This is a genomic window from Neobacillus sp. KR4-4 (genome assembly GCF_042136325.1).
In the GTDB taxonomy this organism is placed as follows: domain Bacteria; phylum Bacillota; class Bacilli; order Bacillales; family Cytobacillaceae; genus Neobacillus.
In genome coordinates this window covers 1-49704 of record NZ_JBHHJU010000037.1, presented here as the reverse complement: position 1 = coordinate 49704, position 49704 = coordinate 1, and the positions used below count along the sequence as shown (strand labels likewise).

At 41.4% G+C, this 49704-nt stretch carries 42 protein-coding genes, 19 tRNA genes and 2 rRNA genes; 50 read left to right on the top strand and 13 right to left on the bottom strand.

The window, feature by feature from the left end:
• From ACE198_RS25450 to ACE198_RS25350, 21 genes are all read left to right on the top strand, one after another.
• Positions 1 to 128: ribosomal RNA gene (locus ACE198_RS25450) — 23S ribosomal RNA — on the top strand; the annotation flags it as partial.
• Positions 129 to 205: 77 nt separating this feature from the next.
• A 5S ribosomal RNA gene (gene rrf / locus ACE198_RS25445) occupies positions 206 to 322 on the top strand.
• A gap of 38 nt (positions 323 to 360) precedes the next feature.
• Positions 361 to 435 (top strand) — tRNA-Glu (locus ACE198_RS25440).
• A gap of 39 nt (positions 436 to 474) precedes the next feature.
• Positions 475 to 550: transfer RNA gene (locus ACE198_RS25435), tRNA-Val, on the top strand.
• Positions 551 to 571: 21 nt separating this feature from the next.
• A tRNA-Thr gene (locus ACE198_RS25430) sits at positions 572 to 647 on the top strand.
• Between the two features lie 7 nt (positions 648 to 654).
• Positions 655 to 727: transfer RNA gene (locus ACE198_RS25425), tRNA-Lys, on the top strand.
• Between the two features lie 15 nt (positions 728 to 742).
• Positions 743 to 817: transfer RNA gene (locus tag ACE198_RS25420), tRNA-Gly, on the top strand.
• Between the two features lie 6 nt (positions 818 to 823).
• Positions 824 to 912, top strand: a tRNA-Leu gene (locus tag ACE198_RS25415).
• A gap of 21 nt (positions 913 to 933) precedes the next feature.
• Positions 934 to 1007 (top strand) — tRNA-Arg (locus tag ACE198_RS25410).
• A gap of 5 nt (positions 1008 to 1012) precedes the next feature.
• Positions 1013 to 1089, top strand: a tRNA-Pro gene (locus ACE198_RS25405).
• 17 nt (positions 1090 to 1106) lie between these two features.
• Positions 1107 to 1179, top strand: a tRNA-Ala gene (locus tag ACE198_RS25400).
• Positions 1180 to 1186: 7 nt separating this feature from the next.
• A tRNA-Ser gene (locus ACE198_RS25395) sits at positions 1187 to 1279 on the top strand.
• 160 nt (positions 1280 to 1439) lie between these two features.
• Positions 1440 to 1513 (top strand) — tRNA-Met (locus ACE198_RS25390).
• A 35-nt stretch (positions 1514 to 1548) separates the two neighbouring features.
• Positions 1549 to 1625: transfer RNA gene (locus ACE198_RS25385), tRNA-Asp, on the top strand.
• Positions 1626 to 1670: 45 nt separating this feature from the next.
• Positions 1671 to 1743, top strand: a tRNA-Phe gene (locus ACE198_RS25380).
• Positions 1744 to 1757: 14 nt separating this feature from the next.
• A tRNA-Tyr gene (locus tag ACE198_RS25375) sits at positions 1758 to 1842 on the top strand.
• 5 nt (positions 1843 to 1847) lie between these two features.
• Positions 1848 to 1923, top strand: a tRNA-His gene (locus ACE198_RS25370).
• 16 nt (positions 1924 to 1939) lie between these two features.
• A tRNA-Cys gene (locus tag ACE198_RS25365) sits at positions 1940 to 2013 on the top strand.
• Positions 2014 to 2024: 11 nt separating this feature from the next.
• Positions 2025 to 2098 (top strand) — tRNA-Gly (locus ACE198_RS25360).
• Positions 2099 to 2102: 4 nt separating this feature from the next.
• A tRNA-Ile gene (locus tag ACE198_RS25355) sits at positions 2103 to 2176 on the top strand.
• A gap of 11 nt (positions 2177 to 2187) precedes the next feature.
• Positions 2188 to 2262 (top strand) — tRNA-Asn (locus tag ACE198_RS25350).
• Positions 2263 to 2696: 434 nt separating this feature from the next.
• Here the strand turns inward: ACE198_RS25350 and ACE198_RS25345 are convergent.
• From ACE198_RS25345 to ACE198_RS25335, 3 genes are all read right to left on the bottom strand, one after another.
• Positions 2697 to 3461, bottom strand: a complete 765-nt coding sequence (locus ACE198_RS25345; protein WP_098573337.1) for a sulfite exporter TauE/SafE family protein — start codon at positions 3459 to 3461, stop codon at positions 2697 to 2699.
• Between the two features lie 202 nt (positions 3462 to 3663).
• Positions 3664 to 3927 carry a hypothetical protein gene (locus ACE198_RS25340; RefSeq protein ID WP_375377483.1) on the bottom strand — a complete coding sequence of 88 codons (264 nt, stop codon included), beginning with the start codon at positions 3925 to 3927 and terminating at the stop codon, positions 3664 to 3666.
• 497 nt (positions 3928 to 4424) lie between these two features.
• Positions 4425 to 4907, bottom strand: a complete 483-nt coding sequence (locus ACE198_RS25335) for a sigma-70 family RNA polymerase sigma factor (RefSeq protein ID WP_375377482.1) — start codon at positions 4905 to 4907, stop codon at positions 4425 to 4427.
• Positions 4908 to 5540: 633 nt separating this feature from the next.
• Here ACE198_RS25335 and ACE198_RS25330 point away from each other — a divergent pair.
• From ACE198_RS25330 to ACE198_RS25255, 16 genes are all read left to right on the top strand, one after another.
• Positions 5541 to 5870, top strand: a complete 330-nt coding sequence (locus tag ACE198_RS25330; protein WP_251462200.1) for a DUF3870 domain-containing protein — start codon at positions 5541 to 5543, stop codon at positions 5868 to 5870.
• 189 nt (positions 5871 to 6059) lie between these two features.
• Entirely contained in the window at positions 6060 to 6716 is a 657-nt protein-coding gene (locus ACE198_RS25325) for a CoA transferase subunit A (protein WP_098573349.1), read from the top strand.
• 1 nt (position 6717) lies between these two features.
• On the top strand, positions 6718 to 7380 hold the full coding sequence (locus ACE198_RS25320) for a 3-oxoacid CoA-transferase subunit B (protein WP_098573352.1): 663 nt from the start codon (positions 6718 to 6720) through the stop codon (positions 7378 to 7380).
• Positions 7380 to 8570, top strand: coding sequence for a thiolase family protein (locus ACE198_RS25315; protein ID WP_375377481.1), 1191 nt, complete (start codon positions 7380 to 7382; stop codon positions 8568 to 8570). Before ACE198_RS25320 ends, ACE198_RS25315 begins: the two co-directional genes overlap by 1 nt.
• Before the next feature lie 11 nt (positions 8571 to 8581).
• Positions 8582 to 9943, top strand: a complete 1362-nt coding sequence (locus tag ACE198_RS25310) for an aminotransferase family protein (RefSeq protein ID WP_375377480.1) — start codon at positions 8582 to 8584, stop codon at positions 9941 to 9943.
• Positions 9927 to 11222 (top strand): aspartate aminotransferase family protein, encoded by a 1296-nt coding sequence (locus tag ACE198_RS25305; RefSeq protein ID WP_375377479.1) that lies wholly within the window; start codon positions 9927 to 9929, stop codon positions 11220 to 11222. The genes ACE198_RS25310 and ACE198_RS25305 overlap by 17 nt, the downstream gene beginning before the upstream one ends.
• A 42-nt stretch (positions 11223 to 11264) precedes the next feature.
• Entirely contained in the window at positions 11265 to 12725 is a 1461-nt protein-coding gene (locus ACE198_RS25300) for an aldehyde dehydrogenase family protein (protein WP_375377478.1), read from the top strand.
• A 33-nt stretch (positions 12726 to 12758) separates the two neighbouring features.
• Entirely contained in the window at positions 12759 to 14279 is a 1521-nt protein-coding gene (locus tag ACE198_RS25295; RefSeq protein ID WP_375377477.1) for a M81 family metallopeptidase, read from the top strand.
• Entirely contained in the window at positions 14267 to 14746 is a 480-nt protein-coding gene (locus ACE198_RS25290; protein WP_375377476.1) for a GNAT family N-acetyltransferase, read from the top strand. Before ACE198_RS25295 ends, ACE198_RS25290 begins: the two co-directional genes overlap by 13 nt.
• 56 nt (positions 14747 to 14802) lie before the next feature.
• Complete coding sequence (gene kamA / locus ACE198_RS25285; RefSeq protein WP_375377475.1) at positions 14803 to 16212, top strand: lysine 2,3-aminomutase; 1410 nt, start codon at positions 14803 to 14805, stop codon at positions 16210 to 16212.
• Between the two features lie 2 nt (positions 16213 to 16214).
• Positions 16215 to 16493 carry a YokU family protein gene (locus ACE198_RS25280; RefSeq protein ID WP_026564316.1) on the top strand — a complete coding sequence of 93 codons (279 nt, stop codon included), beginning with the start codon at positions 16215 to 16217 and terminating at the stop codon, positions 16491 to 16493.
• A gap of 87 nt (positions 16494 to 16580) precedes the next feature.
• A complete protein-coding gene (locus ACE198_RS25275; RefSeq protein ID WP_375377474.1) occupies positions 16581 to 18083 on the top strand; it encodes an amino acid permease in 1503 nt (500 codons plus the stop codon).
• A gap of 259 nt (positions 18084 to 18342) precedes the next feature.
• Positions 18343 to 18972: an FMN-dependent NADH-azoreductase gene (locus tag ACE198_RS25270; protein ID WP_375377473.1), complete on the top strand. Its 630-nt coding sequence runs from the start codon at positions 18343 to 18345 to the stop codon at positions 18970 to 18972.
• Between the two features lie 378 nt (positions 18973 to 19350).
• Positions 19351 to 20220: a DUF1002 domain-containing protein gene (locus ACE198_RS25265; protein WP_375377472.1), complete on the top strand. Its 870-nt coding sequence runs from the start codon at positions 19351 to 19353 to the stop codon at positions 20218 to 20220.
• 78 nt (positions 20221 to 20298) lie between these two features.
• Positions 20299 to 21066, top strand: a complete 768-nt coding sequence (locus ACE198_RS25260; RefSeq protein ID WP_375377471.1) for a SurA N-terminal domain-containing protein — start codon at positions 20299 to 20301, stop codon at positions 21064 to 21066.
• Between the two features lie 236 nt (positions 21067 to 21302).
• Complete coding sequence (locus ACE198_RS25255) at positions 21303 to 22265, top strand: S8 family peptidase (RefSeq protein WP_375377470.1); 963 nt, start codon at positions 21303 to 21305, stop codon at positions 22263 to 22265.
• A 74-nt stretch (positions 22266 to 22339) separates the two neighbouring features.
• Here the strand turns inward: ACE198_RS25255 and ACE198_RS25250 are convergent, their stop codons facing one another.
• Entirely contained in the window at positions 22340 to 23713 is a 1374-nt protein-coding gene (locus ACE198_RS25250; protein WP_375377469.1) for a sigma-54 interaction domain-containing protein, read from the bottom strand.
• A gap of 284 nt (positions 23714 to 23997) precedes the next feature.
• Between ACE198_RS25250 and ACE198_RS25245 the strand changes: the two genes are divergently transcribed.
• From ACE198_RS25245 to ACE198_RS25225, 5 genes are all read left to right on the top strand, one after another.
• Complete coding sequence (locus tag ACE198_RS25245; protein ID WP_375377468.1) at positions 23998 to 25080, top strand: aromatic ring-hydroxylating oxygenase subunit alpha; 1083 nt, start codon at positions 23998 to 24000, stop codon at positions 25078 to 25080.
• Complete coding sequence (locus ACE198_RS25240; protein WP_375377467.1) at positions 25073 to 26524, top strand: aldehyde dehydrogenase family protein; 1452 nt, start codon at positions 25073 to 25075, stop codon at positions 26522 to 26524. The genes ACE198_RS25245 and ACE198_RS25240 overlap by 8 nt, the downstream gene beginning before the upstream one ends.
• A gap of 18 nt (positions 26525 to 26542) precedes the next feature.
• A complete protein-coding gene (locus ACE198_RS25235) occupies positions 26543 to 27634 on the top strand; it encodes a tartrate dehydrogenase (RefSeq protein ID WP_375377466.1) in 1092 nt (363 codons plus the stop codon).
• A 312-nt stretch (positions 27635 to 27946) separates the two neighbouring features.
• A complete protein-coding gene (locus tag ACE198_RS25230; RefSeq protein ID WP_251462155.1) occupies positions 27947 to 28135 on the top strand; it encodes a DUF3311 domain-containing protein in 189 nt (62 codons plus the stop codon).
• Positions 28135 to 29598, top strand: a complete 1464-nt coding sequence (locus ACE198_RS25225) for a sodium:solute symporter family protein (protein WP_375377484.1) — start codon at positions 28135 to 28137, stop codon at positions 29596 to 29598. Before ACE198_RS25230 ends, ACE198_RS25225 begins: the two co-directional genes overlap by 1 nt.
• 112 nt (positions 29599 to 29710) lie before the next feature.
• Here the strand turns inward: ACE198_RS25225 and ACE198_RS25220 are convergent, their stop codons facing one another.
• A complete protein-coding gene (locus ACE198_RS25220; protein WP_375377465.1) occupies positions 29711 to 30385 on the bottom strand; it encodes a trimeric intracellular cation channel family protein in 675 nt (224 codons plus the stop codon).
• Between the two features lie 385 nt (positions 30386 to 30770).
• Here ACE198_RS25220 and ACE198_RS25215 point away from each other — a divergent pair, with 385 nt between their 5' ends.
• Positions 30771 to 31118, top strand: a complete 348-nt coding sequence (locus ACE198_RS25215) for a Na-translocating system protein MpsC family protein (RefSeq protein ID WP_251462135.1) — start codon at positions 30771 to 30773, stop codon at positions 31116 to 31118.
• An 89-nt stretch (positions 31119 to 31207) separates the two neighbouring features.
• Here ACE198_RS25215 and ACE198_RS25210 read toward each other — a convergent pair whose 3' ends face one another.
• Entirely contained in the window at positions 31208 to 32398 is a 1191-nt protein-coding gene (locus ACE198_RS25210; protein WP_375377464.1) for an MFS transporter, read from the bottom strand.
• 326 nt (positions 32399 to 32724) lie between these two features.
• Between ACE198_RS25210 and nagZ the strand changes: the two genes are divergently transcribed.
• Entirely contained in the window at positions 32725 to 34470 is a 1746-nt protein-coding gene (nagZ, locus tag ACE198_RS25205) for a beta-N-acetylhexosaminidase (protein WP_375377463.1), read from the top strand.
• A 59-nt stretch (positions 34471 to 34529) separates the two neighbouring features.
• Here nagZ and ACE198_RS25200 read toward each other — a convergent pair whose 3' ends face one another.
• The 3 genes from ACE198_RS25200 to ACE198_RS25190 all read right to left on the bottom strand — a co-directional run bounded on the left by ACE198_RS25200 (position 34530) and on the right by ACE198_RS25190 (position 37935).
• On the bottom strand, positions 34530 to 36032 hold the full coding sequence (locus ACE198_RS25200) for a sodium:solute symporter family protein (RefSeq protein WP_375377462.1): 1503 nt from the start codon (positions 36030 to 36032) through the stop codon (positions 34530 to 34532).
• Positions 36032 to 36235, bottom strand: a complete 204-nt coding sequence (locus ACE198_RS25195) for a DUF3311 domain-containing protein (RefSeq protein WP_375377461.1) — start codon at positions 36233 to 36235, stop codon at positions 36032 to 36034. Before ACE198_RS25195 ends, ACE198_RS25200 begins: the two co-directional genes overlap by 1 nt.
• Positions 36236 to 36738: 503 nt before the next feature.
• Positions 36739 to 37935 (bottom strand): MFS transporter, encoded by a 1197-nt coding sequence (locus tag ACE198_RS25190; RefSeq protein ID WP_375377460.1) that lies wholly within the window; start codon positions 37933 to 37935, stop codon positions 36739 to 36741.
• A 166-nt stretch (positions 37936 to 38101) separates the two neighbouring features.
• Between ACE198_RS25190 and ACE198_RS25185 the strand changes: the two genes are divergently transcribed.
• Both ACE198_RS25185 and ACE198_RS25180 read left to right on the top strand, forming a co-directional pair.
• Positions 38102 to 38392 carry a hypothetical protein gene (locus ACE198_RS25185; protein ID WP_375377459.1) on the top strand — a complete coding sequence of 97 codons (291 nt, stop codon included), beginning with the start codon at positions 38102 to 38104 and terminating at the stop codon, positions 38390 to 38392.
• 162 nt (positions 38393 to 38554) lie between these two features.
• Positions 38555 to 39646, top strand: coding sequence for a low temperature requirement protein A (locus tag ACE198_RS25180; protein WP_375377458.1), 1092 nt, complete (start codon positions 38555 to 38557; stop codon positions 39644 to 39646).
• Positions 39647 to 40201: 555 nt separating this feature from the next.
• Here the strand turns inward: ACE198_RS25180 and ACE198_RS25175 are convergent.
• Together ACE198_RS25175 and ACE198_RS25170 are read right to left on the bottom strand one after the other, a co-directional pair.
• On the bottom strand, positions 40202 to 41725 hold the full coding sequence (locus tag ACE198_RS25175; RefSeq protein WP_375377457.1) for a glycine betaine uptake BCCT transporter: 1524 nt from the start codon (positions 41723 to 41725) through the stop codon (positions 40202 to 40204).
• A gap of 32 nt (positions 41726 to 41757) precedes the next feature.
• Positions 41758 to 42423, bottom strand: coding sequence for a hypothetical protein (locus ACE198_RS25170; RefSeq protein WP_375377456.1), 666 nt, complete (start codon positions 42421 to 42423; stop codon positions 41758 to 41760).
• A 479-nt stretch (positions 42424 to 42902) separates the two neighbouring features.
• On the opposite strand from ACE198_RS25170, the gene ACE198_RS25165 reads away from it, so the two are divergent.
• From ACE198_RS25165 to ACE198_RS25155, 3 genes are all read left to right on the top strand, one after another.
• Positions 42903 to 43541: an AmiS/UreI family transporter gene (locus ACE198_RS25165; protein WP_375377455.1), complete on the top strand. Its 639-nt coding sequence runs from the start codon at positions 42903 to 42905 to the stop codon at positions 43539 to 43541.
• 1 nt (position 43542) lies between these two features.
• On the top strand, positions 43543 to 44718 hold the full coding sequence (locus tag ACE198_RS25160) for a NupC/NupG family nucleoside CNT transporter (RefSeq protein ID WP_375377454.1): 1176 nt from the start codon (positions 43543 to 43545) through the stop codon (positions 44716 to 44718).
• A gap of 217 nt (positions 44719 to 44935) precedes the next feature.
• On the top strand, positions 44936 to 45715 hold the full coding sequence (locus tag ACE198_RS25155; RefSeq protein WP_251462109.1) for a YhfC family intramembrane metalloprotease: 780 nt from the start codon (positions 44936 to 44938) through the stop codon (positions 45713 to 45715).
• A 66-nt stretch (positions 45716 to 45781) separates the two neighbouring features.
• On the opposite strand, the gene ahpF is transcribed toward ACE198_RS25155, so the two are convergent.
• The gene (ahpF, locus tag ACE198_RS25150; protein WP_375377453.1) at positions 45782 to 47311 is read right to left on the bottom strand and encodes an alkyl hydroperoxide reductase subunit F; all 1530 of its coding nucleotides are present in this window, start codon (positions 47309 to 47311) and stop codon (positions 45782 to 45784) included.
• Positions 47312 to 47525: 214 nt separating this feature from the next.
• On the bottom strand, positions 47526 to 48089 hold the full coding sequence (gene ahpC, locus ACE198_RS25145; RefSeq protein ID WP_098573889.1) for an alkyl hydroperoxide reductase subunit C: 564 nt from the start codon (positions 48087 to 48089) through the stop codon (positions 47526 to 47528).
• Positions 48090 to 48633: 544 nt separating this feature from the next.
• Here ahpC and ACE198_RS25140 point away from each other — a divergent pair.
• Positions 48634 to 49356 carry a hypothetical protein gene (locus ACE198_RS25140; protein WP_375377452.1) on the top strand — a complete coding sequence of 241 codons (723 nt, stop codon included), beginning with the start codon at positions 48634 to 48636 and terminating at the stop codon, positions 49354 to 49356.
• Positions 49357 to 49704 lie beyond the last annotated feature (348 nt).

The following is a 49704-nucleotide window of genomic DNA, read 5'->3' as shown; positions in this document are numbered from 1 at the left end:
CTCAAGATGAGATTTCCCATAGCGTAAGCTAGTAAGAACCCTGAAAGATGATCAGGTTGATAGGTCAGAGGTGGAAGCGTGGTAACATGTGGAGCTGACTGATACTAATCGTTCGAGGACTTAACCAATTTTAAGGTGAACTCAAGTTTACAAAAACTTCTTCTGCATTATCTAGTTTTGAGGGAATGATTCCTCAATTTAATAGTCTGGCAGCAATGGCGAGAAGGTCACACCCGTTCCCATACCGAACACGGAAGTTAAGCTTCTCAGCGCCGATGGTAGTTGGGACACGCGTCCCTGTGAGAGTAGGACGTTGCCAGGCAAGCCCTATCGGGTTATTTTTTTGTCAAAATATAATCTGGCCCCTTGGTCAAGTGGTTAAGACACCTCCCTTTCACGGAGGTAACACGGGTTCGAATCCCGTAGGGGTCACCAAAGTTTTTTCACGATAGTGAAAAATAGTATCATTAATTTGGAGGATTAGCTCAGCTGGGAGAGCATCTGCCTTACAAGCAGAGGGTCGGCGGTTCGATCCCGTCATCCTCCACCATATCTATCTTTCAAAGATTATGCCGGGGTAGCTCAATTGGTAGAGCAACTGACTTGTAATCAGTAGGTTGGGGGTTCAAGTCCTCTCGCCGGCACCATTAGTACGAGCCATTAGCTCAGTTGGTAGAGCATCTGACTTTTAATCAGAGGGTCGAAGGTTCGAGTCCTTCATGGCTCACTTTTAAAATTAATTGCGGAAGTAGTTCAGTGGTAGAACACCACCTTGCCAAGGTGGGGGTCGCGGGTTCGAATCCCGTCTTCCGCTCCAACATAAGCCGGGGTGGCGGAACTGGCAGACGCACAGGACTTAAAATCCTGCGGTAGGTGACTACCGTACCGGTTCGATTCCGGTCCTCGGCACCATTAAGTGAATTAAATTCATTTGCGCCCTTAGCTCAGCTGGATAGAGTGTTTGACTACGAATCAAAAGGTCGGGAGTTCGAATCTCTCAGGGCGCATATAACGGGAAGTAGCTCAGCTTGGTAGAGCACTTGGTTTGGGACCAAGGGGTCGCAGGTTCGAATCCTGTCTTCCCGACCATTCTTTAATTTTATAACGGGGTCTTAGCTCAGCTGGGAGAGCGCCTGCTTTGCACGCAGGAGGTCAGGGGTTCGATCCCCCTAGACTCCACTTATTCGGAGGAATACCCAAGTTTGGCTGAAGGGATCGGTCTTGAAAACCGACAGGCGGGTCATACCGCGCGGGGGTTCGAATCCCTCTTCCTCCTCCATTATCTTTATATATTGTTGTCGCGGGGTGGAGCACGTTCGAATATGCTACTTCGAATAAATCTACAGCGCAACGATTGAGCCGCTGCTTGAATAAGCTTTCTGAAATCGGGGCGGTCGTTATACTAAGAGCATGTGAAAACTTCACTTTTTTATTATCGTCGCGGGGTGGAGCAGTCCGGTAGCTCGTCGGGCTCATAACCCGAAGGTCGCAGGTTCAAATCCTGTCCCCGCAATTAAGTTATTTTCAAGCTATGCTTGAAAATACTCTGGTCCGGTAGTTCAGTTGGTTAGAATGCCTGCCTGTCACGCAGGAGGTCGCGGGTTCGAGTCCCGTCCGGACCGCCATTTTTATCTTAGTAGTAAATCTACTGTTTTTATACATATTTTTTAGGCTCAGTAGCTCAGTCGGTAGAGCAAAGGACTGAAAATCCTTGTGTCGGCGGTTCGATTCCGTCCTGAGCCATTTTTCATTTATATGGAGGGGTAGCGAAGTGGCTAAACGCGGCGGACTGTAAATCCGCTCCCTCAGGGTTCGGCGGTTCGAATCCGTCCCCCTCCACCATTATGGCGGTTGTGGCGAAGTGGTTAACGCATCGGATTGTGGTTCCGACATTCGTGGGTTCGATTCCCATCAGCCGCCCCATTTGATCTAGTGTTTGGGCAGCATAGCCAAGTGGTAAGGCCGAGGTCTGCAAAACCTCTATCCCCGGTTCAAATCCGGGTGTTGCCTCCAAATTTTTATATGCGGGTGTAGTTTAGTGGTAAAACCTCAGCCTTCCAAGCTGATGTTGTGAGTTCGATTCTCATCACCCGCTCCAAATTGGGCCTATAGCTCAGCTGGTTAGAGCGCACGCCTGATAAGCGTGAGGTCGATGGTTCGAGTCCATTTAGGCCCACTATATATTATTCCGCAGTAGCTCAGTGGTAGAGCTATCGGCTGTTAACCGATCGGTCGTAGGTTCGAGTCCTACCTGCGGAGCCATTTTTTTTTAACTAATCAACTTTCATTTAATAACAACCACCTTTAAAAAGTAACCATTTTTTGAAGGTGGTTTTTTTATGCCTTTCTCTGTTATAACTGAATGTTGATTTTACTGTGTTTGAACAATAAGCGGAAAAATTCCGTTTAAATTGCGAAATACCCATATTTTTTCGATAATAAGGGAAGTTTTTCCGTCTAAATGATTCAAATCGTTGGATTTTGCCTTATTTAGAGCAGTTAAGCGGAATTTCTCCGCTTATATTGGCTTCATAAGCCTCCTCTATATACAATAAGCGGAATTTCTCCGCTTATATCAGCTTCGTAAGCTTCCTCTAAATACATTAGGTCGGAATTTCTTTCTCATACCTACACGAAACTCACTAATAAGTTCATATAAAAAAAGCCAGCATATTAGCTGACTTTTTCATGCAAAATTAGATTAACTTCAAACCACTTACAAAGATTAATACAGCAACTACGGTTCGCAGCGGTCTCGTTGGTACCTTTGCCGAAATGCTGCTGCCAATCAGTACTCCCGGAATCGAGCCCATAAGTAAATTCCCCACAAGCATATAGTTAACATTTCCATAACCGATATGAAGCATCCCTGCTACTGTAACCAAAAGAAACGCGTGAGTAATATCCGTACCAACCATCTCTGATGTTTTCATTCGATAAAGATAAATCATTGCCACAGCGAATAAAGAACCTGATCCTAAAGAAGTGAGTCCCACGATAAAGCCAAAAAGGCAGCCAATTAAAATGGTTAGTGTTTTCTTTTCACTCAAAGGCTTCATTTGCCAACGATTGGGTCTTAATTTTTTCTCTACAAACGTTCTGATAATGATAGCTAGTGAGACAAATATCAATATATAACCGAGGGAATGCCTAATAATCTGTTCTTGATTGTGGTAATACGCTTCAAAATAGTGAAGGGAGCCAATCGCAATGACTGCACTAGGGATACTTCCCATCGCTAAATACTTCACCATCTGAACATTCACTGTTTTTTGCCGCCAGTGTTGAACAAGTCCGAATAGCTTTGTGATTGAATTATAAACAAGGTCTGTACCGACAGCAATGGAAGGATTGACCCCAATTAAAATTAAGACCGGGGTTAACAATGCTGCTCCGCCGACTCCAGTCAACCCTACCAAAAAACCAACAAGTAAACCCATCAACGTAATCCCTATACTCATATCCGCACGCCCAATCAATTCCTAGTATTTATATAGGATTATATACATTTATGCGCGTCTTGTAAATAACTAACTGATTATTAGATTCTGATAATTATAACAATAGATTAGTAGATCACAGAATTGGTGATTGAATACAAGCATAAAAAAACTATGCTGTTCATTCAGCATAGTTTTAATAGTTATGATATGTAACGACTTCTTATGAAAATCCTCCGCCCATTATTAGCGCAACCCCTAATATAATGACTAAGAGTAAGGCGATATATCCGATTATACTAATAATCGTAATAATCCAACCGATTACCTTTCGATCTGTTTTAATTAAGTAAATCCCTAGGGCAATCGCACCAAAAATGAAACCGAGAATTCCCCAAAGGACGGGACTTTTACCATGCTTACGAGAATCGATAACTAAATAAATGGTGATTACTATATTTAAAAGCAATCCAAATGAACCTTCCAAAATACACTCCCCTTACGTTCAAAATTATATTCTAAAAATAAATTATACCAGAAAATTTTAACTAAATTGGAGACTTTTATTAAAAGAATGATCTTAGGGATTTTGTGTCATATTTCAACATTAGTAGAGCAGCTACACCGATTAATTTATGCTTCCTTGTTTTTAATATGCTGCTTATTCCTGGAAGTTGTTATTCTTCATAAAAATGGTTATTCAGCAATGACGGAATTTTGTAGAATAGAGGGATATTTCCTGCGGAATTTTTAAGCGAGGTTCGACAGACTTCACGTAGGTTTAGTTAGAGGAATTCGCTATTTTCAAGACCCTTGCCTGCTTCAATCAAACGATTGATTAGTTGAGAAATTTGGGGATGCTGGTGGAGGTTTGTCATGAATAAGAGCTGGACAAATGTAAGGACAAACCCAAAAGGCTTGTCCTTGGTAATAAGACCGAAACTAGGTAAAATTTTAAAAACAGGTAGGTAATGAACGAGCTCACTAATCCCTCACTATCTTTTTCAATTTTCCCCGAGCCCCGCTACGCCAACTTTTCACGGCTGAGGGGGAGACCTTTTCTAGTTCGGCGATTTCTCTGATTGATAGTTGATCACGGACGGTGTACAGCAGCCATTTCTGTTGGTTCGGAGTCAGTGTTTCACAGTAGGATAGCAGGATTTCTTTCTCTAATGGATCATCAGAAAAGGAATCTTCTACTAGGTCCCAAAATTGCTCATCCGGGTGTACATTTCGTTCATGATCTTGGTGTGCTTTTTTTAACTCCATGAGGAGGCAGCCTTTGATGTAGGTGTAGGCATAATTGGTGAAGCTCCCTTTGTTAGGATCGAAGCGTTGGCTTGCTTCCCAAAGGCCAATGAGACTGTGCTGATAGAATTCATCATGGTTTTTGTAAAGATGGAGCGAGTTTATGATCTTGTGGAGCATGGGCTGGTACTGGTCGACTAATTGTTCAAAGCTTTCCAAGGGAGAGTCCTTTCAGAAAGCGCGCTTTTCTTGTATTCCCGGGTACTTCTACCATAACGGGAATGCTTAATTGAATCGAACGGTGAAAATTCACTTTTGAATCGTTTTTTTGTCTATTTGAGGTAAAAAATGAAGGCAAATATGATTTTTGAAGGGGATTTTTGCTTTTTCAGCTGAATTTGGGGTGAATTACAAAAGGTTCTATTTGCCTTTTGAAAAACCTCTGCTAGGGATTTTTTGCAGGTAAGATGCAAAAAAAGAAGGTTAGTGCCAAGAAATTTGGCATATTTTCTCAAAAAAGGTGAGTAAAATAGCGTTTTTAATTTTGGCACAGAAATTGCAAATTTATAAGTTGAAAATAGTGAAAAGCACGTTCGTACATTTTTTAGGGAATGAAAGGAGAAATTCTATGCAGGCAGCAAAAAAATTCTTATTTTTCTAGAAGGAGTTTGAAGTCCAAGCGAGAATTAATTTTATGTGTGATTATCGTAAGCGCTTACTAGTAAAATTGTGGTAACAAATTACTATTTCAGAAAATTATGAATTTTCTCATTGACATTATTTTTTCTGACCCATATACTCGTGTTAGAAAAAGAAAATGATCAGTTAGTTTTTAAAAGGAGGTTTAGGAGCATGCAAACACTGGAAACAGTCATTGTTACAGGATATGCAAAAGCTCCACAGGGAACTTCCATGTATGAAATGTATAAGCATGCGGGAATTGTACTCGAAGTGGAGCTGAAAGATCATAAAATTATCGGCGCCGAATTCACCTTCGTAACAGAACTAACGAAAAATTATTTTCAAAAACTGTTGATAGGTTACTGTCTTCAAGATGGTGTTGAGCAGCTGATTGAACGAATTCAAAGCTTTTATTTTGCTCCATCCCAGCAAGCGATCATTGTGGCTCTACAAGCTGCAGTTCAACGTTACTGGGATAACGTGAAGCAAATGAATAGATAACGTTTGGTTATAATAAAGTGGGAGGATGACCTTCTCCCATGGTCTTATTAAAACCGAGCAAACATGGACTCTTTGTAAGGAATGTTCGTTTGAACGACATTCTTTATGCAGATCTATGTTTTGCTCGGTTTTTTATGTTTCCAAAGGGTTATAAACCACTAAGTGTCTATGGAGAGGAAGGGAAAAAGGATGAGCAAGCTGATTACATGCGAGGATGCTGTAAAAAAGGTTAAAAGCGGCTCACGAATTATGGTAGGGGGATTTGGACTTGTGGGAAGTCCGCTTAGTTTAATAGCCGCTTTGGCTCAGTCGGAAGTGAAAGATTTAGAGATTATTAGTAATAATCTTGGTGAACCAGGTAGAGGTCTTGGAGTGCTAGTACGGCAAAAACAAGTAAAAAAAGCGATAGGTTCATATTTTACATCGAACCCAGAGGTGGTTAAATCCTATCAGGAAAAGGAAATGGACGTGGAGCTTCTTCCTCAAGGAACGATGTCTGAAGCTATTCGAGCGGGTGGTGCAGGACTAGGCGGGTTTTATACGCCGGTCAGCGTCGGAACAAAAATCGCCGAAAACAAAGAGGAGCGTATCCTTAACGGTAAAAAATATGTGTTCCAAGAGCCTCTTAAAGCCCACTTTGCTTTCATTAAAGCGAAAAAAGCGGATCAATTAGGAAATCTCATCTACAACCAATCGGCAAGAAACTTCAATCCGATGATGGCAACAGCTGCAGATGTGGTTATTGCAGAGGTAGACGAGATTGTGGAGGTTGGCCAAATTTCTCCTGAGGAAATTGTAACCCCTCATTTATACGTTGATTTTATCGTAGTGAAGGGAGGGAACTAGCTTGAACGTGAAACAATACATTGCTGCAAGAGCGGCGAAGGAATTGAAGGATGGCGATATCGTCAATTTGGGCATAGGGATTCCAACGCTGGTGGCTGATTATATTCCATCCGATGTTAACGTTTTTTTACACTCAGAAAACGGCATCCTTGGCGTTGGCCCTACCCCTGATCCAGAGCATATTGACCAAAATCTTGTCAATGCAGGGAAACTGCCTGTCACCGTTTTGGAAGGGTCATCCTTTTTTGATAGTGCTTCCTCTTTTGCGATGATTCGCGGAGGGCATGTAAGTGTTTCGATTCTTGGTGTGCTGCAAATCGATGCAAATGGGCGGATCGCCAACTGGGCCGTGCCAGGAAAAAGTGTTCTTGGTGTAGGCGGGGCAATGGATTTATTGGAAGGCTCCAAAAAGGTAATCGTCACAACGATGCATACGTCTAACCAGGGAGAGTCAAAAATCGTCAAGGAATTAACCTATCCGATTACATCAGAACGAATCGTGGATTTAATTATTACCGATTTAGCGGTTTTCGCTGTAAAGGACGATGGACTTCATCTTTTAGAGCTGTCACCTGGAGTTTCCCTTGAAGAAGTTCAACAGAAAACGGACGCACCTTTTCAACTTGCTGAATCTTTCAATAAAGGCAAAGAGGTGACCGCGTAGTGGTTGTCATCGTAAATGCATATCGGACGGCTATCGGAAGCTTCGGTGGATCACTGGCAGATACGCTTCCAGAAGAGCTTGTCTCTCTCATCATGAAAAATAATCTTTCTGCTTCCGGTTATGGTGCCAATATTGTCGATGAAGTCATTGTCGGCCAAACAAAGCAGAGTGCGCATGCGCCGAATATTGCTAGAGTTGCAGCATTACAGGCCCATTTCCCCGAATCGATTCCTGCATATACCGTACATCGTCAGTGTGGTTCCGGTATGCAGGCCGTCATTAACGGAGCGATGTCGATTATGACAGGTCAGGCGGACGTCGTTTTAGCAGGAGGCGTCGAAAGCATGTCACAAGCGCCTCATTATATGGTCGGCACTCGATTTGGCCAAAAGATAGGAGATCTAACGCTGTATGATTCAAATACGGAGAGTCAGCCAAAATCCCAGCCAGAGGAGATATATGGCCGTTTCACAATGGGGCAAACAGCCGAATGGCTGGCTGAAAAATATAAGATTAGCCGCCGTGAACAAGATGAATTTGCCTTTAAGAGTCAGCAGAAAACGAAACGTGCCATTGAAATGGGCCATTTTGAAGAAGAAATCATTCCTGTTCCGGTAAAGGAAGGAAAAAAGGGAATCAGACATTTTGCGATCGATGAGTACCCAAGATTGACGGACATTGAAAAGTTAGGAACCTTGCGTCCTGTGTTTCAAAAGGACGGTACGGTTACAGCCGGAAACTCCTCCGGCAGAAATGATGGGGCCTCGATGCTGCTGTTGATGTCAGAAGAAAAAGCCAAACAACTTGGAGTGGTCCCATTGGCAAGGATTCGTTCCTTTGCTGCAGCCGGTGTATCACCAAAAGAAATGGGAATCGGTCCGGTTCCAGCATCGCAAATGGCGTTGAAAAAAGCCGGTCTTCGTTTGGAAGATATCGATTTAATTGAATTAAATGAAGCCTTCGCTGCTCAAAGTCTTGCTTGTTTAAAAGAATGGGGCATCAAAGGAGACAACGTAAATGTCAACGGAGGGGCGATTGCCTTAGGCCATCCACTGGGGTCCTCCGGTGCAAGAATCGTTACTACATTATGTCATGAGCTTGAAAAACAAAAACGGCAATATGGCCTTGCGACGATTTGTGTGGCGGGGGGATTAGGATTGGCAATGGTGGTGGAAAGATGGAGGGAATAAAAAAAGACTACGTGTTTCATCGGGATTTAAAAAAGGAGTATCCGATTATTACCCACGGTGAAGGGGTCTATCTCATCGATGAGAACGGGAAAAAATATTTGGATGCTTGCTCGGGTGCGGTGGCCGCTAACTTAGGCCATGGGATTCCTTCTATCGGCGAGGCCATGGCGGAACAAGCAAAAAAAGCAGCTTTCGTCCATACCATGCGCTTCGAGACAAAAGCATTGCATGAATTAGCTGAAACCATCGGAAAAATGGCTCCCGATGATTTAAATAAAGTGTATTTTACCACCGGTGGCTCTGAAGCCAATGAAAGTGCTCTGAAGCTGGCGCGGCAATACCATCGGGATGCCGGCAGACCCCAAAAACATATGGTAATTGGGCGATGGCAATCGTATCACGGGAACACCATTGGTTCTTTATCCGCAGGAGGAGACGTTAAGAGAAGACATGCATATACTCCTAATCTTTTAAACTATGCCCATGTCTATTCTCCGTACTGCCACCGATGTCCATACGATCGTCAAAAAGAGGATTGTCTCTCCAAACAAAACTGGACATGTGTGACGGATATTGAAAGAACCATTTTAGAGCTTGGTCCTGAGAACGTGTCGGCATTGATCGCCGAACCGATTGTCGGAAGCCAGCAAGGTGCTGTTCCGCCGCCGCCGGGCTATTTTGAGAAAGTTCGTGAGCTGTGTGATCGTTACGAAATCGTCTTAATTATCGATGAAGTGATGACTGGATTCGGCCGTACGGGTACCAACTTCGCGACAGAACAAATTGGCATCACGCCTGATATCATCACATTTGGAAAAGGGGTATCAGCGGGATATGCTCCACTTGCTGGAATGATCGTGCATGATCGATTAGTCGACGGTCTCATACAAAACAGCGACGGGAAATTCATTCACGGTTACACCTATAGCGGGCATCCAGTAGCGGTTGCAGCGGGTCTTGCAGCATTGGACGTATATGAGCGAGAGATGGTGCTGGAAAACGTCAAAGAACAAAGTTACTACCTCGTCAAACGTCTTTTGGAACTGAAGGAAAAACATACTTATATATCTGATGTTCGCGGCAGAGGGCTTTTAATCGGTATGGAGCTTGTGAAGGATCGTGGCCAGGATCTGCTGTTCGATCCATCTGAAAAAGCTGCGGAAAGATTGAATGGAATTGCCATGGAACTCGGTGCGGTTTTTTATCCCGGTTCCGGTGCCATTGACGGTACAAAGGGGGAGCACCTCATCATCAGCCCTCCCTTAAATGTTACAAGAACAGAAATTGACGAGATTGTAAGAATTTTAGATGAATCATTCACGCTATTTAAAGGTCAATTAAGAAAGGATGAGATGTATGAAATTACAAAATAAAACAGAAGAGATTCAAAAAAAGGCACAGAAACATTTATCACCGGTTATGACCAGGGTAACGGAGCTTGTCATTGAAAAAGCACATGGCGCCAAATTTTGGACGACAGACGGAGAGGAGTATATCGATTTCGTTTCAGGAGTGGCTGTTAACGCAGTCGGTCATACGAACGGAAAAATGGTGGAAGCCATTAAAAAGCAAGCGGAGGCCTTGATTCATCTTGGGTTGAACTATGGTTATTATGAAACGGCAGCGAATTTGGCGGAAAAGCTTGCTCAGATCACACCAGGAAACCTAGACACGGTCTTTTTCTCCAATTCGGGAGCTGAAGCGATTGACGGTGCTCTTAAACTAGCAAAAGCGGCCACAGGCAGACCCGCGATCATTGCTTTTGAAGGTTCGTTTCATGGCCGTACCTTAGGGGCAACTGCCATTACGGCATCAAGCTCTAAATACCGCCGTTATTATGAACCGATTTTAGGCGAGGTGTACCACGTTCCCTATCCGTATCCGAGCCAGCTGAAAAACATTAGAGAAGAAGAAGCGGAAGAATACTGCTTGAATCAGCTTCAAAAATTATTCGATTTACGCGTCGATCCTTCCCGTGTAGCGGCTATCATCATTGAACCGGTCATGGGTGAAGGCGGCTATTATCCGGCACCGCCAAGCTTTTTGAGGGAGTTAAGAAAGATGACAGAGAAACACGGCATTTTGCTTATCTTTGATGAAGTACAAACAGGATTTGGCCGTACAGGAAAAATGTTCGCAGCAGAGCACGCCAATGTGACGCCTGATATTTTAGTATTGGCAAAAGCCCTTTCCGGCGGCATGCCTCTTGGTGCGATTGTCGCAAGTCGTGAGCTTCATGAAAAATGGCCGACGGCTGGACATGGTTCGACATTTGGAGGAAATCCAATCTCCTGTGCGGCGGCATTGGCAAACATTGAGGTTATTGAGGAAGAGAAGTTGGTAGAACGCAGTGCTAACCTTGGTGCCGAGATTGTCGGCCGACTTCATAATTCGGTTGGACATTTACCGGGCATTATTGAAGTCCGAGGAGTCGGCATGATGATCGGTATTGAATTCGATTCCGAATCTGCTGCTTCCTTTGTACCGAAAATTAAATCAAAAGCACTGGAAAATGGCTTGCTCATTATGAACTGTGGTGTAAGCGGGCAAACGATCCGATTAATGCTGCCTCTTAATGTTCAAGAAGATGTGCTTGATAGAGGATTAGCGATTTTAGAAGATGTGATCACCGAAACCATTTCAGGAAACTAATTTTCGTTTCTTCGGAATACCACCAAAAAGGAGGTTAAGTATATGTCTAGTCAAATCAAAACAGATATCCTTCAGGGGGATCTTTATATCAACGGAAAATGGGTAAGTGCTCCCGATCAGTCCTACTTTGAAAGCATCAATCCAGCAACGGGGGAACTTGTCGGCATATGTGCGGCCGCCACAACGGAGCAAGTGGAAGAGGCTGTCACAAAAGCGAATGAAGCATATGCGCAATGGAAGAACACCCCCATTCCAGAACGAGCGGCTTATTTAACGAAAGCAGCCGAATTGTTTGAAATTCGCAAACAGGAACTTGCTCGTGTAATGACGATGGAGATGGGCAAAGTGCTGCCTGAGTCTTTAGGCGAAGCGGGAGTGGTCATCGCTACTGCTCAATATATGGCAGGCGAGGGACGACGCCTCTTTGGAGAAACGGTCCCTGCCGGCTTCCCAGACCGGAATGTAAGAATGGTTCGTGAGCCTCTTGGAGTCGCGGCATGCATTACCCCCTGGAATTTCCCGGTGGCACTTGCTTCCTACAAAATCTTTTCAGCTCTGATTGCTGGGAATACCATCGTCTGGAAGCCTGCTTCAGAGGTTGCGCTATCGGCAAAGATTTTTGTGGAAGTGTTAGCTGAAGCGGGATTCCCAGCAGGGGTTGTGAACTTAATTACCGGTTCAGGAAGAACCGTCGGTCAAACACTCGCTGAGCATTCGGATGTGAAAATCATTTCGTTTACGGGCTCAACAGAAGTCGGACAAAAGCTGGCTGAAATGAGTAGTAAAACGTTGAAACGTATCTCGTTGGAATTGGGCGGAAAAAATGCCGTGATCGTCTTGAAGGATGCGGACTTGGACAAGGCGGCAGACGGAATCGTCAAATCAGCGTTTACAACAACTGGTCAACGCTGTACAGCGGCAAGCCGAGTCATCGTCGAGCGTTCAGTAAAGGAACGGCTCGTACAAAAAGTAGTAGATTTAACAAAGTCTATGAAAATAGGAAATGGACTTGAAGAAGGGAACCAAGTAGGCCCTCTGGTCAATGATGATCAGCTTCTTACCGTCGAAAAATATGTAAAAACAGCGATTGAAGAAGGTGGAAAGATTGTGTCAGGCGGGCAGCGTGTCAATGAATTGGGCGGCTATTACTATGAACCGACCATCATTGAGAATGTAAAACCGAATGATACCATTGCACAGGAAGAAATATTTGGTCCGGTTCTTGCCATCATTGAAGTAGATTCATATGAGGAGGCCATGGAGGTAAATAACGGAACGATTTATGGGCTATCGACTTCCATTTATACAGAGAGCCTTCATTATGCGAACCGTGCGGCTAAGGAAGCAGTCAGCGGACTTGTCTATATTAATAACGGAACGTCTAATGCCGAGATGGGTGTGGCGTTTGGGGGGATGAAGATGTCCGGAAACGGTCATCGTGAAGTTTCCCATCATGCATTTGATGTCATGACTGAGTGGAAGTCCATTTATACGAACTATTAATGAACAGACCATATCGATTAAAGGCGGGAGAACATGAGAAAACATCGTATTGGTATTGCTTTCTTTTACCATGAATCCCACAGTTTCAGCCCGATGAAAACTGAAATCGAACAGTTTCGAAATGAAGGCTACTTTATCGGGGATGAAATTTATGATGCCTATACAGGAACGAAAACAGAAGTGGGTGGGTTTCTGGATGTATTGAAACAGGAGGAGGACGTAGAAATCGTACCGCTGCTTTGTGCGGCAGCTGTCCCATCAGGCGTAGTATCAACGGAGGCGTACTCCATTATCGAAAGCCAAATGCTGGAGTCCATCCAGCAGGAGGGAAGGTTGGACGGATTATTGCTTGCCCTGCATGGAGCGATGGTCGTCGAGCACCTCCATGATCCGGAAGAGCATTTACTCGGAAAAATTCGCGGGCTTATCGGACCGAATGTTCCGATCGCAACAACCCTGGACATGCACGCCAATTTAAGTGGAAAAATGATTGATTACACACCGCTACATTTTGGATTTAAAACCTATCCGCATATTGATATGTACGAGCAGGGCATTCATGCGGCCAACGCTTTGTTAAAACAATTAAAGGAAGGTGTGACGTACTACGCTTCTTTTGAAAAGCTGCCGATGATGCCTCCCTCTATCAATATGAGAACGGCAGAAGGGCCGATGCACAAAATGATCGAGTGGGCGAAACAAGCCGAAGAGGAAGCTGGTATTCATCATGTGTCCGTATTTGGCGGTTTTCCTTACTCGGATATTCCCATGGCCGGTGCAAGTGTCCTTGTTGTTTCACTCGATCCGCAAAAAGGAAAAGAGACTGCCCAAAAGATGGCTTCCTTGTTCTGGAGTGTAAGAGAAGAATTTATTATGGATTTGCCCGGTGTAAAAGAAGGGCTCGCTTTGGCGATGTCAGTGGAAGATGACAAACCAGTCGTGCTGGCGGATATCTCGGATAATCCTTTAAGCTGCGGGAGCGGGGATACAACTGAGCTTCTTCGGGAGATGGTGAAGATGAACATTCACGACACGCTGTTTGGAGGACTTTACGATCCAGAATCCATTGAGGCCTGCCGCAGAATGGGAGCCGGAAATAAGGTCATGCTGTCCCTTGGAGGGAAAGTATCGCCTGAATTTGGGGAGCCCGTAAAGGTCGAAGCAACGGTCGTGGCCCTTTCGGATGGTGTATTTCACAATTCTGGACCATTCAATCAGCATTTAAGAGTTGATTTAAAAGGGGCGGCACACATTCGTGTTGGCAAGATGGATATCCTCCTGATTGGAAGGCCGATGTCAGCGAATGATCCGGAAATGTTTCGTCACATTGGTATTGAGCCAGCCACGAAGAGAATTCTTGGGCTAAAGGCTAAAAATCACTTCCGGGCAGCGTTTGAGCCGATCGTTGGCCGCATCATTTACGTGGATGCACCTGGAGTGGCATCCAATCGTTTAACCACTTTTACGTATCGTAATATTCCTAAGCCAATTTGGCCGCTCGATGATATCCAATATGAAGGAGAACGGAGGGGGACAGAAAAATGGACACATTAAACAAAACTTATTATGTCGAAGTACCAGCTTCATTGAATCCAGAACAGCTAAATATAATGATGGAGCTTGAGCGAGACGCATTTCCGGGATTAGGAGCCGTAGATGAACAAGCCCTTGTTCCGCTCACACGCTACGGGAAACTCATTCAATACCGGCAGCCAAACGATCCAAGGCCGATTGCGATCTGTGAAGTGATGAGAGCTTACCAAGATATTCATAAAGCCTACATTTTTGGGTTCTATGTCCGCTCCGACCAGCAAGGAAAAGGAATCGGAAAATTATTCTTGCAGGATATTTATCCGATTTTAAAACAAGATGGATTTCAAAAAGTATGCCTAACGGTCAACGTTGAGAATAAATCAGCTGTTAAGCTATACGAAAAAATGGGCTTTGCAATAAAAGAGACAAGATTCGATGAATTTGGAGAAGGCGAAAATCGCTATTATATGGAATACGCCATTTCTTAATAAACAGGAATTCATTAAAGGTAAAAAAAATTAACCAAATTAGGGGGAGTTTATTCATGAGAAACACTTTATTCAAACCGAAAAGACATTGGAAAGAAATCGAGCTTTGGAAAGATGTAACAGATGAGCAATGGAACGATTGGGTTTGGCAGCTGACAAATACTATCAAAAATTTAGAAGACTTAAAGAAAGTAGTGAACTTAACACCTGAAGAAGAGGAAGGGGTTTTAATTTCTACCAAAACAATCCCATTAAACATCACGCCATATTATGCATCGCTTATGGATCCCGATGATCCAAGATGTCCGGTTCGTATGCAGTCTGTTCCAATTTCTGCGGAATTGCATAAGACAAGATATGACTTAGAAGATCCTCTTCACGAAGATGAAGATTCACCAGTTCCTGGGCTAACTCATCGTTATCCGGATCGTGTCTTGTTCTTAGTAACAAACCAGTGCTCCATGTACTGCCGTTACTGTACAAGAAGACGCTTCTCCGGACAAATCGGAATGGGCGTACCAAAGAAACAGTTAGACACAGCGATTAATTATATTGCATCGAATCCACAAATTCGAGATGTGCTAATTTCCGGAGGTGACGGGCTGCTTATTAATGACAATATTTTAGAATATATTTTAAAAAATTTACGGGAGATTCCGCATGTAGAAATTATTCGGATTGGTACAAGAGCACCTGTCGTATTCCCGCAGCGGATTACTGAAAATCTTTGTAATATCTTGAAAAAGTATCACCCAGTTTGGTTGAATACACATTTCAATACATCGATTGAAATTACAGAAGAATCGAAGCGTGCATGTGAAATGCTTGCAAATGTGGGTGTCCCTGTTGGTAACCAGGCGGTTATTCTTGCCGGCATTAACGACAGTGTACCGATCATGAAACAGCTTATGCATGACCTTGTTAAAATTCGCGTTCGTCCATATTACATTTACCAATGTGATTTATCAGAAGGGATTGGCCATTTCCGTGCACCAATCAGCAAAGGGTTGGAAATTATGGAAGGACTTCGCGGCCATACATCGGGTTATGCCGTTCCGACATTTATTGTGGATGCTCCGGGTGGAGGCGGTAAAATTCCATTGCAGCCAAACTATATCATTTCTCAAAGTGCTAATAAGGTCGTATTACGTAACTTTGAAGGTGTCATTACCTCTTATCCAGAACCAACAAATTATCAGTCGGGCAGTGCAGAGGATTACTACAAAAAGGTATATCCTGAAGTGTTTGAAAAATTTGAAAGTAATGGTGTTTTATCGATTATTGATGATACGAAATTTAACCTTACACCTGAAGGATTAAAACGGTTAGATCGCCGCAAAACGTATAAAGAAAATACTGAGCATAGTTCATTAAAAGATAAACGTGACAAACGTGACGAGTTAAAAGAGAAAAAATTCCAATCACAAATGAAGAAATATGAAACAGTGGGAGCAAAGGAGGAATAATTTTGATTTGTCAATGGTGCGAATCTGACACAGCACGTGAAACAAGCAACACCGTGTATTGGGAACTTCCAGATGGAACAAATGCAATCGAAATTCAGGACACACCATCCATTCATTGCTTGGAATGCGGTATGACCTATCAAACCGATCAGACGGTGAAAGAAATAGAAGATCATCTATTTTTAATTGATTGCTCAAAGCTTGCAAAAAGTATGACGTATGAAACACTTATGGCCGCTCCGCGCTTATTAAAGCGAAACTACTTTGATTTTTCGAAATAATTGGCAATTCGTCTCCCGTTTAACAATCGTAAGCGGGAGATGAATTTTATCAGATGCTTATAAGTTCAAAAATGAAGGAGGACAAGAATGGGAGCAATCAAAAGCTATACTAATGACCAAAATAATCAGAAATATCAGAATAGCGAAGAGGGTAAAGGGCATATTCAACGCAAACTAAAGGCACGTCACATGACGATGATTGCTATTGGGGGGTCCATCGGGACTGGGTTATTTTTAGCGACTGGGGCGTCCATTCAAACAGCTGGACCTGGTGGAGCGCTAATCGCATATGGAGCGATTGGCATTATGGTCTACTTTTTGATGACAAGTCTCGGAGAAATGGCTACTTTAATGCCGATTTCAGGATCGTTTTCAACCTATGGCAGCCGTTTTGTCGATCCAGCCTTTGGTTTTGCACTTGGTTGGAATTATTGGTTTAACTGGGCGGTTACACTCGCAGTTGAAATTGCTGCCTCAGCTATTATTATGAAGTTCTGGTTGCCGGATGTACCGAGCATCGTGTGGAGTGCATTGTTTTTAGGACTGATTTTTTTATTGAATGCCTTGTCGGTTAAAAGTTACGGAGAATCCGAGTATTGGTTTTCCTTAATAAAAGTAGTGACCGTCATTGTTTTCATTGGAGTCGGTTTGCTCACCATTTTCGGTATTCTGGGTGGACAGTTTATCGGGTTTAAAAACTTTACTCTAGGAGATGCTCCGGTTCATGGCGGCCTTATGTCCGTTTTAAGTATTTTTTTCATTGCAGGTTTTTCCTTTCAAGGAACGGAACTCGTGGGGATCGCTGCAGGAGAAAGTGAAGAACCCGAGAAAAACGTACCAAAGGCGATTCGACAAGTATTTTGGCGGATTCTCCTATTCTATGTAGTTGCTATTGCTGTCATTGGCCTTATCATTCCTTATACAAGTCCAAATCTGTTAGGCAGGGATGTCGACAACATCGCTGTCAGCCCTTTTACCCTTGTATTTAACAAAGTGGGCATTGCCTTTGCGGCATCTGTGATGAATGCGGTTATTCTGACATCGGTCTTATCGGCCGGAAGTTCCGGATTATATGCATCGACACGGATGCTATGGTCGATGGCAAAGGACGGACAGGCACCTAAGTTCTTACAAAATATAAATAATCGCGGGATTCCGATGAATGCCCTTGTCATGACGACTATTATTGGAGGTTTGGCCTTTTTAACATCCATATTTGGAGATCAAGTGTATACATGGTTATTAAATGCGTCAGGCTTAACTGGATTTATTGCCTGGCTTGGAATTGCCGTCAGCCACTATCGTTTTAGAAAAGCCTATACGGCCCAGGGCAGGGACTTGAACGATTTGAAATTTAAAGCGAAATGGTTCCCGTTCGGTCCAATTCTCGCTTTTGCAATGTGTGTAATTATCATTTTCGGCCAAAATTATCAAGCGTTTTTATCTAGTGAGATTGATTGGTATGGAATGGCCGTGTCTTATATTGGTTTACCGATCTTTTTGGCATTATGGATCGGGTATAAACTCGTTCATAAAACGAAGGTCGTTCCACTAAAGGAATGTTCTTTTGAAGAGATGTCCTCTAAATAGAGGTACCGCGATCCATTTCAGATGGTATAATTTTTATAGGTAAAGCTAGATTACAGAACCAAAAAAATCTTGCATGGACAATGTAAGGTTTTTTTGTGATTTACGGCTATATTCCGATTTTATCGGCCACCTTCTCCATTCTGCCAACCCTAAATTTTCCTCACTTGCCAGTACGTTTTGTTTGACGAAAACATTTAATTTGTATATTATCAATTCAAGATATAAATATTAAAGATATCGCAAAAGGAGATTTTAATAAATGAACATATTAGTCGTAAAAGCAAACAACCGTCCAGCTTCTGAAGCTGTTTCTAGTAAAATGTATGAAACTTTCATGGAAAACTTAGAAGGCGTGAATGTTACAACGTACGATGTATTTGCCGAGGATATGCCTTACTTTGGTCAAGAGTTATTCAATGCGTTCGGTAAATTACAATCTGGTGAAGAGTTAACGGACGTTGAGCAACGTATTGTAACTGCGAAACAAAAAGCAATGGATGCTCTTTCTGCAGCAGATGTTGTTGTATTTGCATTCCCGCTATGGAACTTAACCATCCCAGCAAAATTGCATACATTTATCGATTATGTAGCTGGAGCAGGTTTCACTTTCAAATACACTGAAGCTGGTGTAGTCGGCTTGATGTCTGACAAAAAGGCTGTTATCCTAACTGCACGCGGTGGTATTTACTCAACACCTGAAGCAGCTCCAATGGAAATGGCAGCGACGTATATTAAAAATATGGTTGGCGGCCTATTCGGAATGGAAATCATTGACGAAGTTATCATTGAAGGACATAATGCAGCCCCAGATCAAGCGGAGACAATTATTGCAGAAGGTCTAGCAAAAGTAGCTGAGGTAGCGAAGAACTTATCAGCGGTAAAAGCGTAAGTCGAATTTAAAGATTATGATTGGTGTTAAGAAAATCTAATTTCGCTTAAGAAAATGGATTAACATAACTCTACTAACAAAAAGGCTCACAACTCGTGAAGCCTTTTTGTTATGCTTAAAGTTCATTTTATGATTACTTAAGATGAATATGGGATAAGGTTTACTGTAACGGTTTGTATCATTTTTATTTGTCATGTAAGAATCTTAATATAATTAGCAAGAATGTTACCCATTCTTTAAATGTAATCCCAAACCTCTATGTTAAGATGATGCAAAGCCACTTTTTCAGAAAGTATTTTTTGGGATATTAAATATAAGTGGCAAAACATTACCCATTCTTATATGGAATGGTTGAATGGATAAAAGGAGGTTTTTTTTTTGAAACGAAAATTTCAAGCCATGTTACTTGTCATAACGATTCTTTTCTCTGTTCCATCTGTCAGCTTTGCAGACACAGCTGAAGGAGATGTGATTGTTACATTAGGAGAAGACCTAACCAAACAGCAAAAAAATGAAATGTTAGCAGAGTTAGCGGCACCGGAAAACGCACAAATTATTACTGTATCCAATAAAGAAGAGCATGATTATTTAGGGGAGTCTATACCTAAGGCGCAAATTGGTTCCATTGCTATTTCATCAGCGAGCATCACAACTGGTGCCAAAGATTCGGGGTTAGAGGTTCAATCGAACAATATTACATGGGTTACGGATGAAATGTATAGAAATGCCCTGACTACTGCGGGTGTAAAGGATGCAACCATACAGATTGCCGCTCCATTTTCTGTTACAGGTACAGCGGCTTTGACGGGAATTATGAAAGCTTATGAAACGACAACTAATGAAGAAATTCCTGAAGAAATCAAAAAAGTGGCGAATGAAGAAATGGTGAAAACTGCACAGTTAGGTGATTCTATTGGAGCGGACAATGCTGCTGCCCTCATGGGAAAAGTTAAGGATGAAATCGCCAAGAATGAACCGAAAACAGAAACTGACTTGCGCACATTAATTGAACAAGTTGCCAAGGAGCAGGGGATTACTTTAACAGATGCAGAGTTAGATATGTTAGTAGACTTCTTCACCAAACTAAAGGCTATGGATATTGACTGGAACCAAGTAAAAGAACAAATAAGTGCTACGACAGAAAAAATGTCGGCATTTTTGCAATCTGAAGAGAGTCAGTCATTTTTACAAAAGCTGCAAGATTTCTTAAATCGCTTAATGGATGAGATTGACGTCCTTTTTGCCTAATGAAAAAAGGTTGATATTGCAAACTATCAAAATAAAACTTTTTGATTATTAGGAGAAGGTCACGAAAGGAGAAGGATCATGAAGAAGATTATATTTCCTCTTATTGCAGGAATCATGGCTATTACTTTAACTGCTTGTGGTTCAAATGATAAAGGTGCACAATCCAATAATAGTAAGGAGCAAACTAAAACTGCTCAAACCGAGCAACAAGATCAAGAGAAACAGATGAAAGAAATGCAGAAGAAGCTAGATAAGCAAAAAATAGACGAGAAGAAAACCGTTGCTATTATCAATGATGAAAAGGTATTAGGTAGTGAATATAATATGGTGTTGTCATCTCTACAAATGCAAATGCAACAACTAGGACAAGATCCTACTTCTGAAGAAGCAGCCAAACAAGTGAAAGAACAAACTATCGATAGCTTAGTGGGGCAAACGTTGATTCTTCAAGAAGCAGATAAAAAAGGGTACCAAGCATCAGATGACGAAGTTGAAAAACAATTAGCCAAAATGAAAGAATCGTATAAAAGTGATAACAAATTTGAAGATGCTATGAAACTAGCTGGCTTGGATATGACAACCTTAAAAGCCAAGACTGCTGAGAATATTGAATACATGAGGTACATGGAGAAAGAAATACCAGTAGAACAAGTAACTGATGAAGAAATTCAAGCCTATTATGATCAATCTGCCAAGCAAGGAGATGCCGGGGGTCAGAAACTTCCAAAGCTTGAAGAAGTAAAACCGCAAATTAAGCAGCAACTTGAACAACAACAGCAACAAAAACAGCTCACTAAACTAGTAGAAGAGCTTAAGAAAAATGCTAAAGTTGACATTAAAATTTAATGATTTCAATGAGTAACCCCATAGCTAAAGCTAAGGGGTTTTACTTTGCCTTTTGATAAATTCGGTGTATGTTACCACCCAATACAGGTGTTATTTATATGCTGTAAGAGAATGCGAACGGGAACATTAGTTCGAAAAAATGCAACTAAAGTAACTGTTTTAATAGATTCTGAATTGTTAAACTATTGGTAACCCCCAAGAATATACAGAAAATAATTCTGTCAGGAGGGATACGAATGGAGAGAGAATTACAATTAATTCCGTATCAAGTGAATGAAAAGGTCGAAGTGGTGTCTGAGGTGCCAAAAGGGATAGAACTGATTGCGGCTCCAAAAGTCTGGGAGAAGTCGAGAGGTAAGGGAATCACGGTTGCGATCTTGGACACAGGCTGCGATGTCACTCATCCTGATTTAAGGGAGCGAATTATCGGCGGACGGAATTTCACGGAAGATGATCATGGAAATCCTGATGTATACACTGACTATAATGGCCATGGAACCCATGTGGCTGGCACCATTGCTGCCGTCCAAAACGGTACAGGAGTCATTGGTGTTGCACCTGAAGCAAGTTTACTGATTGTAAAGGTACTTGATAAAAATGGGTCGGGGCAATATGACTGGATCATCAATGGAATTAACTATGCTGTTGAGCAAAAGGCGGATATCATTTCGATGAGCCTCGGCGGTTCTGTGGATGTACCTGAGTTGCATCAAGCGATTCAAAACGCGGTCGCTAAGCAAATTCTAGTCGTGTGTGCGGCTGGAAATGAGGGAGATGGACAAGAATCTTCTGATGAATTTGCCTATCCTGGCAGCTACAATGAAGTCATCAGCGTCGGAGCCATTAATCTGCAACGCCGTTCTTCAGATTTTTCAAATTCAAATAATGAAGTCGACTTAGTAGGTCCCGGTGAAGAAATCTTATCTACGTATATAAACGGAACTTATGCAATCTTGAGTGGCACTTCGATGGCCACACCGCATATATCCGGGGCACTTGCCCTAATAAAAGATTTGGTCAACAAAAAATTTGAGCGAAATCTAACCGAGTCTGAGCTGTATGCCCAATTAATCAAAAGGACGGTTCCTCTAGGAAACTCTCCAAAACTCGAAGGAAACGGTTTGCTATATTTAACAGCGGAGGACTACCTGTCGGATGTGTTCACCCAAAAGTTATCTGCTCAAGCGTTGAAAATATAATGGAAAAAGACCATTGATTAACACGAACACTGCTAACAAAAAGGCTTCGCTCCCCGCGAAGCCTTTTTGTCTTGCTAGGTATTAAGCAAATCCTCGCAATACTCCCGGATTAGCTTCGAAGCTTTCGTCTGGCTGATATCGAGTTCTTTCGCGACTTTCCTGGACGATTTGTGCGTTTGGTAAGCTCTTCTGATTAAAAACCGCTTTGTTTCATCGACAGCTTTATCGAGTGACGTAGGGAGTGCGAGCTGGGTGACTTGTTCAACGTTGTCGGTGATCATATCCGGCAAGTCGGACACTTGGATAATGGAGTCGCTAATCACGACTAACCGTTCAATCAAATTTTCGAGCTGGCGTACATTTCCCGGCCATGAATAATGGATTAATAGATTTAAACATTCTTCCGAAATGACTTTGTTGTCATGGTATTTTTTATTGAATTGGTGCAAAAAGTTATATGTAAGCGGAATGATATCCTCTTTGCGCTCCCGGAGCGGCGGCAGGTAGATATCGATCACATTCAGCCGGTAAAATAAATCCTCCCGGAATCGTTTGTCATTGACCATGTCAATTAAGTCCCGGTTTGTTGCGGCAATGATGCGGATATCGACTTTCTTTATTTCACTGCTTCCTATTGGAAGGAACTGTTTATCCTGGATCACTTGTAACAGCTTTGCCTGCAAAGCGAGCGGCATTTCCCCAATCTCATCAAGAAACACCGTGCCGCCGTCCGCGGCTTCGATCAATCCAGGTTTTCCTGCTTTGTTTGCTCCAGTAAATGCCCCTTTGGAATAACCGAAAAGCTCTGATTCGAGCAGCTCTTCCGGAATGGCCGCACAGTTGATCGTCAGGAACGGACTGCTTTCTCTCTTACTAATGCGGTGGATATACTGCGCGAGTACGCCTTTTCCGGTTCCTGATTCTCCTTGAATTAAAACTGTCGAATCGGTTGGCGCTACTTTTTCACAAAAAGCGAGGATTTGGTTGATTTTCCTGCTGTTTGTAATGATATGGCCCGTTTCTTCTTTCGTTTGAGTCGGTTTTGACTCATTGCTCATCCCACTCGTTTTTCCCATTTCATATGTCTGCAATTCGGTTGATGTGATGACGACGAGTTCGATTTCCCCCTCGTCATTTAAGATGGGAATCGCCGATGTCATCAACTCAGCCCCGATATATGTCTGCTGCCTCATGTAGCAAGGCTTTTTTCTTTTATACACTTCCGGCACAATGGATGGTTTCCAGTAGCCTTTTTCAAATAATTCGACATTGTATTTGCCGATGACATCACTCGGCTTCAGCCCATAATGGCGCTCACAGACCTGGTTCACATAAAGAATCCGCTTTTCGCCGTCGAGGACGAAAATTTCATCTTTGGAATGATCGAGAATTTTTAAAAGAGTTTGCAGCGTCATCTCAATATTGCCTGTTGCATCAGGACTTTTCATAGAATGATCCTCTCTTTTCTAAAGGTGATGAGTTAATTTTGACAAAAACGCTTCCATATTGAGTTAATTATAACTCAATATGAAAGTGTTTTTTATAAAAATCAAAATTTTTTGTGTGTTTACACTGTTTTGAAAAGTTGGCACGCTAATTGCATATATAAAATTGTCAGATAGCAAGGTAAGTATGTTGTTAATGTTATTAATTGTTTACTATTTTAAGCATTCAATGAGAGGCTTTGCCAGCAAGTACTCACTAATCAATTATTTATGAAGGAGAATGAATTATGGCTTATAACGCAGTAGGAAATGCAACAAATCGAACATTTGAAAGAACATTGACTTATGACAAATACACAGATCCGAAAGTACTTGAAAAAGAAATGGATCTTGTTTTCTCTAAATCTTGGCAGCTTGTGGGGCATGTTAGTCAGTTAGAAAAAGTAGGTGCTTTCTTTACCACTGAAGTAGCGAATGAACCAATTATCGTGACTCGTGGGCAGGATGAAGTCATCCGTGCTTTTTATAACGTCTGCCCGCACCGTGCAACAAAGCTTGAAAAAAATGAGTCAGGTAAGAAGAAAATTTTACAATGCGCCTACCATGGCTGGACCTTTAAATTAGATGGGCAATTAAACAAAGCACCTAACTTTAAAGGGGAAGATGCAGCTTGTGTACAAGACGCTTGTCTACGTTCAGTCCGCATGGAAATCTTGGAATCATTAATCTTTGTCAACTTGGACGATAACGCGAAGCCGCTAAGCGAATCTTACGGTGATTTCTTTGATCGTTTGAGCAAATATCCGTTTTTAAGTGAGTTAAAACGAACAAACCAAACCTCACGGGTGATTAAAGCGAACTGGAAAGCGTTTATTGATAATTATTTAGAGTGTGACCACTGCCATGTTGCACATCCAAGCTTCGTTGCAGCCCTTGACATGGATGATTATCAAATCATTACCTGTGAAAATTATTCACTACAAGGATCGATTGTTAAACCGGATAAAAATTATGGAACAGTCGATTTAAATCAGGCGGAAATGAAAGGCGGATCATTCTTCTGGCTATGGCCAAACCTAATGTTGACCATTTATCCGGGTCCTGGCAATATGGCAACGATTCAATTGGTGCCGATTGATCATGAAACAACATTGATTCTTTATACTTATTATTTCCGCGATGAGAATTTGACTCAAGAAGAAAAAGACTTAGTTGCTTTTGCGGAACAAGTTCGCCTGGAGGATGTGGAACTTGTCGAATTAGAACAAATTGGTTTCCGTTCTCGTGCATTTAACAAAGGAAGATATTCGTCTTCAGAAAAAGCAATTGTACAATTTCATGAAATGGTATTGGAGGCCCTCAATGAGTAATTTAGCGAATGACGTCAAAGCGAAGAAGAAGTATCTGATGATCAATGGAGAAAAAGTAGAAACAGCGAAATATGCTCCATTATATTCACCGTATTCCGGAGAAGAAATCGCTCAAATTGCGATGGCGGATAAACATCTGACAGTACAAGCCATTGCGGCTGCCTACGAGGCACGCGAAAGTATGGCGAAAATGCCGGCGTATCAGCGGGCGGAGATTTTAGAAAATGTGGTGGCGCTTTTAAAAGAGAAAGCGGACGAGGCGGCTGAAATTATTTCTCGTGAATCAGCGAAACCCATCATGTTCGCGAAAGCGGAAGTGGCAAGAACGATTGAAACGTATAAGTTTGCAGCCGAAGAGGCAAAAAGAATTCACGGAGAAACGATTCCCTTTGACGCAGCCGCCGGCGGCGTCGGCCGAATTGGTTACACATTAAGAGAGCCAATTGGGGTTATTGGTGCGATCACCCCATTCAACTTCCCGATGAACCTTGTTGCTCATAAAGTCGGGCCTGCAATCGCAGCTGGCAATACGATCGTTTTGAAGCCAGCATCCCAGACACCTCTGTCTGCCCTCTTTATTGCGGAAATTTTTGAAGAAGCCGGACTTCCAGCGGGTTCTTTGAATGTTGTAACTGGTCCTGGCGGCACGGTTGGGGACGCGATTGTCGAAGACGACCGTGTTAGCATGGTGACATTCACAGGCAGTCCGAGCGTCGGCATCGGGATTCGGAACAAGGCAGGCTTGAAAAAGACGACGCTTGAACTTGGTTCAAATGCCGCCTTAATTATTGATAAGGATATTGACATTGATTCGATTATTGACCGCTGCGTCATGGGTGCTTTCTCTAACCAAGGGCAAGTTTGTATTTCCTTGCAGCGTGTGTATGCACATGAAGATGTATATGAAGAATTTGTTGCGAAGTTCACTGAAGCAGCGAAGAAGTTGAAAATCGGTGACCCGCTTGATCAGGATACGTATATTTCAGCGTTAATCTCTAAAGGGGAATCAGAACGTGTGCTGGGCTGGATCGAAGAAACGAAAGGCAGCGATGCGAGGATAGCAGCGGGCGGCAAACTGCAGGATGGCGTTCTTGAGCCAACCATTATTACCGATGCGGACCATTCCTTAAAAATCTCTTGTCAGGAAGCCTTTGCTCCAGTTGTCGTTGTTAACAAAGTGCGTTCAGTTGAAGAGGCGATTGAGCAAGTGAATGATTCTCGCTTTGGTTTACAGGCTGGAATTTATACAAACAATGTGAAAAATGCGTTGTTCGCTTCAAAAGAATTGCATGTGGGCGGCGTCATTATTAATGACGTGCCGACCTATCGTGTTGACCAAATGCCATACGGCGGTGTAAAAGAAAGTGGGACAGGCCGTGAAGGAATAAAATACGCTGTGGAAGAAATGACTGAACTGAAATTGGTCGTTTGGAACCAGGGCTAAAAAACGAGGGAGATCATTGTGAAGCACTATAAAATAGCAGTTATCGCCGGAGACGGCATTGGCCCTGAAGTCATTAATGAAGGGATCAAAGTATTAAACAAAGTGGCAGCACTTGATTCGGGTTTTCAATTGGATTTCACGTACTTTCCATGGGGCTGTGAATTTTACGCGAAAAATGGAAAAATGATGGATGATGATGGGATCGAGCAGTTGAAAGAGTTTGATGCGATTTATTTGGGAGCCGTCGGGTTTCCCGGCGTCCCAGACCATATTTCTTTGTGGGACCTATTGTTAAAGATCCGAAAGAGCTTCGATCAGTATGTGAATATTCGGCCTGTAACCCTGCTAAAAGGGGCGCACTTACCACTTGTCGACGTGAAACGCGAGGACATCGATATGCTGTTCATTCGTGAAAATACAGAAGGTGAATATTCAGGCGCAGGTGATTGGCTGTTTAAAGGGCAGGAACACGAAGTCGTTATGCAAAACGGTGTCTTTTCCCGTAAAGGCACGGAGCGAATCATTCGCTACGCGTTTGAAACGGCGAAAAAAGAAGGCAGGTCGCTGACGAGCATTTCTAAAGCAAACGCCCTTAATTACTCGATGGTTTTTTGGGATCAGGTATTTGAAGAAGTGAGCGCAGATTATCCGGAAGTCAAAACGGCTTCTTATCTTGTCGACGCAGCGGCGATGCTGATGATTAAAGATCCAAAACGCTTTGAAGTCGTTGTAACTTCGAACTTGTTTGGGGATATTTTAACAGATTTGGGAGCAGCCATTGCTGGCGGAATCGGACTCGCTGCTGGAGCGAATATCAATCCGGAAAGAAACTTTCCGTCTATGTTTGAGCCGATTCACGGATCTGCTCCGGATATTGCTGGGCAGCAAATTGCCAATCCGCTGGCAGCTATTTGGTCCGCAAGCCAAATGCTCGACTTTTTCGGCTATGAAGCATACGGAAAACTCGTGCTGGATGCCATCGAACAACTTCTGGTAGAAAATGAAGTTTTGACACCGGATATGAATGGCACTTCTTCAACAGCTGATGTAGGAAACCGTGTCGTAGATTTGCTAGAATCCTTCGTTGATTCCCAAAAGGTGAATAGCTGATAGATTCATCTAAGGTATTATGTATTGCATAAAAGGTCTCAACCGGCCTTTTATGTAATACCCGTTATATATTTTTTTTAAATGTAGGCAGTGTTAAACGTTAATGCTGATTTTGGCACTCTGTTGATTGAAGTGCCTGGAACGGAAATCAACAGACCAGTTTAACAGAACCAAAATGTAAAGCGTTTTCAAATTTGATGCGAAAATCACTTGTTTTTTACTAGTCTATACTCTACTCTATTAGAATTCGGAATAAACAAAGAATTTAAAGTCTGAAAATTCATACTAAATTTCGTGAGGGGGAATTTCTGAGTGAAAGTTGTAATTTGGATCCTTGCAATCATTCCTATCATTGGTGCGTTCACGGTCGTAAACCGGATCGAGCCTTACATATTTGGGTTACCCTTCATTGTTTTTTGGGCGACTGCCTGGCTCGTATTAACTTCAGTATTTTTATTGATTACTAATATTTTATTAGATAAACAGGAGGAAACTAAATGATTAGCTCGATCATCATTCTCATCGGTACTTTTCTTCTGGCTTTTTATTTAGGAATTCGTGCCCGCAAAGGACAACAACTCGAAGAATGGGCTGTAGGCGGCCGTAATTTTGGTCCAATCGTCATGTTCGTGTTAATGGCTGGTGAAATTTTTACAACGTATGTATTTCTCGGAGGAACAGGCGGAACTTACCGAATGGGCGGCCCCATCATCTATATCTTTAACGCCTTCTGTTATATTGTGCCGTTCTGGATTTTGCCTCCGATTTGGCGTTATGCCAAAAAGCATCGAGTGATTACCCAGTCTGACTTTTTTGCAAAGAAGTATGATAGTAAACCACTCGGGTTATTAGTCGCTATCGTCGGGGTCGTTTCAATGATTCCTTATATCGTATTACAGTTAAAAGGTCTTAAAATCATTGTGTCAGAGGCTTCCTACGGTGCAATTTCACCGAATTTAGCTGTATGTATTGGGGTAGTTGCCGTCACGATTTTTGTGTCATTGTCCGGTATTCATGGTTCAGCCTCAACGGCCATTTTAAAAGACATTCTCCTTCTTGGTGTTATTCTATTTTTAGGTTTCTATCTACCGTATCATTATTATGGCGGCATTCAACCGATGTTTGAAACATTGGATGCGGCAAAGCCGGAGTTCTTATTAATGCCTGACGAGGGCTTAAGTATATCCTGGTATATTTCAACCTGTTTAACGATCGGATTAGGACAATATATGTGGCCTCAATGCTTCGGTGCCAGTTTATCATCGAAAAATGAAAGAACATTGCGACAGAATGCAGCCATTTTGCCGCTGTACCAAATCATATTGGTATTCATTTTATTCATTGGCTTCACGGCCCTTTTACAAATTCCAAATTTACAAGGAGCGGATACAGATTTATCCCTCTTTAAAATCGCTAAAGCAACATTCGATCCTTGGGTGGTCGGAGTCATAGGAGCAGCTGGTATCTTAACAGCATTGGTCCCGTGTTCGATGTTATTACTCACGGCAGCGACGATCTTAACGAAAAATATTTATAAATCGATTAAACCGAATACCACCGACGAGCAAATTGGACGCTATACACGTATGTGTGTCCCTATCGTGGCGCTAATCGCCTTATTTTTCACTTTTTTCGGCGGAAACAGTATTATTGCCTTACTGATCATGGCTTACAGCTTTGTGCTGCAATTATTCCCACCACTGTTTTTAAGTCTATGGAAGAAAAACCCCGTTACTAAAACAGGCGCAGCTGCAGGGATTATATCCGGTGTTATCATGGTTGCTTATGTCACCCTAACTAGTTCGACGATGGCGACGTTCTTTCCGATGGCCCCTTCGTATATAAAAGATCTCGATGTCGGTATCGCGGCCCTTGTCATTAACATTGTTTTCATGTTCGCGGTCAGTGCTTTTACTAGAACATCAGTACAACTAGAGGGAGAGATTGATACAAAGGCGGTATAAGTTTAGTTAAATATACTAATATGATCTCCAACTAACCTACAAAGGCTTGTTCTTTGTAGGTTTTTTGAATGTATAGATTTAGCATCAATCGGGAGCTAGATTTATACAGGCCCTAATTTTTAGGGATAGTAAAATCCTCCGATCTAAAAGAATTTTCTGATAAAATACGTATCTGTGATTTCCTGCCCTTTTTATGATTGCAGGGCAGGTGTAGCCGCCACTGATAGCGAATAGCAGACATGCGTAACGCCATAACAATAAGGACAATCAGGGTCAACTGAATGGGGGTGTTCCAACCCAGCCAAATACATATGGCACATAAAATCGTTAAAATTGCATGGATTTCTTCCTTTAAAGCAAGGGGTTTTCGGGCAGCGATGATGTCACGAATCATCCCCCCTCCAACGCCGGTAAACATCGACGCCAAGACCATTACACCCAAATCATTAGAAAAAACCTTTTGGGCTGACATTGCTCCTTGAAGAGCAAAGGAAGCAAGACCAATGGAATCAAAAAATAAACTCCACCGCTTCCAATGATTAATCCACTTTAGCGGCAATAATACGATGAATGTCAGCGTTATTAAAACTGTTAAAATGATGGAATGGTCCCAAAGCTCTGAAATAGGGACACCGATAATCAAATTTCGTACGATCCCTCCCCCAAAGGCTGTGGTTAAACCCAATGCGTAAACCCCCACAAAGGAATATTCTGCTTCAAGGGCTACAAAAGCCCCGCTTGCTGCATATGAAATAATTCCGATAAAATGAAGGACGATCCAAGACATTCCTTTAAAAACCTCCTGATATAAATAATTTATTTTCCTAATCTCTTTAGACGCAAATACGAACTTTGGAAAATACTTTGCAAGACAGAAAAATATTTTTTTCCATTTTTAAACAAAAAACTCCACCACAAGAAATCGTCTCATCAGACGACAGTTTGTGGTGGAGTAATCAATTAGCATTGCCTACTAATAAATCATTCCATTGGAAATAATAAATAGAGTTCTAACAAAAAGTTTTATTAGGGCTCCATCAATAAAATTTGTCTAAATTTTGTCCAACGGCATTGATTATACTCCCCTCAACCAGAAAAGCAAGACAAATTTAGGACTGGTTGAATTTTTTGTAGACTTTGTTGTATAGTATCGAGTTGTTAGGAGGAGAGACATGGGGAAAAAGGAAACAGCGTTTAATGATATTGTACGGAAAATGCGGAAAGAGATTTTTGGAAAGGGACCGGAGCGAATTTTTACTCACTTTGTGGATAATATGGCCATCACAACCATGTATGGTATTCTAACTCCGACAGAAAAATTTATTGCACAATCTCAAGAGGGGAAAAAAGTAATTCATAGTGCCCGAACCGAAATGATTCGGGAGATATATAAGCAAAAAATACCTGAGGGAATGGAGGAGATCGTAGGTTCAAAACTGCTTCATTTATTTTCGGATGCAAAGATTGAAGAGGATATGGCTGTATCTGTATTTATTTTTGAAAAAACGATTGAGTTATAACCGATTGTTTTTAAAGGTATTGGTTTTGAGGCATTTGAAAGAAGTATCAAAGAACACTTCAAGGTTCTTGATACTTCTTTCTTCTTTTATTATGCGGTTTTTGTTTGTTTTTGGTCCAAGTGATGGCTTAGAAAAGTTAGAAGACTTGCAAGTATTGCAATCAATCCGCCGACCCATGTCACACTCATCAAATTGCCTTGATGGTAAACCATTCCGCCTGCTGCGGACCCCAGGGCAATACCGATATTGCTAGCGACTGGCATTAGTGAAGCAGCGAGTCCTGTCGCTTTTGGTTGATAAATACCTGCAAGGTCAATCAAATAAAGCTGGGTAGATGTGGTTAAAAGGATGGCCATTAAAGACATCAAGCCAATGTTAATCAATCCATAGAATAAATTATTTGTAGTCCAATATAAGCTGATTAGAACAATTGCTTGCAAAAGGAAAACAATGCGAAGACGCCCGATCGCATTGTTGCTAGCAATTTTTCCAGCGAGTATGTTGCTGAAAATCGAAATGAATCCGTAGCCAAATAATATCAAACTGATTGAATTACTCGGTGCTTCCATTCCATTCAGGATCGGAACAAGATACGTATAAACGGCATAGGTCGCTCCAAATCCTAAAGATGGAATGAAAAACGCCATTAAGATTCGTGGGTGTGTCAACAAAGAAAATTGATCACGCATTGAACTGCGAAATTGACTGAGCTTATTAGGCAAAACGAAGAAAGATGCCAAAAACGCAATTCCACCAAGAAAAGTCGTTAACAGGAAAGTTGCATTCCAGTTGTACCATTCAGCGATCGCAGTGCCAATTGGTACTCCAATCACGTTTGCGAGAGTAAAACCACCGAAAACAAATGATATAGCAAGTCCTCGTTTGGCGCTTGGAATGGTTTCACTGGCAACAATCATGGCAAGGGAGATTAAAACACCTGTTACAATCGCCGTCATCATCCGAAGTACAAGAAGCATGATGTAGCTCGTCGAAAACACACACAAAGCATTCAGGATGATGAACGAGCCTATTAAAAACAACATCCATTTACGCTTAGGAAAATGACTTGTTGCGCTCATCACGAGCGGTGTAGCAATGGCAAATGTAATGGCAAACGCTGAAACGAGTGTTCCTGCTTTTTCATTCGCTATATGAAGACCTGAGGAAATATCGGTTAAGATCCCGACGATAACAAATTCGCTTGTCCCGAGAACAAATGTTAATAAAGAAAGTGTAAAGATGAGCAACCAATGTCGCTTGGATAATTCAGTAGAGTTCATAAATACCTCTTTTCTTAGATGAATGGATATGTGAAACATGGCAGTAAACAATTAAAACATCATACCATAAAACATTTTTACTAGGATAGTCCATACTTTTTACCAGCTATTAAAAAGGGAGTTAGATTCCATCATTCACTGGCATTCTAAATCATAAAAACATTGTTTCTGGATTCATTAAAAAGCTGTAATATACAGAGGTATGAATCATATTTGTATGTTACAGCAAGTTTTTAACGCTCCATTTAGGTATAATGGATAAACAAGACATTGCGTAAAACTTGCAAAATATAAATGGTGAGTTTGCCAAAGAAAGGGATTCTATTATGTCAAAACGTAAAAAGTCCATCTTGAAACCACTTATTTTGTCCACCCTATTGCTCTTTATTATTCTAGTTGTAGTTTTTTATGTTATGGATAAGGACAGGGAAGGGAAGCAGAAACCAACGGAGAACTCTCAACCAGTCGTTGAACCTTCACCCAATACTCCACCAGAATTAGGTGAAAACAATCATCAGAAGCTGCATGACTATATTAATGACCTTTATTCCTTGGCGAAGGAAGGAAAAGTGGTCGGTAGCCCTTTTGTTTCGGGGAAGGCTAAGAAGCAGGAAGTAGAAAATAAATGGGGAGAACCGGACCAAACAACAGACACTGAAAGTGGTAGATACGAAGAATATAAGAATCGAAATATCGTTATAGGATACACAGGTGAGATTGTCTCGGATATCCGATCATATGATCCAGAATTACAAAAAATCCGGCAAAATGACATCAAGAAGGCAGGCGGCGAACCTGATCAAATTCGCTACTATAAAGATGAAACACAAGACCAAATTATTCTTGTTTATCAGGTTACCCCTTTAACAGAGTTAAAGTGGATCTTACCAAAACCAACCGATCAGGAGCCAAATCCAAAAGTGGACCATATTTCCGTCTATACACAAGTTAAAAATCAACCCGAGCAGTCTACGACACCTGACAAGCAAAAGACGATAGCTGACATGAGTTTAGATGAGAAAATTGGGCAATTGATCTTCGCAGGTATAGCTGGCACCACCGTGGATTCCAATACAAAGAGTTTATTAACGAAATACAAGGTGGGCGGGATTATTTTTTACAAAGACAATTTAATCAACCCAACACAAACGGTGCAGCTATTGAATCAAGTGAAGTCTGAAAATGACCAGAAGGTGCCGCTTCTCTTGGGAGTGGATCAAGAAGGCGGGCGTGTGACCAGGCTCCCTGGTGGATTGATTAATTTTCCAACCAATAAAGAAATTGGGGCCATTAATAATTCTCAGTTTTCCTATCAGGTGGGGACGATGTTAGGGAAGGAGTTAAAGGAATTTGGTTTCAATCTTGATTTTGCTCCTGTCCTGGACATCAACAGCAATCCAAATAACCCGGTGATAGGGGATCGTTCCTACGGGAATAATGCTGAAATAGTGAGTAAGCTTGGTATTCAAACCTTTAAAGGAATACAATCGCAACACATTATCCCTACCATTAAGCATTTTCCAGGACATGGAGATACGTCTGTTGACTCCCATCTGGAGCTGCCCATTGTCAATAAAAGCCTACAGCAGCTAAAAGAGCTCGAATTAATCCCGTTTGAGAAGGCAATCCATAGCGGTGCGGATGTTGTTATGGTGGCCCATATCTTATTGCCCAAACTGGATGCTGATTTTCCATCATCTATGTCCAAAAATATAATAACAGGGATTTTGAGGAAACAGCTGGACTATAGTGGTGTTGTTATCACGGATGACATGACCATGGGGGCGATTATTGACCATTATTCGATTGGCAGGGCCGCAGTTGAATCAGTCAAAGCTGGCAGTGATATTATTTTAGTTGGGCATGGTTATAACAATATAGTGGAATCCATTTCTTCTTTAAAAAGCGCTGTCCAAAAAGGGGAAATTACGGAACAAAGAATCAATGAAAGTGTCAGTAGAATTTTGAAGTTAAAAAAGAAATATGAAATAAATAATGAGAAAGTGAATCATGCAAATATAGATGAGGTAAACCAATCAATAAAAAAACTCTTGGATGAGTATTCAAAATAATTAACCAGGCAAAAAAATACCGTTTGGACTATAGATCCAAACGGTATTTTTTTTAAGAGTTATGCACCTTTTCGATGATTTATTTGGACAAACTTTGATCGATTAAACAAAAACTCTTTTATTGAATTGGTTTGATTCTTTGCTTTAGCCGCAAAGAATGGATTCAAAATAACAATCGTTAGTAAGTTTGCTGATAATCCCCAAAATCCTTCATAAATTCCATGTGCGCTGTTTGTTGCGTAAACGGTAAAAGTTGTGGCCAATCCGACGAGCAATCCAATCGTTGTGGCTTCTCTCGTTTGATTTTTCCAGAATAAGCTGACAACAATGGCTGGGAAAATTTGCACCATTCCGGACACCCCTAAAAGCTGTAATGATACGAGGGCAGTAGGGAATAGCAGGCCGAATAATAAAGCAAGACCAATGACAACGAAGACCATCGAACGTGTGACAAGTGTTAATTTGGCACCATTTACGTTTGGATTAATTAAATCACGGTAGATGTTGTTGGCAAATAAGTTGGATGCACCGATGGCCATAATCGAGCAAGGGATTAACGATGCTAAGGCGATCGTTGAATAGGCTAAGCCTTGTCCGATCCCTCCGTATGAAACTTGAATCAGATTTAAAAAGGCAAAGCGCGGATCGCTTCCCGCCGGCAAGACATGGAAAGCGACAAAGCCTAGAAAAATGACCAAGATTAAGACTACGTTGTATAAAGGCAGGAACATCGCATTTTTTCGAACGGCATCGGCACTTTTTGCGGTAAATACGCCAGTTGCTCCGTGAGCCCACATAAATAAGGCCAAGGCTGAAACAAGTGAGGCGGTGATGAACCATGGGATTCCTTTTGGACCGGAAGTTGGAATCGTCAGCAGCTGCGGCGATTCTTTTACAAGGGTATCAATCATTGGACTCCAGCCGCCAAAATGAATAATCGGCAGAGAAACCACAAGGAATAACATAATCGCCCAGACGAGTACATCTTTAATGATGGCTGTATAGGTCGGTCCTTTGATTCCGCTAAAGAACGTAAACAGGGCCACAAGCAGGAAGGATGTAATCACGACTACTTTAACATTGATGAAGCCTGTTCCAGCCACTTGAAGCGTATCTTGGATCCCGGCTAACTGCAAATCAATATACGGAATGAGCATCAATACGCCGGTAATAGCGATGATCGAAGAGAGAAGCTTACTGTCAAAACGCTCTCGCGCATAATCCGCTAGTGTGGTCAGCTTGAATTCATTTGCTACCTTCCATAGTTTAGGAAGATAGAAATAGGAAACAAAGTAAGCGATGATACAATAAGGAATCGCAAAGAAGGCAAGACTTCCTCCAGAATAAGCGGTACTAGTCAGGCCTAAAAAGGTATAAGCCGTATATAAATCTGCGCCGACTAAAAACCAAACCAGCAATCCACCAAAGCGTCTGCCGCCAACCGACCATTCCTCTACGGAGCTTCGCGACGATTTATTACGTCCTGCTATAAATCCAATTAGAACAACGGTTAAGACAATGAATGCGGTGATTAACAAAGCTGTCAAATTTCCCTGTTGCATTAGTCAAGACTCCCTTCTGATTTATCAAGTTGATAGATCCCTAAAGTGCATAACGGTGTGAGGACGATCCATAAAAATAGCCAAAATTGAAGAAAAGGCAATCCTAAAATAATGGGATCGATTCGATTGACCAAAGGCAGTACCACTAATTGCGAAAGTAACGGAAGTATAATTAGTAATGATTTCATGAATTTTTTGCCCATGTAGAAACCTCCTGTTTGATCATAGGTGAGCAATATTAAAATAGTAATATTGTCATACCAATAGTATTGTTAAATAATTTTTTATGTTCGTAATCGTATCAAATCTGGTAAGAGATTACAAGGTAATTTTTTAACAATTTACAAAATTCTAATTAACAAACTATTATTTTAATGAATGGCTCTTGTAAAACTGGCCGTTGATTTCCACTCCAGGCGCTTCGCTTTCCGCGGGCGGCCCGGGGAGCCTGTCCAGCTACAGCGCCTAGCCCCTCGAGGTCGCTTCGGTCCTGCCGCTGAAGTCAAAGAACGACTTCAACGTCAGGCCCTCCAGCGCTTGTAGGGGCCGAACAAGGCGCTTCCGCTTTTCCTTCTCCTCGGCGCTAAGCGCCTGTGGGGTCTCCCCTGCCCCGTCCTCCCGCAGGAGTCTTCGCGCCTTCCGTTCCAATCAACTTTGCTATTAAAATTAATATTATCGATTAACATAGCCATTAAGCTTTTCCTATTTATGTTTTTGTCCGATGTGCGGCCCAGATGATTAGTGCAATAACGATCATAATGCCCCCTGTCACACAAACTCCTTGCCATTTCCACCAGCTCCATGCATAGCCGCTAAGTGTTGAACCAAGCGAACCGCCGAGAAAATAACTAACCATGTACACGGTATTTAACCGACTCCGTGCCTCTGGGATTAAACTGTAGATTCTGGTTTGATTGGAGACTTGGGCACCCTGGACACCTAAATCTAACAGAACCACTCCGACAAATAATGCCCATAAGGAGGTTCCCAAAATACCGAAGAATAGATAGGAAAATAGGCAAATCCCAATTAACAGGCCAACCATTGTTTTGGCATTGAATCGGTCTGCCAAACGGCCGACGATTGGTGCACCCATTACGCCTACTATTCCTATTAAGCCAAATAATCCTGCGACTTCACTGCCATAATGATAGGGTTCCCCTTCAAGAAAAAACGAGAGGGATGTCCAAAATATGCTAAAACTGCCGAACAGCATTGCACCGATTAATGAGGCTTCTCTTAAAACCGGCTGGGTCACAATTAAATGCCCAATGGATTTATAAAGTCCGGCAAAGGATAAACGCGATTCTGGATAGCTCTTGGGAAGAAATGTCTGCAATATGATTGCTAAAGCCAACATCATTGCCGCAGCGATCCAGTACATGGTGCGCCAGCCAAGGCTTCCTCCGATCAGTCCTGAGACGGTTCTTGCTAATAGAATCCCGATGAATAACCCACCCATGATATTGCCTATCACTTTTCCTCTTTCCACGGGGGCGGCCAATTGTGCTGCAAGGGGAAGGATGATTTGTGGTACTACCGTGGTCACTCCCACTGCAAAACTCGCAAGGTTTATCCAGAGAAGGTTTTGCGCAGTGGCAATCCCTATAAGGGAAATCGTAACGGCCATCAATAAACTGGCAATCAACAGCCGGCGTTCCTTCATATCTCCCATTGGGACGAATATAAACATCCCAACAGCATATCCAATCTGTGTAAACATGGCGATGTTTGAGACTTGGTGGGCAGTCGCATGAAAGGTTCGCCCCATGTCGGCAAGGAGCGGTTGATTATAATAAAGATTTGCCACCGCCATCCCACAGGCAAGCGACATTAATAAAATTAACTTTTTAGACATGGAGGAATGCTCCGTCCTCGCGCTGTCATCAGTCGTTGTGATCAATCTATATTCCCCCTTTAATAACACCCGGAGTTTAATTGATTCTACAAAAGGAAAGAAAAACCTTCCCAAATATAGGGAATGGTCCTCCAAAATATTTACTTTCAACCATTGCCATACTATCATTTAATGGCAAAACGAATTCTTCTTCATGACAGGAGTAGTGGAAATGTTGATAGCTGATTTTATAATTGATTTGATTGGCGCTCTAATAGAGGCAATGATTCCTACTCCGAAGTCAAAGCTTGAAAAAAATATCAATGAATTAAAGGAAGAAGAATGGTTTGCCGATTTGGATAAAGATGTTCGCTATAATTACATCATTTGGCACAACAATAAAGTAAAACGTTTTTTGAAAAAGCCTGAAAATATCAAGATTCTTAAAAGTAGTGAATGGGAGAGGGAAAAATTTATTCAGTTGGTGATTAAGGAGCATAAACGATTCGTGGGAATACGCTGAATTTAATTCCAGGCTGTCATACTTAGCTGCTAGAGGAAATAATTAAATATCATTGAATTAATAAATATGGTCGTCTTTATTCGTGACAAAGCCAATAGGATATGAAGAACATAGGTGTTTTTGAGAAATTTAAATCTATTATGGAACAGGAAGGAGTAAAGAATGGAAGAAAAGAAGGTAACGTGGTTAGAGCTTTTTTATGATTTGTTATTTGTGGCGGCTGTTGCGGCAGCAACCCATGTTTTACTTCATGTTGAAGATGGATATATCCATACAGAGTTTTTAGTTAAGTTTGTGTTAATTTTTATTCCTATCTGGTGGGCTTGGGTAGGGCAAACCTTGTTTGTAAACCGGTTTGGTCAAGATTTATTTCATCAGCGATTATTTTTGATCATACAGATGTTCTTTGTCCTTATAATGACATCAAGCTTATCAGTGGATTTTGATCAATATTATCTTTCTTTCTTAATTGGATATATTGGCTTAAGGGCAGTGACAGCGACCCAGTATCTTATTGTCCATCGTATAGAAGAGGGAGTTCGAAAAATAGCAGCCCGATATTTGGGAAGGTATTTTTGGATTGGAATCATTATATCACTACTCTCCCTCCTTTTTGATTCTTGGCTTCGTTATGCTGTGTTATATGCGGGTATCATTATCGATATGATGGTTCCAATATCTGGTCGGAAGTATTTAGTAAAGGTACCCACAAATACGGCACACTTATTAGAGCGATTTGGCCTTTTTACCATTATTCTCTTTGGTGAAGCACTTGTCAGCACCCTTGCGGTTATTCAACCAAAACAAGGAAATTGGAATTCAATCGGCTTTTCGGCCATATCATTTTTCCTAATAATAGCGATGTGGTGGCAGTATTTCGATAATGTGGAGAAGAAAGTTGACAAATCGATACAAACGATCGGCCAAACCATTATTTATGGTCACCTGTTTATTTTAATGTCTTTGAGTATGATTGCAGCGTCGATCAGACTATTGTTTTTACAAGAAGTCCATTATTTATTTATTCTGTATTTTGTTTTTTGTTCTGTTTTGCTCTATTTCTTGTCAACTACTTTTGTTTTCCACCAATATAGACATAAGCACCACAGATTGAAAATTTATCATTTAGGGTTATTTTTGGGGATTTTAGTAGTCTTTTTTATTATTAATTTAATAGTAGTAGTACCATATATTGTGGTAATAGGGGAATTAACCCTGTTCTTTGTCATCTATGCCAAATTAACAACTACTTAAATTATTTTATTAATAAAAAATATCTAGGTAAAATACATAAGGCTGAACCATATACCGTTTATATATGTATATGGTTCAGCCTTTCATCATTAATATGCCTCGTTGGGAGTGAAATGGCCAATGCCCTTTAATTCATTGTCAAAAAATTTCAGAATTAGTTCCTTTCAGTTTCAATAGTCAATGTCGGCTTTTCCGCCCTGCAGCATATTTGCAAGTATAGGAGAAAACATTAAGAGGTCCGCCTTTATCGGCTTGGGGATCATGTTAAGCACCCGTTCAGATAAATAAACGGAAAAATTCCGCTTAATTAGCAATTAGCATTAAAAACAGCTTCAATAGACGGAGAAATTCCGCCTATTGACTTCGAAAAACGTGAAAATGGTGGATTTTGCTTTGCATAACCGGAAAAAATCCCCTTATTTATCCCGAAACGAGCTCCATTCTTCATTTAACCGGAAAAATTCCGCTTATTTTGGTAAATAGTTATTTAGGCAATAATGTTACACAAAAACCTTCCTGATCAATCACACAATCAGGAAGGTCTTTTAGTTAACATTAATAATGCTGCGTATTCCTTTTATTGCCTCTTTGTAATTCAACTTCCTTTTTTAGACCTGTTAGCAATGAGTAGCACATGGCGAGCATGATAATGGCAAATGGGAGTGCAGCGGCGATGGAAGCGGTCTGCAATACCTCCAAGCCACCTGCAATCAGCAAGACAGCCGATAAGGCAGACTGGATGATCCCCCATGTCATTTTTATTTTGTTAGATGGATTTAGCGTTCCGCCTTCACTTAGCATCCCTAAGACAAAGGTGGCGGTATCGGCAACCGTAATATAATAAATAGCGATCACGGCAAAACCTAAAATACTTAATAGGGAGCTTAATGGAAGGTGGTCGAAGAATATAAATATAGACAAGTTGATATTGTCGGCGATATGTTTTGCCAAATCACGGTTTCCGGGATCCTGAACAAGGTCCAGTGCTGAACCTCCAAACACGGACATCCAAAGACAGGTTCCAAGTGTGGGAACAATCAATACCCCAACCACAAACTCCTTTATTGTCCGTCCTCTTGAAACCCTGGCAATGAACATGCCGACGAATGGTGCCCAGGCAATCCACCAAGCCCAGTAAAACAAGGTCCAGGAAGCAATCCATTTCTCTCCTTTTCCAAAAGGGCTTATCCGTAAACTCATGTGTAAAAAATCACTTAGATACAGTCCTGTTGTATTGAAAAACACTTTAATAACCGTTAACGCCGGACCGACAATCATAATCAGTACAAGGATCGCCACTGAAAAGATGATGGCTGCGTTGGATAAATACTTTATTCCTTTTTCCAAGCCCGTATTAAGGGAAATAATAAACAGAACTGTTGCGACCACGATGACAATCAGCTGGATCAATAACGTATTCGGAATACCGAAGATGTCATGCATACCTGCAGTAACCTGCATAGCCCCAAGACCCAAAGAGGTGGCAATCCCGAAGACTGTGGCAAAGATGGACAGGATATCGATCGTTTTGCCAATCGGCCCGTAAATCCTGTCGCCCAAAATGGGATGGAACGCGGAACTGATCGCTGCAGGAAGCCTTTTGTTATATTGAAAAAAAGCAAGGGCTAACCCAATAACAGTATAGATTGCCCATGGGTGCAGGCCCCAATGGAAAAATGTATATTTCATTGCGGTGTTGGCCGCATCAATGGTATAGGCCTTTCCGTATGGAGGATCTGTATAATGGGTGACTGGTTCGGCGACGCTCCAATACACAATCCCGACACCCATTCCAGCGCCGAACAGCATGGCCAGCCAGGAAGGAGTGGAGAAATCAGGGGTGTCGGTTTTTCTGCCAAGTCGGATATTTCCATATTTTGAGAGCAATAAGTAGATCGAAAAAAAGACGAAGAATAGAGTGGTACCGAGATAAACCCAACCAAGATAATCAATGGAGCTATTATAAACGGCGTTGGTGACTTTGGTAAGATTCTCTGTAAAGAAAACACCCCAGACAATAAAGATGAGGGTCAGTAATAGAGAGATAATGAAAACACTATTTTCTTTAATTTTATCCATGGAAACCTCCTGGTACTGGAAAAATACTCATGCTAGTTATTAAACGGATTGTATTGAAATTCCCACGTATCCGTATCCATCAACTCTTCATGCGGCACCTCTAAACCGCCGCCAAGATAAATGGTTTGTCCTTTGATCGCCACCACCATCGCTTCGATTAACACATCATTATCCTTCTTTTTATATATGTCACCCAACTGCGTGGATAACTCACCGTATGGATGAACAATTTGCGGGCCGGCGTCATCCACGTTTTCTTCCATATTTATCATGTCTTTATAATCGATCGGATGACTGTCAGGAGCACGGCCGGGTACCATCAATAAATATTCGGTATGTTTGATCCCATCCAAATCGCTTGTAATGACTCCTTTTTTATCAACCGTTTCCACCACTTCAATTTCATTTAAGGAATAGTGGTCCAGGGTATCGGGATCCGGATTGTTAATGAAAATCAAATCTCCCGCTACTGGTTTTTGGTTATTCCGAAGCGTATATACCTTGTGATTATAAATAAAGCTGTCATTTTCCCTTGGAATGTATTTTTCCACACTCGCAGCATTGGTTATATGCTGTGTTGAATCCCTTAACTTGATCAGATGAACGGAGAGTTTATACATTGGTTTTACTCCATACACCTTGTGTAACTCATTGTTATAGTAAACAAATTGCCCTTTTCTGACTTGATACAGCTTCATTACTAAGTCTCCCTTCAGTCATAGGTGGAGCAGTATTCATAACAACTTGGAATTTGGATACATCGCTGTCATCTTTAGGATGTCTTTTTTCTGGAAAAACATGAAGTTTAAGTGGGAGGATTTTTCAGTTTAGGTAAAATAGAAAAGGCTGAATGATATAAATAGGAGGGGAGTGTGTCTTATTTTTACATTTTTTCATTATGTTTTTTACATAGTTTCAAATTTTTATAAATAATTTTGTGAAAATAATAGTAATTATCTATTATTGGGAATTGTTAAGAAAATTGGAAATTAATAAACTTAAATTTTGTTCAATTATGATTTAACATTTGTTCATAATATATGTTATATTAGTAAAGTAATTTAAGATTAATGAAAGCGCTCACGGAGAATCGGTCGTGTTAGTAAAGAGAGAACAGAATGCCGTGAATAGGTTAAGGAGGGGAATGTTGTGAAAAGGAATTTTCACAGCAATTAATATGAGTAATGTTGGTTTATTTCTATCAGGTGCAGTGTTATTCCTAAACAGTCTGATGCTATTAGGAAAAGCGGATGGAAAGAGTGTGGGTCTCTTTAATATTTTCGTAGGAACCCTTCAAATAGTGATCCCAAGTTATTTAATCGTCGTATCGAGCCAAGACCATTGGGAGCTTTACAATTATGCATCTATTTTCTTATTTGGGTTAACTTATTTATATGTTGGATTCACCTCATGGAAAGGGATTGATGGGAGCGGTCTTGGTTGGTTTAGTCTATGGGTTGCAATTGTTGGAGTGATATATACCTTAACATCGATTATTCACTTTCAAAATGTTGTCAATGCACTGACATGGGCTATGTGGGCATTCTTATGGTTTCTGTTCTTTTTATCAAATGCACTTCATAAGAAAATTGACCATTATATTGGATTGGTTGCATTTGTTCAGTCATGGGTAACGTTGACCATACCAGCGCTCCTTTATTTTTTAGGTGTCTGGAATACACCAATGGTTGATCAAATCTGGACCTATGTATTAATTCTAGCAATCGTCTATTTTATTATCAGTTTTTTCAGCGGGAAGCTTTCATATAAAAGAGAGTCAAATATTCAAGTAATCAATGCTTTGGAGGTAAAATAATATGTCAATTATCATTGGAATTGTTGGAATCCTTATTCTAATAGGAATTGCCTGGTTAATGTCAAACGATAAGAAAAACATTAACTTTCGTGCCGTAGGTATCATGGCAGCTGTTCAGTTGTTAATCGCTTGGTTCATGCTGAATACTTCAATCGGTCAAAAAGTTCTGCACAAAATCGTCGATGGCTTTAACAAAGTTCTTTCTTTCGGGAATGACGGGATCTCATTTGTATTCGGCAGCCTTGCAGGAAAGGATTTATTCTTTGTTAATGTTCTAATGATGATTGTATTCGTAACCGCTTTACTAGGTATTTTAACTTATTCTAGAATATTACCATTAGCGATTAAATACATTGGCGGGGCAGTAAGTAAAATAACAGGTCTTCCAAAGGTTGAATCATTTGTTGCGGTGAATTCTATGGTATTTGGTGATACGTCCGCGATCCTTTCTGTTAAGTCATTCATACCTAGTCTTTCTGGAAACCGTCTGTTTGTGGTTGTTACTTCTTCCCTTGTTGCGGTAAGTTGTTCAATCCTCGGAGCTTACATGCAAATGATTCCTGCGGAGTACGTATTGGTGGCGTTACCCATTAACGTATTCTCTGGACTTATCCTATCAACGATTGTCTGTCCTGTAAGGAAAGAGGAAGAGGAAGAAATCGATATTAAGGGAATGATTCCTGAAAAATCTCTTTTCGAAGCAATCGGCAACTGGACATTGCTCGGCGGAAAGACAGCTTTAATCGTAGGCGCTATGCTAATCACTTATGTAGGATTGATCGCGGCTGTTAACTGGATCTTTACTTCCATCTTCGGTATTTCTTTCACAGGTGTACTTGGATATGTATTCGCGCCAATCGCTTGGATTATGGGGATTCCTTCAAGTGAGATTGTTCGAGCTGGCTCTGTCATGGGTACGAAGGTAGCGGCTAATGAGTTCGTCGCTATGTTAGACTTCATGAAAATGATCCCTGATATGTCTCATAAGACGGTAGGTATTGTATCAGCATTCTTGGTATCGTTTGCTAACTTCTCTTCCATTGGAATTATTTTAGGAACGGTACAGGCTATCAATAATGAAAAGGCAAGTGAGTTAGCTAAGGTTGGTTTAAAGGTTTTATTAGTAGCAACCATGGGATCCGTCTTAACTGGAACGATTGTAGGATTGTTCCTGTAAGCTGAATGGCGAAGAATTATAATAGCCACACGAGGGTGTACCAAAGTCAGTTTTTGGTACACCCTTTTATCATGCCTTCAAAGAGCCATAAACGTAATTACCCAGTACAAACGGAGAAATTTCCTAAAAAGTATTGACAGTAATTTACACCCTTATTATTATCATTATTAAGAATGATAATAATTAAGTTAACGGATACAAAAAAGGGGAGAGTTAAATGGTAAGTACGGCAACGATTATTTCGATGTTTGTCCCGATTGTGGTTTGCATTGGTTTATTTGTCGGATTGATTTTGGTTTATAGAAAGAAAACGGGGATTGCTGTAAAGCCGGTGGTTATTGGCGCTCTTGGGTTTGTCATCGCAACACAGATTTTAGAAAAAGTATTGCATGTCGTTGTTATCACAAACTTTCCCAATTATGCGGACCATCCCTGGTTATTTGGATTATACGGCGGCATGGCAGCAGGCTTATTTGAAGAACCGGCACGGTTTCTATTATTTATTTGGCTCCTGAAAAAATTTCATGATTACAAAGGCGGGATCTCGTTTGGAATCGGCTGGGGAGGTATAGAAGCGGTTTTGTTAGTGCTGATGACGGTTGTGCCAAACCTGATCTTCGCATTTATGATTAATTCGGGGACTTTTGAATCATCCTTAGCAGGGAGTATTCCAGCTGATCAGTTGGCAGGGATGAAAGAAACGATCGTAAATCAAGGAGTTTCCTTTTATTTATTAGGCAGTTTGGAGCGGTTTTTTGCTGTATTCCTGCAAATCGCCTTTAGTTTATTTGTATTGTTAGCAGTCGTTAAAAAGAAATTTTCCTATGTGGTCTATGCGATTCTCATTCATGCAGCAATTGACTTCCCACTCGCATTCTACCAAACAGGACATCTTAAAAACCTATGGGTCATTGAGATCTATATGGCGATCATCGGGCTATTATCCTTTGTTTTTATTAAAAAGGCAAGGAGTATACTGCCTCATACAACAAGATAGTTTGATAGAGTTATTTTTCAAAAGAAAAGGGAATTGGACTAGAGCCAATTCCCTTCGTTTAAGAAATTAATTACGGATAAGGTAATCAAATGCACCTAAAGCTGCAGTAGCACCTGATCCCATTGAAATGATGATTTGTTTATAGGCACTATCCGTACAATCGCCGGCTGCAAACACACCAGGTAGGGTGGTTGCTCCATGCTTATCCACAATGATCTCTCCAAAGCGAGTTCGTTCAAGTGTTTCTCCTAGCCAATCTGTATTCGGTACTAGACCAATCTGTACAAACACACCTTGCAGTTCAACATGATGCTCTTGGCCTGTTTCACGGTCAATATAAGAAATGCCGTTTACTTTGTCAGTACCGGTAATTTCTTTTGTTTGAGCATTCTTGATCACCGTTACATTAGGCAGGCTGTATAGACGGTCTTGCAGGACAGAATCAGCTTTCAGCTCTGGCGCAAACTCAAGAACAGTTACATGATTAACAATGCCTGCGAGGTCAATAGCTGCTTCAATACCAGAATTACCGCCGCCAATAACAGCAACGTCTTTTCCTGCAAACAATGGACCATCACAATGTGGACAGTAGGCGACACCTTTGTTCTTGAACTCTGCTTCACCTGGGACACCAACATTTCGCCAGCGGGCACCTGTTGATAGAATGACGCTCTTACTTCTTAAAATAGCTCCGTTTTCGAGTTCGACGGCAATAAAATCCTTCTTCTCCAAACGCTTTGCACGCTGTAAATTCATCACATCAACATTGTACTCTTTGACATGTTCTTCAAGACTTGCTGCTAGTTTGGGACCTTCTGTATATTTCGTACCGATAAAGTTCTCAATACCCATGGTGTCCATCACCTGGCCGCCAAATCTTTCCGCCACAATCCCTGTGCGGATTCCTTTACGTGCTGCATAGATAGCTGCACTGGCACCAGCAGGGCCGCCCCCGATTACAAGGACATCGAATGGTTCCTTATCAGAAAGTTCCGCTGCATCTGTTCCGCTGCCCATCTTGGCAAGGATTTCTTCAAGTGTCATACGGCCGCTGCCGAACGATTCCCCATTAACGAAAACGGTTGGTACCGCCATGATGTCCTTGCTTTCCACTTCTTCTTTGTAAGCCGCGCCGTCAATCATGGTGTGAGAAATACCAGGATTTAAAACGCTCATAATGTTCAATGCTTGAACCACGTCAGGGCAATTGTGGCAGGTTAAACTGATATAGGATTCAAAGTGATAGTCACCTTTAATTGCTTTGATTTGATCAATGACTTTTTGATCAACCTTCGGGGCTCTGCCGCTTACCTGCAATAGAGCCAACACTAACGAGGTAAATTCGTGTCCTAGAGGAATACCAGCAAAAGTTATGCCTGTATCTTCGCCGATACGATTTACACTAAAGCTAGGTGTTCTTTCTAATTCAGTCTTCTCTACTTTAATCTGAGAAGACATATTGGCTAATTCGTCTACTAAAGCTAGCATGTCACGAGAAACGTCATCTGCTCCTGCGCTAACTTTAAGCAGTACGTTTCCCTCCATTAATTGAAGGTATTGTTCTAACTGAGCTTTTATATCTTGATCTAGTATCATTAATCTCTCACTCCTTAAATTTTTCCTGTGATCTTATTAATAATAATTCTAATTATATAATTATTATCATATAGAATTCATTATCAGTCAAGTGAAAAATACTTATCACTTTTGGCCATAAAAAGAAGAGTGACGTTGTACGATTTAAACATTATGTACTAAAAAAGGGAATTGGAAGCTTCCAATTCCCTTTGAATGTTGTTATATGTGCTGCTTAGATTTTGCCTACAAGATCAAGGCTTGGTTTAAGTGTTGCAGAACCTTCTTGCCATTTAGCCGGGCAAACTTCACCTGGATTGTTGCGAACATATTGTGCTGCTTTAATTTTGTTAACAAGCGTGCTTGCGTCACGGCCAATGCCGTCTGCATTAATTTCAACAGCTTGTACAACGCCTTCTGGATCGATGATGAAAGTCCCGCGTTGTGCAAGACCTTCTTCTTCGTCTAGTACATCGAAGTTGCGAGAAATCTTTTGTGAAGGGTCGCCAATCATAATGTATTCGATTTTACCGATTGTTTCAGAGGTATCATGCCATGCTTTATGTGTAAAATGAGTATCAGTTGAAACAGAATATACTTCGACGCCAAGATCTTTTAGCGTTGCGTATTCATTTTGCAAGTCTTCTAGTTCGGTAGGGCATACGAATGTAAAATCTGCTGGGTAAAAGCAAACGACACTCCATTTACCTTTAAAGTTTTCTTCGCTAACAGTGATAAAATCTCCGTTATGGTACGCATTTGCTGTGAATGGTTTTACTTCTTTTCCGATTAATGACATAGTGAATTTCCTCCTAAGTATGGGTTTAAAAAAATTTTATTTAGATAATCTACTAAATTAGATTAATTCTAATTACATAACTATTATTATATAAAATTTATTGCTTTGTCAACAGGAATGTTTCATTTTTATTAGGTAGTGTTGAGGGGGGGCGAAAAAAAGGAGCCAGTGGTAACCAATAGAAGCGAAATGGTGCCCGTGAGCCCGGGGAAAAGGAGCTAGCGGTAACCAATAGAAGCGAATGGTGCCCGTGAGCCAAGAAAAAAGGAGCTAGCGGTAACCAATAGAGGCTAATGATGCCCGTGAGCCCGGCAAAAAGGAGCTGAAGGTAACGAATAGGAGCTAATTGTGCTCATAAGCCCAGAAAAAAAGTAGTCAGAGGTAACGATTCCTAGTTAACACTTTATTCATCTCCGAGAAAGTTAGTTTTTTATAAAAAAGCCATTTTAATAGACTCCAAAATCCTGGTTACCCCCATAAGACAATTGGGTTCGTTCGAATTATTTTGATATGAATTCACATAAAAGTACACGAGGGGAATAACATGAAAAAAATATCCAAGGGTGCCCTTGCCATGGTAGTAGCGGGAGCTGTTACGTTTTCTATCGCCAACGCTTTGTTGGCCGAACAACCTCTTAAACGATTAGCCAAAGAGATGGCTTTACCGATATCAGCGGACCGGGAAAAAGCGGTTGTTTTGAAACAAGCAGAAAAAAACAATCCGACGCAAACAACGACTGTGAAAGACCATGATCATGCCGTAACCCAAGTATCTTTAAAAAATAGCAATCTGGCTGCAACAGACGTCCAATCAAATACGAAAAAGCTCGGCTATAAAACGACAACTAGTGAGACACAAACACCTGTGGCAACAACAGTATCTGTGAAAAGCACGAAAGCACCGATGACTACACCCACGAAGTCGAGTACTGCAACCAAGCCGAGAACTAATACAACAAGTACAAGCACTAAGGCTGCAACAACAGCAAAGCCAGCGACAAGTGCAAATCCTGCAACAACAACAAGGCCAGCGACAAGCACAAATCCTGCAACAACAACAAATCCAGCGACAAGCACAAATTCTGCATCAACAACAAAGCCAGCGACAAGTGCAAAACCATCAACGTCTACAGCCGCGAAGTCGAATTCTAAGGCAGCTGCTGCAGCCACAACTAAAACCAACCATGGACAACAGGTTTCTCAAGCAGCAAAAGAAAGAGCAGCTAGTCGTAAGGCTACAAAAGAAAACAACGGAAATAAAATGTAATTCTTTCAAAAAGGATCGCCACATATAAAAAAGTAAAACTCGCCAATCCGGAATTGGCGAGTTTCTTTATTAGGAATACAATATCCACCCACCTAGTAATGCCTCTAAATGAGATTCGCTTGGACTTTAAATATGATGTCTTGTCTTTCTTAATCTAGTAATCTGCAAAAGTAAAATAGACGGAGATTTTCCGGTTAAATGTAAAATGAAGCTCGTTTCGGAGTCAAGCCCATTATTATGTGTAAATTCATTCCTGATGAAAAACAATGTTAAGCAGCTGATTTATTTTTGGTGTACTGGAAGGGGGGTACCCCCCTTCCAGTACACCAAAAATTCGCGCTTCGCGGT

Coding starts and splice junctions, on each gene's coding strand:
- ACE198_RS25170 (WP_375377456.1), bottom strand. CDS start 42,423: ATGAAGCTGTATCAAGTCAGAAAAGGGCAATTTGTTTACTATAACAAT.
- ACE198_RS25215 (WP_251462135.1), top strand. CDS start 30,771: ATGGGGAAAAAGGAAACAGCGTTTAATGATATTGTACGGAAAATGCGG.
- ACE198_RS25255 (WP_375377470.1), top strand. CDS start 21,303: ATGGAGAGAGAATTACAATTAATTCCGTATCAAGTGAATGAAAAGGTC.
- ACE198_RS25195 (WP_375377461.1), bottom strand. CDS start 36,235: ATGGGCAAAAAATTCATGAAATCATTACTAATTATACTTCCGTTACTT.
- ACE198_RS25305 (WP_375377479.1), top strand. CDS start 9,927: ATGAAATTACAAAATAAAACAGAAGAGATTCAAAAAAAGGCACAGAAA.
- ACE198_RS25155 (WP_251462109.1), top strand. CDS start 44,936: ATGGTAAGTACGGCAACGATTATTTCGATGTTTGTCCCGATTGTGGTT.
- ACE198_RS25295 (WP_375377477.1), top strand. CDS start 12,759: ATGAGAAAACATCGTATTGGTATTGCTTTCTTTTACCATGAATCCCAC.
- ACE198_RS25180 (WP_375377458.1), top strand. CDS start 38,555: ATGGAAGAAAAGAAGGTAACGTGGTTAGAGCTTTTTTATGATTTGTTA.
- ACE198_RS25290 (WP_375377476.1), top strand. CDS start 14,267: ATGGACACATTAAACAAAACTTATTATGTCGAAGTACCAGCTTCATTG.
- ACE198_RS25325 (WP_098573349.1), top strand. CDS start 6,060: ATGAGCAAGCTGATTACATGCGAGGATGCTGTAAAAAAGGTTAAAAGC.
- ACE198_RS25245 (WP_375377468.1), top strand. CDS start 23,998: ATGGCTTATAACGCAGTAGGAAATGCAACAAATCGAACATTTGAAAGA.
- ACE198_RS25275 (WP_375377474.1), top strand. CDS start 16,581: ATGGGAGCAATCAAAAGCTATACTAATGACCAAAATAATCAGAAATAT.
- kamA (WP_375377475.1), top strand. CDS start 14,803: ATGAGAAACACTTTATTCAAACCGAAAAGACATTGGAAAGAAATCGAG.
- ACE198_RS25345 (WP_098573337.1), bottom strand. CDS start 3,461: ATGAGTATAGGGATTACGTTGATGGGTTTACTTGTTGGTTTTTTGGTA.
- ACE198_RS25240 (WP_375377467.1), top strand. CDS start 25,073: ATGAGTAATTTAGCGAATGACGTCAAAGCGAAGAAGAAGTATCTGATG.
- ahpC (WP_098573889.1), bottom strand. CDS start 48,089: ATGTCATTAATCGGAAAAGAAGTAAAACCATTCACAGCAAATGCGTAC.
- ACE198_RS25185 (WP_375377459.1), top strand. CDS start 38,102: ATGTTGATAGCTGATTTTATAATTGATTTGATTGGCGCTCTAATAGAG.
- ahpF (WP_375377453.1), bottom strand. CDS start 47,311: ATGATACTAGATCAAGATATAAAAGCTCAGTTAGAACAATACCTTCAA.
- ACE198_RS25210 (WP_375377464.1), bottom strand. CDS start 32,398: ATGAACTCTACTGAATTATCCAAGCGACATTGGTTGCTCATCTTTACA.
- ACE198_RS25250 (WP_375377469.1), bottom strand. CDS start 23,713: ATGAAAAGTCCTGATGCAACAGGCAATATTGAGATGACGCTGCAAACT.
- ACE198_RS25330 (WP_251462200.1), top strand. CDS start 5,541: ATGCAAACACTGGAAACAGTCATTGTTACAGGATATGCAAAAGCTCCA.
- nagZ (WP_375377463.1), top strand. CDS start 32,725: ATGTCAAAACGTAAAAAGTCCATCTTGAAACCACTTATTTTGTCCACC.
- ACE198_RS25300 (WP_375377478.1), top strand. CDS start 11,265: ATGTCTAGTCAAATCAAAACAGATATCCTTCAGGGGGATCTTTATATC.
- ACE198_RS25220 (WP_375377465.1), bottom strand. CDS start 30,385: ATGTCTTGGATCGTCCTTCATTTTATCGGAATTATTTCATATGCAGCA.
- ACE198_RS25140 (WP_375377452.1), top strand. CDS start 48,634: ATGAAAAAAATATCCAAGGGTGCCCTTGCCATGGTAGTAGCGGGAGCT.
- ACE198_RS25270 (WP_375377473.1), top strand. CDS start 18,343: ATGAACATATTAGTCGTAAAAGCAAACAACCGTCCAGCTTCTGAAGCT.
- ACE198_RS25175 (WP_375377457.1), bottom strand. CDS start 41,725: ATGGATAAAATTAAAGAAAATAGTGTTTTCATTATCTCTCTATTACTG.
- ACE198_RS25160 (WP_375377454.1), top strand. CDS start 43,543: ATGTCAATTATCATTGGAATTGTTGGAATCCTTATTCTAATAGGAATT.
- ACE198_RS25200 (WP_375377462.1), bottom strand. CDS start 36,032: ATGCAACAGGGAAATTTGACAGCTTTGTTAATCACCGCATTCATTGTC.
- ACE198_RS25165 (WP_375377455.1), top strand. CDS start 42,903: ATGAGTAATGTTGGTTTATTTCTATCAGGTGCAGTGTTATTCCTAAAC.
- ACE198_RS25260 (WP_375377471.1), top strand. CDS start 20,299: ATGAAGAAGATTATATTTCCTCTTATTGCAGGAATCATGGCTATTACT.